Origin of the sequence: Pseudoalteromonas sp. SG43-6 (genome assembly GCF_014164365.1) — a bacterium.
GTDB classification, from domain to species: Bacteria; Pseudomonadota; Gammaproteobacteria; order Enterobacterales; family Alteromonadaceae; genus Pseudoalteromonas; species Pseudoalteromonas rhizosphaerae.
This window is the reverse complement of sequence record NZ_JACJEZ010000031.1, coordinates 1-57,118: the sequence shown is the minus strand read 5'-3', so window position 1 is coordinate 57,118 and position 57,118 is coordinate 1. Positions and strand designations below refer to the sequence as shown.

Annotated in this window: 48 protein-coding genes and 1 pseudogene; 21 read left to right on the top strand and 28 right to left on the bottom strand. The window is 39.1% G+C overall.

All coding sequences use genetic code 11. The features are described from left to right. The 16 genes and pseudogenes from H5201_RS14140 to H5201_RS14065 all read right to left on the bottom strand — a co-directional run. Nucleotides 1-293: pseudogene (locus H5201_RS14140) on the bottom strand (hypothetical protein); the annotation flags it as partial. Further along, nucleotides 290-694, bottom strand: a complete 405-nt coding sequence (locus H5201_RS14135; protein WP_182719654.1) for a biopolymer transporter ExbD — start codon at nt 692-694, stop codon at nt 290-292. The pseudogene H5201_RS14140 and the gene H5201_RS14135, both read right to left, overlap by 4 nt. Continuing rightward, entirely contained in the window at nt 694-1,164 is a 471-nt protein-coding gene (locus tag H5201_RS14130) for a biopolymer transporter ExbD (protein WP_182719655.1), read from the bottom strand. Before H5201_RS14130 ends, H5201_RS14135 begins: the two co-directional genes overlap by 1 nt. Further along, nucleotides 1,148-2,095 carry a MotA/TolQ/ExbB proton channel family protein gene (locus H5201_RS14125; RefSeq protein ID WP_182784924.1) on the bottom strand — a complete coding sequence of 316 codons (948 nt, stop codon included), beginning with the start codon at nt 2,093-2,095 and terminating at the stop codon, nt 1,148-1,150. Before H5201_RS14125 ends, H5201_RS14130 begins: the two co-directional genes overlap by 17 nt. Nucleotides 2,096-2,169: 74 nt before the next feature. Further along, complete coding sequence (locus tag H5201_RS14120; protein ID WP_182768253.1) at nt 2,170-3,849, bottom strand: PepSY domain-containing protein; 1,680 nt, start codon at nt 3,847-3,849, stop codon at nt 2,170-2,172. Next, nucleotides 3,846-4,196, bottom strand: a complete 351-nt coding sequence (locus tag H5201_RS14115; RefSeq protein ID WP_182719658.1) for a hypothetical protein — start codon at nt 4,194-4,196, stop codon at nt 3,846-3,848. Before H5201_RS14115 ends, H5201_RS14120 begins: the two co-directional genes overlap by 4 nt. Before the next feature lie 27 nt (nt 4,197-4,223). After that, the gene (locus tag H5201_RS14110) at nt 4,224-4,577 is read right to left on the bottom strand and encodes a DUF3325 family protein (RefSeq protein WP_182719659.1); all 354 of its coding nucleotides are present in this window, start codon (nt 4,575-4,577) and stop codon (nt 4,224-4,226) included. Between the two features lie 8 nt (nt 4,578-4,585). Beyond that, nucleotides 4,586-6,205: a PepSY domain-containing protein gene (locus H5201_RS14105; RefSeq protein ID WP_182740150.1), complete on the bottom strand. Its 1,620-nt coding sequence runs from the start codon at nt 6,203-6,205 to the stop codon at nt 4,586-4,588. A 144-nt stretch (nt 6,206-6,349) separates the two neighbouring features. Then, complete coding sequence (locus H5201_RS14100) at nt 6,350-8,740, bottom strand: TonB-dependent receptor (RefSeq protein WP_182718831.1); 2,391 nt, start codon at nt 8,738-8,740, stop codon at nt 6,350-6,352. A 284-nt stretch (nt 8,741-9,024) separates the two neighbouring features. Then, nucleotides 9,025-10,020 (bottom strand): FecR family protein, encoded by a 996-nt coding sequence (locus H5201_RS14095; protein ID WP_182718830.1) that lies wholly within the window; start codon nt 10,018-10,020, stop codon nt 9,025-9,027. Nucleotides 10,021-10,164: 144 nt separating this feature from the next. Continuing rightward, nucleotides 10,165-10,701, bottom strand: a complete 537-nt coding sequence (locus H5201_RS14090; RefSeq protein WP_182718829.1) for an RNA polymerase sigma factor — start codon at nt 10,699-10,701, stop codon at nt 10,165-10,167. Between the two features lie 152 nt (nt 10,702-10,853). Then, entirely contained in the window at nt 10,854-12,161 is a 1,308-nt protein-coding gene (locus H5201_RS14085; protein ID WP_182784922.1) for a DEAD/DEAH box helicase, read from the bottom strand. Nucleotides 12,162-12,498: 337 nt separating this feature from the next. Then, on the bottom strand, nt 12,499-13,650 hold the full coding sequence (locus tag H5201_RS14080; RefSeq protein ID WP_182718827.1) for an MFS transporter: 1,152 nt from the start codon (nt 13,648-13,650) through the stop codon (nt 12,499-12,501). Nucleotides 13,651-13,655: 5 nt separating this feature from the next. After that, a complete protein-coding gene (locus tag H5201_RS14075) occupies nt 13,656-15,260 on the bottom strand; it encodes an ABC-F family ATP-binding cassette domain-containing protein (protein ID WP_259398521.1) in 1,605 nt (534 codons plus the stop codon). Between the two features lie 432 nt (nt 15,261-15,692). Then, on the bottom strand, nt 15,693-16,295 hold the full coding sequence (locus H5201_RS14070) for a hypothetical protein (protein WP_182784920.1): 603 nt from the start codon (nt 16,293-16,295) through the stop codon (nt 15,693-15,695). Nucleotides 16,296-16,657: 362 nt separating this feature from the next. After that, nucleotides 16,658-17,362 carry a type 1 glutamine amidotransferase gene (locus H5201_RS14065; protein WP_064435637.1) on the bottom strand — a complete coding sequence of 235 codons (705 nt, stop codon included), beginning with the start codon at nt 17,360-17,362 and terminating at the stop codon, nt 16,658-16,660. A 97-nt stretch (nt 17,363-17,459) separates the two neighbouring features. Between H5201_RS14065 and H5201_RS14060 the strand changes: the two genes are divergently transcribed. Then, nucleotides 17,460-18,254 carry an AraC family transcriptional regulator gene (locus H5201_RS14060; RefSeq protein ID WP_182718825.1) on the top strand — a complete coding sequence of 265 codons (795 nt, stop codon included), beginning with the start codon at nt 17,460-17,462 and terminating at the stop codon, nt 18,252-18,254. A 77-nt stretch (nt 18,255-18,331) separates the two neighbouring features. Here the strand turns inward: H5201_RS14060 and H5201_RS14055 are convergent, their stop codons facing one another. Then, nucleotides 18,332-19,522 (bottom strand): alpha/beta hydrolase-fold protein, encoded by a 1,191-nt coding sequence (locus H5201_RS14055; protein WP_182784918.1) that lies wholly within the window; start codon nt 19,520-19,522, stop codon nt 18,332-18,334. Between the two features lie 186 nt (nt 19,523-19,708). Here H5201_RS14055 and H5201_RS14050 point away from each other — a divergent pair, with 186 nt between their 5' ends. From H5201_RS14050 to H5201_RS14030, 5 genes are all read left to right on the top strand, one after another. Further along, the gene (locus H5201_RS14050) at nt 19,709-20,161 is read left to right on the top strand and encodes an excisionase family DNA-binding protein (protein WP_182784916.1); all 453 of its coding nucleotides are present in this window, start codon (nt 19,709-19,711) and stop codon (nt 20,159-20,161) included. Further along, nucleotides 20,161-20,730: a PIN domain-containing protein gene (locus H5201_RS14045; RefSeq protein WP_182784914.1), complete on the top strand. Its 570-nt coding sequence runs from the start codon at nt 20,161-20,163 to the stop codon at nt 20,728-20,730. Before H5201_RS14050 ends, H5201_RS14045 begins: the two co-directional genes overlap by 1 nt. 195 nt (nt 20,731-20,925) lie before the next feature. After that, a complete protein-coding gene (locus H5201_RS14040; protein WP_182784912.1) occupies nt 20,926-21,165 on the top strand; it encodes a transcription factor in 240 nt (79 codons plus the stop codon). A 15-nt stretch (nt 21,166-21,180) separates the two neighbouring features. Continuing rightward, nucleotides 21,181-21,411, top strand: a complete 231-nt coding sequence (locus H5201_RS14035) for an ATP-binding protein (protein ID WP_182784910.1) — start codon at nt 21,181-21,183, stop codon at nt 21,409-21,411. A 98-nt stretch (nt 21,412-21,509) separates the two neighbouring features. Further along, entirely contained in the window at nt 21,510-22,961 is a 1,452-nt protein-coding gene (locus H5201_RS14030; protein ID WP_182784908.1) for an anti-phage deoxyguanosine triphosphatase, read from the top strand. A 119-nt stretch (nt 22,962-23,080) separates the two neighbouring features. Here the strand turns inward: H5201_RS14030 and glmS are convergent, their stop codons facing one another. The 4 genes from glmS to H5201_RS14010 all read right to left on the bottom strand — a co-directional run bounded on the left by glmS (nt 23,081) and on the right by H5201_RS14010 (nt 28,914). Beyond that, the gene (gene glmS / locus H5201_RS14025; RefSeq protein ID WP_182734993.1) at nt 23,081-24,901 is read right to left on the bottom strand and encodes a glutamine--fructose-6-phosphate transaminase (isomerizing); all 1,821 of its coding nucleotides are present in this window, start codon (nt 24,899-24,901) and stop codon (nt 23,081-23,083) included. Nucleotides 24,902-25,014: 113 nt separating this feature from the next. Further along, entirely contained in the window at nt 25,015-25,773 is a 759-nt protein-coding gene (locus H5201_RS14020; protein ID WP_145240141.1) for a DeoR/GlpR family DNA-binding transcription regulator, read from the bottom strand. A 117-nt stretch (nt 25,774-25,890) separates the two neighbouring features. Beyond that, the gene (locus H5201_RS14015) at nt 25,891-26,532 is read right to left on the bottom strand and encodes a helix-turn-helix transcriptional regulator (RefSeq protein WP_259398520.1); all 642 of its coding nucleotides are present in this window, start codon (nt 26,530-26,532) and stop codon (nt 25,891-25,893) included. A gap of 312 nt (nt 26,533-26,844) precedes the next feature. After that, nucleotides 26,845-28,914: a winged helix-turn-helix domain-containing protein gene (locus tag H5201_RS14010; RefSeq protein WP_182718817.1), complete on the bottom strand. Its 2,070-nt coding sequence runs from the start codon at nt 28,912-28,914 to the stop codon at nt 26,845-26,847. A gap of 188 nt (nt 28,915-29,102) precedes the next feature. Here H5201_RS14010 and H5201_RS14005 point away from each other — a divergent pair, with 188 nt between their 5' ends. From H5201_RS14005 to H5201_RS13955, 11 genes are all read left to right on the top strand, one after another. Beyond that, nucleotides 29,103-29,297, top strand: a complete 195-nt coding sequence (locus tag H5201_RS14005) for a hypothetical protein (RefSeq protein WP_182718816.1) — start codon at nt 29,103-29,105, stop codon at nt 29,295-29,297. Next, entirely contained in the window at nt 29,297-30,409 is a 1,113-nt protein-coding gene (locus H5201_RS14000) for a hypothetical protein (RefSeq protein ID WP_182718815.1), read from the top strand. The genes H5201_RS14005 and H5201_RS14000 overlap by 1 nt, the downstream gene beginning before the upstream one ends. A 92-nt stretch (nt 30,410-30,501) precedes the next feature. Then, nucleotides 30,502-30,690 carry a hypothetical protein gene (locus H5201_RS13995; RefSeq protein WP_182718814.1) on the top strand — a complete coding sequence of 63 codons (189 nt, stop codon included), beginning with the start codon at nt 30,502-30,504 and terminating at the stop codon, nt 30,688-30,690. Nucleotides 30,691-30,751: 61 nt separating this feature from the next. After that, nucleotides 30,752-31,786 (top strand): radical SAM protein, encoded by a 1,035-nt coding sequence (locus tag H5201_RS13990; protein ID WP_182718813.1) that lies wholly within the window; start codon nt 30,752-30,754, stop codon nt 31,784-31,786. 4 nt (nt 31,787-31,790) lie between these two features. Further along, a complete protein-coding gene (locus tag H5201_RS13985) occupies nt 31,791-32,486 on the top strand; it encodes a hypothetical protein (protein WP_182740163.1) in 696 nt (231 codons plus the stop codon). A gap of 10 nt (nt 32,487-32,496) precedes the next feature. Then, on the top strand, nt 32,497-34,611 hold the full coding sequence (locus H5201_RS13980; RefSeq protein WP_149982300.1) for a peptidase domain-containing ABC transporter: 2,115 nt from the start codon (nt 32,497-32,499) through the stop codon (nt 34,609-34,611). A 36-nt stretch (nt 34,612-34,647) separates the two neighbouring features. Beyond that, complete coding sequence (locus H5201_RS13975; protein WP_182784906.1) at nt 34,648-35,874, top strand: efflux RND transporter periplasmic adaptor subunit; 1,227 nt, start codon at nt 34,648-34,650, stop codon at nt 35,872-35,874. Nucleotides 35,875-35,885: 11 nt separating this feature from the next. Then, on the top strand, nt 35,886-36,620 hold the full coding sequence (locus H5201_RS13970) for an ABC transporter ATP-binding protein (RefSeq protein WP_182784904.1): 735 nt from the start codon (nt 35,886-35,888) through the stop codon (nt 36,618-36,620). Then, the gene (locus tag H5201_RS13965; protein ID WP_182784902.1) at nt 36,614-39,007 is read left to right on the top strand and encodes an ABC transporter permease; all 2,394 of its coding nucleotides are present in this window, start codon (nt 36,614-36,616) and stop codon (nt 39,005-39,007) included. Before H5201_RS13970 ends, H5201_RS13965 begins: the two co-directional genes overlap by 7 nt. Beyond that, complete coding sequence (locus H5201_RS13960; RefSeq protein WP_182718810.1) at nt 39,000-41,369, top strand: prolyl oligopeptidase family serine peptidase; 2,370 nt, start codon at nt 39,000-39,002, stop codon at nt 41,367-41,369. The genes H5201_RS13965 and H5201_RS13960 overlap by 8 nt, the downstream gene beginning before the upstream one ends. 1 nt (nt 41,370) lies before the next feature. Then, a complete protein-coding gene (locus H5201_RS13955; protein ID WP_182784900.1) occupies nt 41,371-41,901 on the top strand; it encodes a sugar O-acetyltransferase in 531 nt (176 codons plus the stop codon). Nucleotides 41,902-41,968: 67 nt separating this feature from the next. On the opposite strand, the gene H5201_RS13950 is transcribed toward H5201_RS13955, so the two are convergent. The 3 genes from H5201_RS13950 to H5201_RS13940 all read right to left on the bottom strand — a co-directional run bounded on the left by H5201_RS13950 (nt 41,969) and on the right by H5201_RS13940 (nt 46,547). Next, complete coding sequence (locus tag H5201_RS13950) at nt 41,969-44,365, bottom strand: ABC transporter permease (RefSeq protein WP_182784897.1); 2,397 nt, start codon at nt 44,363-44,365, stop codon at nt 41,969-41,971. Nucleotides 44,366-44,565: 200 nt separating this feature from the next. Next, nucleotides 44,566-45,282 (bottom strand): ABC transporter ATP-binding protein, encoded by a 717-nt coding sequence (locus tag H5201_RS13945; RefSeq protein ID WP_182784895.1) that lies wholly within the window; start codon nt 45,280-45,282, stop codon nt 44,566-44,568. 11 nt (nt 45,283-45,293) lie between these two features. After that, the gene (locus tag H5201_RS13940; RefSeq protein ID WP_182784893.1) at nt 45,294-46,547 is read right to left on the bottom strand and encodes an efflux RND transporter periplasmic adaptor subunit; all 1,254 of its coding nucleotides are present in this window, start codon (nt 46,545-46,547) and stop codon (nt 45,294-45,296) included. Between the two features lie 225 nt (nt 46,548-46,772). Here H5201_RS13940 and H5201_RS13935 point away from each other — a divergent pair, with 225 nt between their 5' ends. Further along, entirely contained in the window at nt 46,773-48,182 is a 1,410-nt protein-coding gene (locus H5201_RS13935) for a sigma-54 dependent transcriptional regulator (protein ID WP_182740169.1), read from the top strand. Between the two features lie 2 nt (nt 48,183-48,184). Continuing rightward, the gene (locus H5201_RS13930) at nt 48,185-49,501 is read left to right on the top strand and encodes a PAS domain-containing sensor histidine kinase (protein ID WP_182784891.1); all 1,317 of its coding nucleotides are present in this window, start codon (nt 48,185-48,187) and stop codon (nt 49,499-49,501) included. On the opposite strand, the gene H5201_RS13925 is transcribed toward H5201_RS13930, so the two are convergent. Next, entirely contained in the window at nt 49,498-50,778 is a 1,281-nt protein-coding gene (locus tag H5201_RS13925; protein WP_182784890.1) for an acyltransferase, read from the bottom strand. The two genes, H5201_RS13930 and H5201_RS13925, sit on opposite strands and share 4 nt — an antisense overlap. Nucleotides 50,779-50,960: 182 nt before the next feature. Here H5201_RS13925 and H5201_RS13920 point away from each other — a divergent pair, with 182 nt between their 5' ends. Together H5201_RS13920 and H5201_RS13915 are read left to right on the top strand one after the other, a co-directional pair. Beyond that, complete coding sequence (locus H5201_RS13920) at nt 50,961-51,824, top strand: LytTR family DNA-binding domain-containing protein (protein ID WP_182784926.1); 864 nt, start codon at nt 50,961-50,963, stop codon at nt 51,822-51,824. Between the two features lie 66 nt (nt 51,825-51,890). Beyond that, the gene (locus tag H5201_RS13915) at nt 51,891-53,162 is read left to right on the top strand and encodes a LysM peptidoglycan-binding domain-containing protein (protein ID WP_182784887.1); all 1,272 of its coding nucleotides are present in this window, start codon (nt 51,891-51,893) and stop codon (nt 53,160-53,162) included. 111 nt (nt 53,163-53,273) lie between these two features. Here the strand turns inward: H5201_RS13915 and creD are convergent, their stop codons facing one another. From creD to creB, 3 genes are all read right to left on the bottom strand, one after another. After that, nucleotides 53,274-54,572, bottom strand: a complete 1,299-nt coding sequence (gene creD, locus H5201_RS13910; protein ID WP_182784885.1) for a cell envelope integrity protein CreD — start codon at nt 54,570-54,572, stop codon at nt 53,274-53,276. A gap of 80 nt (nt 54,573-54,652) precedes the next feature. Beyond that, nucleotides 54,653-56,134 (bottom strand): two-component system sensor histidine kinase CreC, encoded by a 1,482-nt coding sequence (creC, locus tag H5201_RS13905; RefSeq protein ID WP_145240120.1) that lies wholly within the window; start codon nt 56,132-56,134, stop codon nt 54,653-54,655. Then, nucleotides 56,121-56,801: a two-component system response regulator CreB gene (creB, locus tag H5201_RS13900; RefSeq protein ID WP_145240118.1), complete on the bottom strand. Its 681-nt coding sequence runs from the start codon at nt 56,799-56,801 to the stop codon at nt 56,121-56,123. The genes creC and creB overlap by 14 nt, the downstream gene beginning before the upstream one ends. Nucleotides 56,802-57,118 lie beyond the last annotated feature (317 nt).

The window sequence follows — 57,118 nt, the reverse complement described above, 5'->3', positions numbered from 1 at the left end:
GGTTTATGCTCCGGTTTAGGCTCCGGTTTATGCTCCGGTTTAGGCTCTGGTTTAGGCTCGGTCTTTTCTTTATTTTCAGTGCTTACCGAGGAGCTAATCAGGTCATTTTTTTCAATATACTGTGGCCCTAACGAAATCTCTATTCCTAATTTAGCACTAGCTTGCGTACTATTTTGCAAGGCAATGGATGGCGAATAAAAAATTAAAAAAAATATAATTAAATGTACTAAAGCTGCAAGTAAAATTGCACCAGACCAAGCCCATACACCTAACTTTAAAGCTGTATCTTTCATTGCTGCGCCTGCTCAGTCAATAATTGTAATTTTTTGACACCTATACTATATAAGCCATGTGTAAAGCTTACTAGATGATTTCCAACAAGATCTGCATCAGCTTTTATAGTGATCACAGTGTTAGGACTACGCTTAATAATATCTGTAATCTTGGCAAGTAAATCCGGCTCTGATAACGGCTGATTATCTAGAGCAAAATGACCTTTCTTATTCATTAACACAACAATTGTCTCTGCATCTTTTGCTGTTTCACTACTCGAAGTGGGAGGAGTAATATCAAATGGCTCTGTTGCGCTTAAACTGCCTGCGATCATAAAAAAAATAAGTAATAAAAAGACTAAATTAATTAGCGGTAAAATACGTTCTTCTGTTTGATCAGGTCGTCGCTCAGGGAAATGCATTAATGTAACTCCAAAGGCATATTGGCGCTTATCTCAGTTTGATTATTTACCTGCCATGTTGGGTCTTGAACTAGCTGTAGAGGCGCTATTCTTTGCTCACTTAATACATCTAAAATGTCGATCAATGCCTGCACCGGAGTGTCACCTAAAGGTTGTAGAATTATTGCTTGTTCACTCGGCTTTACTTTGGCTTTCTTTAACAAACTACTTAGCGCAATTTCGTTGTTGTTAAGTAACAATTTATCGGTGGCAACTTGCACTAAAAACGGGGGTAAATCTGTTTTTAAAGACCCCCCTGTATTACTGCTACTATTTACTTCAACGCTATGCCATTTTGTAAAGCTCGAAGCTAACATAAAAAATATGAGCAAAATAAATACCACGTCAATTAGCGGCGTCAGGCTCACCAACGTTTTTCGTTTTGCTTGTTTAGCTGATAGTGTTGGAAATTGATTATACGCTTTTTGCATGCTCAGCCTGCATCGTGTTGACCTGCGAAAACACTACACTCTTTTGCTGTGCGTTGCCCTGATATAAAGCTTCACATCCCTGCTGCGACAAGTCAGTAATAAATACTTGTGTTAATAAGTTGTCCATTTCGTGGGCTAAGTGGTCTACTTGACGCTCTAAATAATTTAATAATGCCACCACAGGTATAGCCACACATAACCCCACAGCCGTTGTTAGTAGCGCCTCCCAAATACCACCAGATAAAATAGCAGGGTTCACTTTATTACCTGCATCTTCTAGTTGCTGAAACGCAGAAATCATACCCAACACAGTACCTAATAGACCAAGCAATGGCGACAAAGAAGCAATCACTTCTAATGGACGAAAGCCACGTCTTAAGCGAAACAGCGTATCACTACCAAACCTAAGAACGTCTTCACGTACCGCAGGCTCGGCAACATTGTGTGTAATTCCCCTAAACGCACGCGCCATTGCAAGAGTTATTGGGTTTGGATGTCTATTAGCTAAATTAAGTGCATCTTCACATTTTCCTTGCTGCCATAAAACAAGTACACGCTTTGCGAATTGCCGTTGCCAAATATGTGCTTTTTGAAACTGTATAAGCTTTATTAAAACAATGGTTAATGCGATTACCGACATCAACAACAGTATGTATACGACTGCGCCCCCTGTGTTTAAAAGCTCTATAGTCGTTTTGTACCAAGAGGGTGCGCTCATAACTTCAACATCAGCTATTTTATTTTCTCCCACATCTTTTGTTATATCAGCTAAAGCTGAATCAAACTCTAAAGGTGCAGCCTCACTGACACTAGTTTCATTATTAATTGCGGAAATAACTTGGCTATTATCTACACTGGCTGACTCCTGAGATGAACAGGTAAATGGAAATATAAATAGTACAAATATGATCAAAAAGAATTTTAATTTCATCAACTGCCTCAACTTTTAATTTTATCAATTTTTTATTTACCTACCGCTAGGCAAGCAAGAATGATTACAACTACTTAACTACCGATATTTAATTCGAGATTGGCTGATAACTTTCGCGCTGCAAAAATTGCGAGTGCAGCACTACTAATTAGCAACAAGTCAATTGTTGCAACTGGCCAGTAAGCATCTGTAAATAAAGTTTTAATTATGTGGTCTCCGGTGGTGAGCCAGTTCAATAAAACCGCTGCAATGGCAATAAAAGCTACTGCCCAGCATTGCTCAGTCCATGCCTTGATATAACCACTGCGCTTATTTATGAGCACTCTGATCACGCCATGAAATAAACAACACATCCACACACTAAAAAACACATATACTTCAAGGTCACGGACTAAAACACCTGCAAATTGCACTGAGTTATTAAATAGTCGATTAGCTACTAAAAAAGCCCCCGTTGCGATAATAATGCCCATAACTGCGCTCAGGTTATGTACATTCATAAAAGAGATGCTAAAACGTGTGCCGTCATGTTTTTGATTGCGTGCCTGTGTCCAATGTAATAGTCCAGTGGCTATCAAAACACATCCCCCAAGCCCTGCAACAAAGTAAAACCAGCGTAATGGCCAATGATCAAACTGCACATAATGCATACCCGCTAAAAAATTAAACACATTAGTAACGGAAGACGACTCGAAGTGCTCGAGCTCTGCACCTGTTGCAACAGAGAACCGTCGGTTATCCATATTTTGTGCCACACTTTTGTCACCACTTAAGCGAAGCGCAATCACACCTTCTGCATCCGCAGGATTACTTACCCGCACCATATAAACAGCACCATGCCCCAGCTCTTCCTCAGTGGCAGTAATTAAAGGGTCTATAGATGTTATCGTTGCAAATTCGCCGGACGCTTTAGGGGTAACTCGCCCTTGTGACTCACCAATAAAACGCCGCCTTGCAGGCGAATTACCTGCGCCTTCTTTGGCTTTAGGAGCTTTACTTTTACTATCGATTTTTTGGCGTGAGCGCGTAATTTCCTTAGCTGGAGTTTTCTGAGTATGTACTGCTGCTTGAGGGTGCATTTGCTCATATACGGCATCGGGCGCTTTAGGAAAATAAATTAAGTGCGCAATCATTAATCCTGACAAAGTAATAACTAAGGTGAAAGGTAATAGTACAACGCCGGTTAGGTTATGCGCATCAAGGTTACCTCGGCTAAAGCTACGCCACACTCTAAAGGAAAAGAAATCAGTAAATAACCTACGATGTATCACTATTCCAGAGACTAAAAGGCACAACATGCCAATGCTTGCAACACCCACCAGCCAAGCACCAATATTGCCTTTGCGTAACGTAAGATTATGGTGAAATGGATAAATAAAGCGACTTGCACCTCGCGTATTCGATGCAGGAAGCTGCTCTAACGTCACAGGGTGAAAACTATTTCGCTTAGCTATATGTGACTCTTTAGTATCATAACCCAACGCTAAAAAGGGCTTGCGCTCAGAAGGTAGTACGATACTCCATGCCGTAGCTCCCTCAGAGAGAGTATTGAGTAGAGGAACAATATCGCGATCAACGGATAATTTAGGTGCTGTATCCATATTAATTCGCGTTTGCGGCATCATCCAGCGATCTATTTCTTTATCGAATACTGATAGCGTGCCGGTCCAAAAAATAGCAAACAGTAAACCACTTAACAGCAACCCAGCCCAAGTATGCAAGACACTCATGTTAAATCTAAACCCGGTTTTCATACCAACGCCCCAGCTAACCAAGCTGCAACAAAGGTTATACCCGTAAAGCCGATCACATTTACCCAGGTTAATAACGTATTTCCGCGAGAAAAAGCCCACATTAAAATAACCGGTAAGTAGATAAAGCCTGTCATACTTGCAACAACAACAGCATCAGTCCACACCATACCTAAATGAAAAAGTACTGCCCCCGTAATATTGACAAGCTGCGAGCTGCTAATATAACAAAGCAAGCAAATAACAATTGAATGCACCACCATACTGATACTATAAAGCCATTTATAAACAGCCATAGTGTGATTAACGCGATTATTTAGATCAGTTAACACTGAGCCTTTTACGACCATTTTTTTCACCTAAAAATAAAAATAACATTACGGTTTATTGGTTTTTTCCACTGTGTTATCAAAATAAAAGTACGATATAACTTTGTTGATATAGCCCAATAAACGTGGGCACCACACCAAAGAAAATGCGACTAAAGTCGCCGCCAAACTTAATATTAAAACCCATACCAACGCGCCAAAACTAAAGCCATCATTAAACACCGCTAAAATTAATGACAATGCCACCATAAAAATTCCAATAAAACGCTGTGCTCTGACCGTACCTTGATTTGGAAAGGGTCCACCAATAACAGTACGCCAATGCTGAGTTTGACTAATAGCCCAACAACTAAAACCAACATAGGCACAGACAAACGACGCGATTAATCCGATGTGCATCATAAAATTCTTCAAAACCTCTCTTGATAATGAGCTCGTAACTTTACGCTAGTCCAAAAAGCACTGGCAGCCGAGATTAGTAGCACCAAGTCTGTAGCCGCTACAGGCCAGTAAGTATCTGTAAACACTGTTTTAATAAGGCCATCCCCTGTTCCCACCCAGTTTAAAATAACGGCAAAAACAGCAACAACAGCAATAAATCCACATTGCTGTGTCCAAGCCCTTAAGTATCCATATGATCTATCTTGTAAAACACTTAGCAAAGCATGCAACAAGCTAAGTAACCAAACGCTGAAAAATGCATATATTTCAGCTTTATCTCCCATAACAGCATCCAAATATGGGGATATATCCCTTACTCTGTTAGTAAGTAAAAACACACCTGTTGCAGCAATAATGCCGGTTATAACCGCAATATTATGTGCATTCATTAGAGCGACATTGAGAGGAGGGTTTAGGTTATTTTTATTACTCGCGGTGGTCCAATGCACTAAGCCCGTAGCAATTAATAAACAGCTACCTAAACCAGCAAAAAAATACAACCAACGAAGTGGCCAATGATCAAATTGGATATAGTGCATGCCACTTATAAAGTTCCAAATGCCAACAGCTTGCGAGCCAGTAAATGACCCTTTTGGCTCTCCTGTCATAGTATTAAAACGCTTATGATCATTACTTTTTGTAACCGAATCATCGCTATGTCTTCTAAACACAACAGAGCTATTAGTATCACCAGGATGATTTACTCGTACTAAATAAACACCTCCTTTACCCCAATCTGATTCAGCCTCTGAAATCATCTGTTCAATGGAGGCAAAATGGCCTTTTTCTCCGCTGGCAGACTCACGAATATGACCTAGCACCTTTGCTGAAAATAAACGCTGAGCATCTTTTTCATTCGCGACCTTATTACTATTCTCAACACTAATAGCTTGCTGATAAACGCGACTAATTAATTGAGGAAAATAGACTTGTTGTACAATAATCAACCCTGACAAAGTTATAACAAGAGTAAATGGTAGTAACACAACACCAGTTAAATTGTGCAGATCTAAATTAGCTCTGCTGAACTTACGAAATAAACGTAAAGAAAAAAAATCGGTAAATATTCGCCGATGAATAACAATGCCTGAAACTAACAGACAGAGCATTGCAATACTTGCAACCCCTACCAGCCATGCACCTAAATCATCTTTACGCAGCGTCAAGTTATGATGAAAAGGGTAAATAAAACTACTAGCATTAGGTCTATTCGCTTTTGTTAATGGTGCAAGCGTAACTGGATGAAAATACTCCCGAACATGGCGACGAGGCTTTTTATATGAAGCCGCTTTGATTACATATGGTATACGCTCACGCGGTAACACAATTGTCCAGTAAGCAGCTCCATTTTGCTGCTCACTCAATGGCTGAATAATATCTTTATCTACCGATAACGAAGATGTCACTTTCATTAAGTTAATGCGAGTATCTGGCATCATCCAGCGGTCTATTTCTTTGTCAAATACAGACAAAGTGCCAGTCCAAAATATTGCAAAAATAAGCCCACTTAAAATCAGCCCCACCCATGTATGAACAGGACCCATTCTTACTCGTATGTTAAGCTTTGCGTTTACTGCTTTTCTACTCATGCGCAAGACCAATTAATCAACCAGTCTCTAAACCATGTCGTTGTTAATGTGCAAGTAACGTCACATGGCATATTCAATAAAAAAGATGGAGTGTTTAAAAAGCTTACAGCCATAATCATTTTTCCAACTCGCTATAAGCCGTAATCAAAACAACACTTTCATGTTCATGAAGTAACTACGTCCACGCTCTGAAAACCTAAAAGCGCCAGTGTCTTCACGTACTTTAAAACGCTTTGCATCTGTAAAATTATCAATTGTGAAATTTAGACTAAGCCACTTATTAACGTCATAACTCAATCCAATATCTAAAGTCGCTAAATCTTTTTCACTTTTATCAACCGAGTTACGATCAAAATCAACTCGGGTAATTTGCCCTTCATAATTCGCTCTTATGTAACTAGATAACTTATCGGTTGGATAATAATTAAGGACAACGGAACCGGTGTGATCAGGAACACCAACTAACGAATTACCATCTAATTGCGCCAGAGTATCGCCAAAAGGGCGCGCGCCTGCAGGTGTATTAATAACAACATTACTGGCATCTATGGAAGAATCGGTATAGGTATAGTTAATTTTCAGCGCCAACTTTTCAGCTATATCCCAATTTCCCTCTAACTCAATACCTTGAATTGTTGCTCCATCAGCATTAAGCCACGTAGCCCAAGCTGGACATTCCTGCGAACCGACACTCCCAGAGTCGCAATACGCTGCAATAACGCCGTCATTGCCATCACTAAAGTAGTAAGATTGCGTGCTGAGTATTTTATTGGTGAAATCGTTGTAGAAAAAAGTTGTGCCAAAACTCAGGTTTTTATTGTTGTTATACATAGCACTAACCTCATAGTTGGTGCTTTTTTCTGGTTTTAAGTTTGGATTACCCATGATCACAAATTGATCATTACCGCCGCCGCGTGATGAGCCCGTAGTTTCATCAATTTGAGTGATTTTTGGACTTTTATAGCCCGTTGCAATACCGCCTTTAAAAGTTAAGTTTTCACTATAATTAAAAACAAAATAAGCACGTGGGGAAGTATGTTTGCCAAAAAATTCATTGTCAGTTAATCGAGCGCCTAACGTTAAATATAACTTTTGGCTAATAAGCTCCCACTCATCTTCAGTAAAAATAGCCCAATCAGTGACCTTTCTTGTGCCAAAACTACCTGAATGACCTCCGCCCAAATCACTATTGGCTTGTTCATCGTTAGTCCACTGCAAACCCGTAGTTATAAGGTGACGACCAAAACCGGTTAAAAAGCGCGCATCGGCAACTTTATTTTCCGAACTTGTGGTAAATTCGTAAGTTTTTGGATAACGATATCTTTCATAACTTTCTTGGTAATATTTGACTTCTAAATCACCCAGCTCAAAACGCTTATTGTAGGTTATACCCCAAGAGTCTCGTGTCCACTCTCGATCAACAGCGGACCGACTTGTTTGTTTTAACACGCCACCAGGATTGCTGGTATAACGCTGCTTTGAGGTTGAAAAATCAAATGTTAAATCGGTATCTTGATTGGCTATAAGGTTTAACTTACCGCCTAAAGTACGCTTTTGAGATTCTTGGTAACCGCCTAAATATTTATCCTCATCTTGCAGTATTTCACTACCCCATAAAGAAACACCCATAGTGTTTTTAATAATCGGCCCAGATAAGTAAAAATCCGCTTGGCGTTTATTCGACATCACACCACTATCAGGCGCTTGAAAGCCATACCCTACGCTGCCGCCCCATTTTTCAGGCGTTTTTTTGGTAATAATATTAATTACCCCACCCATAGCATCACTACCATATAGCGAGCTCATGGGCCCGCGAACAACCTCAACACGGTCAATAACTGATACCGGTGGTATGAAACTGCTATCTAGATCTTCATTATTTAATTCTCTTGGGTTAGCTGTTTCTGAGCGAACGCGTTTTCCGTCAACCAATACCAATGTGTACCCTTTAGGCATGCCCCTAATTGATATACCACTATTAGCACCTGAGCCAACAACGTTAACACCTGGCACTTCATTAGTAATATCTTGTAAAGAACTAAACGGGCGCTTTTCCAGAGTATCATTTGAAAGCACGCTAATACTTGCCGGTGAATTTTTGATTTCTTGAGAATATCCTGCAGCAGTCGTTACCGTTATTGGCCCTAAAGACAACGGCTGACTGTTAGTTTTGGCCTTTACTTTCTCTAACGTTACCGCATTTGTAGTGACAAACCGGTAACGTATATTAGTGCCAGACAATAAAACATTAAGCGCTTGAGCTGGGGTCAAATCACCTTTAACTTCAGCAGACATATACTGTGCTGTCGGTATCCCCGTGTATAAAACCTGAACGTTAGTAATAGCAGAAAAATCAGTAATAGCCTTTGACAATACTTTAGCTTCAAGATCAAATTGATAGCGTGCTGCGTGCTGGTGAGCAGTATTTTCAACTTGCGGTTTAACTGCAGTATTAGCCTGCAGTGAATGACTGGCTATGAACGCCAAGGTTAGTATTGAAAACAACCCAATACGTTTATTAACACGAAAATCCATTAAGCGCCCTTTAGTAAAAGTAATACGAATAATTTACACCTACAATTAAGACGTATCTCACTCACACTTTCCCCCAGTGCGGTTAAAAAAAATTATGCAGCTATTACAGCCAGAAAGAATTTAACTAGGGTGTGCGCTATTTGAAAGGTAAGAAAGAGGAGAAAAACTAACGCTTATTTAACCTGATCTTTAGTCAAGTTATTCACTCACACATTAATTTATTGTATTAATATTCGTTTTACTCTCAAGCCGGAGATAAATTTATTATTCGAAGCTCAGGTTCTTTAGTGCAACATGACTAAATAATCAGTTAGGCGAGTTTGTTTTAACGCTAAGGTTTCAGTGATCATTTCCAACGCAGCATCGGGGTCATTAATAGAAAACACACCACTAATCTGCAAATTATTAACTGAATCATCAGTAATAATTATTTTCCCTTTACGATAACGATTCAGTTTAGCAACAACCTCACTAAGCGCAGCGCTATAAAAAACAAGCTGCCCACGCTGCCAAGCATTAACCACTGCTGCATCAAATTCACTAACGGCGCCAATGCCCGTTGAAAAAAGCTTAGCTTGTTGATTTGCAGATAAGTTTTTCCTAAGTTTTCTAGCTTGATTCGACGTCAGTGCAACGCTTCCTTCAAACAGACTGACAGTGGCTGAGTCGCTATACAAACTAACATTAAATTGAGTGCCAGTAACAGTGACCGTCCCTTGTGTTGTATTTACCACAAAAGGGCGTTCACTATTTTTAGCAACATTAAATCTAGCCTCGCCTTGAAGCAATACCACTTCCCGTAACTGTTTGGTATAATTAACTTTAATTGCGCTATTAGTATTAAGGATAATTTCGCTATTATCATCCAGTTGCACAACTTTTTGCTCACCAACGTTACTGTAATAGTCACTTTGTAAGCGCAGCGGCCAGTTTTGTTGCCAACCAACACCTGCTATAGCAACAAAAAGCGCAACACTTGCAACGGCTGCATAAAATGGCCGTGATACACGCTTAATGAAGGTTTTTTGAACGGTTGGCTCTAATATTAAATCGTTTTCAGATAGTTCCGAGTGCGTCAGTACATCCCATAACGAACTCATATCATCGTATGCTACCCGATGTAAAGGGTCTGCAAGTAGCCAAGTATTGAACTGTGCTTTTAACTGACAGCCTTGTGATTCTTGAAGATCACTGTCGTGCATGCGGGCATGCCATACTGAAGCTTGCTCTAAGATAGCCTCCGGTATCTCAGCTGTATACTTACTTGCCATCTCAACCATACTGATTAAGCCTTACAAAAATACAACTTAACAAAAAGCAAATACCAATCAGAAAGTTTATTATAAAAATAACTTTTACTTGGTTGACCAACTTGATAAATGCGTAGTTAAAAATCGTTAAAATGGGTGAATAAATAAAAAAACTCAAACCTGTCGCCCCGCCTCTCGCAAGCATTGACGACAATGAACCATAGCTTTTGCAATGTGCTTTTCAACCGTTTTAATACTGATACCCAATATCTGCGATATTTCTCGCATTGTTAGTCCTTGCCTGCGATACAGTATAAATACTTCTCGGCATTTGTCTGGTAATTCGGCTATGGCCTGCTCTAATACAGCCAGTTGTTGTTTAGAAATTAATACATCAGTATGTGTAGGGGAAGGGCAAGCCACTTGCTCACATTGCCTTTGCTCTTGAGGCGACACTATTTGCGCTTGCCACTGCTGGGCTGTTTGTTGTTGACGAAATTGATCTACCAGCAGATTACTAGCCATGCGATATAAGTAAGCTTTTGGGTTACTGGGTAACTCAATATGCGTATTAACAGCACGTAGCCATGTTTCCTGAACGACTTCCTCTGCAACGTCAACAGAACCCGCACGCAAGCGAATGTGTTTTACAAGCTCACCATAATAAGTCTCAACGGCTTGTGCTAAGGTTTGAAAAGGAAATGAAGCCAAGGTCTACTACTCACCTTAAATGCAATGTTTCGTCAATAAACGCTAATAATAACTTTTTGCATTAGCAGATGTAAAGAACTCCAGCAATTAAAGGCCATACATAAGCAACAGTAGCTTACCCACTTATGCTTATGTATTTAACTATTTTGGCATTACTTACCTTTGCCTCGCCAGCCGCTCCATGCATCATCTATATCATCGGCTTTATTTCTGTTCTTTTTCTTACCAGTACCTTCAGGCTTGGCCATTGGCTTGTCATTTTTAAGCGCCTCGGCGGCATCAAGGTTGGCTTGGTTTACGGCAAAGCCTGTTACTTCTTCACGCTCTAGGCGTAGTTTGTTTTTCTTTTCGATAATTTTAAAGTGATGAAAGTCTTCATAATCAATCAGTGATAACGCTAAACCTACTTCACCAGCACGGCCACTTCGGCCAATGCGGTGCATGTAATCAGCAGGGCTACGCGGTAAGTTAAAGTTAATCACTACTGGCAGTTTGGCAATATCTAAACCACGGGCGGCAATATCCGTGGCTATTAGTACTTCTATTTCGCCATCTTTAAACTTTTCGATTACCCGAGTACGTTCACTTTGGCCTTTATCGCCATGGAATACTTGCGCGTTAACGCCACGTTTTTCGAGCTTACTGGCTAAGTGCTCACAATCTTTTTTAGCGTTTACAAAAATCAGTGCTTGGCGCCATTGCTGCTGTTTAATTAAATGCGCTAAAACCGTAGTTTTCTCGCCTTTATTAACCGTAAATACGCGCTGTACTAAGGTGCTTTCGTCTTTATTTTGAACTTGTATTTCAACCGGATTAGTTAACAGCTCTTGGGTTAATTGCTTAACTTGCTCTGGGAAAGTCGCAGAAAACAACATGGTTTGCTTTTTAGCAGGCATAAGCGCTAATAAACTAGCCAACTCTTCGGTAAAGCCTAAGCTTAATAAGCGATCGGCTTCATCAAGCACTAAGGTGCTGACTCTATCGAGCTTAATCGCATTACTTGAAATCAAATCAAGTAACCGCCCAGGGGTTGCCACGATAATATCGGCGCCGCCACGTAATGCCTGCATTTGCGTATTAACCGACACCCCACCAAACACCGCAACGGTTTTTATTGCGCCATTAAAATTTGCAGAATACGACTTAACACTATCAGCCACCTGCACTGCCAGCTCTCGCGTTGGCACTAAAATCAGCCCTGTTACAAAATTACCTTTGCTAGCAGCTTTTTTAGCACCTTGCTCTAAAAAGAGTTTTTGTAATATAGGCAATGCAAACGTTGCTGTTTTACCTGAGCCGGTATTCGCCCCTGCAATTAAGTCACTGCCCGCCAAAATACTTGGAATTGCTTTTGCCTGAATCGGCGTAGGCTGGGTGTATTCAAGATCAGACAATCGAGCAATTAGCTCTGGGATAAGGCCAAGTTCGTTGAAATTACTAGGATTTGCGGCTGAGGTCATAAAAGGTGCGGGCTCATTACTAAAAATAGCCTGCAATTTTAGCGTATTTATTGCCCGTTAAGTAGAGATTAGTGATTTAAATGTAGTTTAGGTAACAGCTGAGCGCTTCGAGCTACAAATTACGAGCAGGTTTGTGATTTTTGTAAACTCGGATTTATCCCGCGCTTTTATTATTATGTTTAGAATAATCTTTTTAAACAAAGTATTTGGCTATGTTCCCAAGCTTTGTTGCAAAATAAAATCTGTAAGCCAGTAATTTGAAATTCCAGCCCCTTTAGAGCGGAGCTGGATTAAGTTTATTGATCTTTATTTATGTTAACTCCAGCGAATATCATGCTTACTTTTGGGCTTTGCTAATAGGGCGCAACACGACAATGGCCATTCCGAATAATAAGGTAGCAAGAATTACCATTCCTATTGCTCCAAAACTGTAAGCAAACCCTGCGATTCCAGACCAAATAGCGACACCAATATGCATCATGGTGATTCCCATAGACATTAATACGCCACGATGAGTTACCGATAATTCAGCGATATAGCTTTGTAAGGCCGGCGATCCGATCCCACCTGCCATCGACCAAAACGCTAACAACAAAAGCAGAATAGCCCAATGCTCTGTGGGATAAGAATAAAACCCGACACTAACAAGCAAACATACAATCAAAGCAACTCTCATTATTTGACGTCCATTGCCAAAACGCTGCATCAAACGGGGCATCAACATATTGCCAATCACACTTATTACCCCCAAAATGGCATATAAGCTCCCCACTAACCACATTGATACATTTAAGCTGTCACGTAAGTGCTGGCCAATAAGATTAAACAAACCAATACCGCCACCGAGACCAAAGCACATAGCAAGCAAGGCGCCTGCCGCACCTGGAATCGCCCATATTTTAACAGGTTGCTCTTTACTTATGTTTTGTGGACTCACCTTTTCAACTGGTAATTTGTTAGCAGCTAGTATTCCAAGTAAAGCAGCTACACACCAAGCACAAACTCCAAGAACGATAAATGCAGCGCGCCAAGAAAGCCATTCAGCTAAAATAGCTCCCACTGCAGGGCTCGCTATCATACCCAGAGTAAGGCCAGCTTGAACCCAAGCAATCCGTTTTACAGCATCTGCACCTGAAGAATCAGCGGCAATTGCAAAGGCAATAGGTAGCATACCTGCACTGGCAAGCCCTGTAAGTACTCGGGTCGTTAATCCCCATTCAAATGTATCTACTAATCCGGTCGCAATCGACGCAGCACCAAATAGCAATGCCGCAGGTAATAGCACCCACAAACGACCATGGCGATCAGATAATGCTCCCAATACAGGTGCAACCATTGCCAAAGCCACACTGTAAGCTGTAATAAATAAAGTGACCCGCTCTGGCTCAACTCCTAAATCGTTACCGATTGGAATCAAGATTGGCCCTAGCATCAGTTCATCCGCGCCCACTAAAAAAGCAATAAAGAATAATAATATTTTTAATAACATAGCATTTAACCTTTCACTACTTCTGCATATTGGGTATTAATAATAGATTGAATGTCCACTATTCGGTCTGGCCAATCAGCAACAAAGCTCTGCTCGTGTGAAACGATAATCACTGTTCCAGTGTATTCCATCAAGGCTTGTTTAAGTGCAGCTTTTACTTCCATATCTAAATGTGTTGTCGGTTCATCAAGCACTAATAAATTAGTCGGTTTTAATGCTAAACAACATAGCTTTACTTTAGTTTGCTCACCACCACTTAGCGATTCAATGGGCTGTATTGCTAATTTCCCCGCCACACCAAAACGCGCAAGCTGCTCTCTTGCGGTCTTATCATCCAACCCATCGCACACCGATTTGAGCAAATTTACCGGTGTCGCTTCAGGATAAGACCAATACAACTCTTGCTCAAAATAACCCAACTGCAAAACAGGTGATAATGCAATCACTCCCGATAATGGTGCTAATTCTCCGACTAAGGTTTTTAATAACGTTGATTTACCAATACCATTAAAACCTGTAATCACCACTTTTTCGCCACGCATAATAGTAAGAGAAATCGCTGGCAATAATGGCCTAGAGTAACCAATTACCAGATCCAATGTTTTAAGCATCTCTTGCGCATTAGAGGTTGAGCTTCTAAACATAAACGTTATTGGCTTATTTTGCTTAGGAGGCACCAGCCGTTCGATACGTGTTAGTTGTTTTTTGCGCCCATTAGCAATGCTGGCATTCACTCCAGCTCCATTTTTTGCAATGAACAGCTCCAACTTATCGATATGCTTTTTTTGAGCTTGGTATTGCTTAATATAAGCCGCATCATCATTGGCTTTCTGAGCCATAGACTTTGCCACATTACCTTTGTATTTTCGGATAGTTTGTCTATCTATATCGCATATATTAGTTGCGATACTATTCAAGAAGGCTTGATCGTGTGAAACCACCATAAACGCACCTTCAAACTCATTTAAGTACTCTGTTAGCCACTTAATATGTATAACATCTAAATAGTTAGTAGGCTCATCCAACAAAAGCACATCAGGTAAAAGTAATAATATCCTCGCCAACATCACCTTATGACGCTGTCCACCACTTAATTTAGCAAGTTGAGTCTGCATTCCAAATGCCGTGATCCCGAGCCCTTCAGCCATAGCATTAATTTTATTATCGATCACATAAAATGACTGACTTTCTAACTTTGTCTGGATCATTGCAGCTCGATTAAGCTGGCTTTGCTGAGTACTTTTTTTTGAGCAAGCATAAATATCTAACATTTGCGCTTCGAGTAAATACAGCTCAGAAAATGCTGTTCGCAAATAATCATATACCGAGAGCAAATCATTCATTTGAGCATGCTGATCAAGATAGCCAATTTTAATTGCAGGTTGCCAAATAATATCGCCCTCATCAGGTAATAACTCTGCTTGAAGCAGTTTAAGTAGGGTGCTTTTACCTACACCATTTGCACCGGTTACACCAACATGCTCACCAGCTAAAAGAGTAAACTCAGCATTTTGATATAAAGCTTTATCACCAATGTGGTAAGTAACACTTTTTAAATTTAATAAACTCATTGTTTTTACACCAAAAAAACGAGGGGCGGTATATGACATACCGGCCCCTCGTTTCAAGAATCATCGAAACTTTGTTTATGATTTTTTCTAACCATCAAAAACAAAAAAGGCCGACGATGAAGTTCATCGTCGGCCTTTTTCTGTAATGATCAGATACAACTACCCCTCCCTTATTTTAGAGGGATCACGTTATACCTGATGAAGATTCAGAAAACATCAAGCTCCGAGCAACACTTCATCGTGATAGTGCGCGGAGCAAAGCCTCCTGACAAAGTTCTTGAATAAGATGTAAAACATTACAGATAACTATAAAATTGAATAGTGCGGATTCTAGCTAAATATCTTTTTTCGGTCAATAGTTGAGCTGCGACGTATCCAAAGTATGCCTCTTTTACAACTGCCGGCTTTGGTTGATCCCGGTTCATTTTTGCTAATTTACTTTAAAATAAGACATACAAGCTCACACCAATGCTAGGCCTGTGTTTTTATCAATGGGGTATCTTGACTTTTTAAGAACTCAACGGCCTTTGCTTGATATTCTTTAATAAAAGATTCTGAGGTTAATTTTTCTACCGTTGATAAAGCAGACTTCGCATATCCAACAACTTTACTAAAAGAGCGAGGGTGCTCTTTTCGCATTTGTTGTGCTTCCTTAACACCAAGTTCAAAAAATGCTGTTATATCGATTTTATCACTTGAAGAAAAACCTCTGTTCTGGAAGTTGATCCCTTCAAGAGAGCCCTTTACACCCATAACATCATCCCAAAATGTTCCTCTGAGGCTTTCTGTATTACCGCTTGCTCTTTGTGTGTCCGACTCAAGTTTTCTCACCGCATCAACTATCCCTTTGAATTCATTGATCGACATATTACTAAAATCAAAGCCTTCAGGATTAAGCAGCGCACTATAGGGTGAGCTTTTTTGTGCTTCGCCAGTAAATGCAGCAATCGCTTCTGGTTCTGCCTCTACCTCTTTTTTAGCATCTGTCACTTGCTGCTGAGGAGCTATCGGCGCTTTGGGTTGATTTGTGGTAGTAAGACTTACCGCTTGATGAATATTAAAATTGATTGTCATAAAAGTTCCTTTTTTAGTTGTTCTGCATTCAAGTATTTCTGTATCGGCTGACTTACTTATTAGTTTAGGACTTATTTTGGGTACTTTACCTAAATCATTTTGCTAGACAGATATCGCCATATATACATTGTAGCCATGACGAAAAAAGCCTGTATTTCTGGCACGTTTATTAGCTACTCTGTAGGGATTAGTGGTTTTAAAAATGGCTTTGATGAAAATATTCGGCCCACTAGTTAGAACGAAGCGAAGTTGTTCATTGATTTAGCTAAATAAAAACCATAGCACGACGGCTAAAGTAACTCTATCTGACTTCAGGTTAGAGAAAAACGATAGAAACAGGCAGCGCAGCACATACTTTTGAGCTAATAGGTATTTACTAATTTATCTAAAAATAAATAGATCTTTTGGTTCATAGCATCATAGTCATGAGCAAGTAATACTTCTGGCTCCTCAACAAAGCGGTATTTTGCAGTTTCACTAAGATCATCATGCTCAATTAGCAAGGCTACAACCTCTTTAGTTAGCTCCATATGACATTGAAAACCAAATACTCGCTCATTATAAGCAACGATTTGCCTTGGGCAGCCCTCGCTATATGCGATGATCTTTGCATCAGGTGTCAGCCCCGGCATATCATTGTGCCAATGACCGACTTCTAACACTTTATCGAAGTGCTCAAACAAGGGGTGCACTAAACCTGCTGGTGTTAAAGTAATTGGAAATTTACCAATCTCACGCTCAGGACTATGTTCATAATGAGCACCTAATGCTTCACCAATCAACTGAGCCCCTAAACAAACGCCAAGTACAATTTTCCCAGCAGCAATCGCTTTTAAGATTAGGGCTTGCTCACCTTTTGCATCAAAATAAGGGCATTGTTCAATTGTTGTATTAGGACTTTGAGGGCCACCCATTACAATTAAAATATCAATATCTTTAATCGCATCTAACAGAGGGCTACCTTCATACACCTTAGAATAACTAATAGTATAACCCTGCATTCTAGCCCAAGTTTCGTATGCACCTGGCGCTTCAAAATACTCATGGATAATAAAGTGAATATGCATTTTTTTGCCTTTTAAATAACAGAGGCTCACGATGATATACTAAATCAGAGCTATGCGTTTTATACTAACAGACACAAAACATCGATAAACCGCCACCATGCAAGCTAACGAGCTAATCCAAAGTTATACTCATAAACAGCTAATAACAAAAACAATTCATATGCCTGCTGGTTACGTTGATGATTTTCACTCACACCCATGGCATCAAATAGTGTTCCCATTTAAAGGTTTACTACAATCAAGCATTGGTGGTAAAAGCATAATCGTGCCTCACAATGCAATGCTATACATACCCGCAAACACGTCTCATAAATCTGTAGCAGTCACGAATACTGAGTTTTTAGCCGTTTATCTTAATCCTGATGTATGGGTAGAGTATGCAAGTGAAGCTAAATCCTGCCTTGTAACTCCATTCATTAAACAGCTCATATTGCTCTTGTTTGAAAATGATATGAGCCAACAATCAGAATCCAATACTACTCATTTATTACTCGTGCTCAGAGATCAAACTGTCATGGCTAATAGTTATGACATCCCATTATTACTGCCAACCGATAAACGCCTGCTAGCAATTTTCAAACAACTCAAGCAACAACCTGATTTGTCATTCACGCTAAAAGAATGGGCTAAAAAAGTAGGGGCATCAGAACGCACTTTATCGAGAGTTTGCGCAAAAGAATTTAATCAATCTTTCTCATTGTGGCGGCAAAATATAAGACTCGTTTTATCTTTACAACTTTTGGATTCAAAGAGGTCGATTCAAGATATTGCATTAGAGTTAGGCTATACCTCTGATTCAGCTTACATTTACGCATTTAAGAAATTATTTAATCAGACCCCGAGTAAATATCGTCGCGATAGCTTAGCTCATAACTTAACGTTGAAAATTTAAAAAATCATTTAGAACTACTGGATGCATAATAGGACTTTTTATCGATAAAATATCGAAAAATTAAGTACCTGCTTGTATTACAGGTTTTTATTAAGCTGAGCTTCTAGCCGAATGCGTGTATCTTGTAAGTAATCTACATAAGGGTATGAGCCGTCTGCAATCGCTAAAGCAGATTCCACCTTTTCAAGAGCTTGGCGAGTATCACCTTGTATTTCATAGCCATAAGATAAAGCTGAAAGCGCATCGACTGATTTGGGGTGGTTTTTTATATTGTACTTAAACACCTCAATAGCACGGGTAAACTGCTTGCTGCCCGTTAAGTTATAACCGAGTGATCTAACAGCGCGATCTGGGGGCGATATCTGCTCACCCCATTGTTGAGATAAGTTTTGATAATAAGCATCAATAGACGCTACATCGTCAGTTAAAGCACTGATTGGCATTTGTTTAGGTAAAAATAAGTTGTGATAGGCATTAAATGCCCCAGCAACGGAAGTCAGGTTATGCGACACACCATCAAACGCATCACTAAAGAAGCGTAGCCCCTGCACTTTATGCGATTGTATAGCTTGCTGCAATTCATCGTACCTTTCGCGCATGATGCCGGCTTCTTCGCCAATATTGATGTAAACGTAACTGTTAAGCTCTTTCGTTTTAGCTATAAACGACTTTGTGCTTTTTACCGATGCGCCATAGTTCCACCAAACTGCAGGGCTATAAGCAATATGCGCTTGGAATAACTCAGATTTGGCCTGCAACGCATATAACGCAAATACACCACCCGCAGATGCGCCAGAAATCACTTTATAATTATGCGTACGATAATTCTTATTAACTAAAGGAATGAGCTCTTGTTCAAAGAACGCTAAAAACTTATCAGCACCGCCCCCTTCACCAACTGGGCCCTGTGGCTCCTTGTTCACGGTAGGATACATATCTCTAAGTCGATTAGTGTTTTCAATAGCGACAATAATAACCTCAGGCGCACGATTATCATTTTGTAAACGCTCAATAACAGCACTGGCAAGCGGTATATTACCCGCTCCATCTAAGCGATAAACAACAGGATATACCTTCTTTGGCTCAGCTTGGTAGCTCTTTGGTAACTGTACAACAACTGTGCGTTCTTCATTTAGAACAGCCGATTTAAATGTATGCGTGTGCACAGAGTAATCTGTACTTTGTTGTTTAGTGTTAGATTGTGCAAAGGTATTTTGTGAACTAAAAACAAAAAAGCTAAAAAAACACAGAGCGGTGATTAAGCGCATAACTAATCCCTTAGAGAATAATGAGTTATTTAAGCTAACAGAGTTTCAGGCACAAAAAAAGCGCATAAAGCGCTATTTATCGTCTTTAGTTTTATTTTCGAATATTTCGAATGTTGACATTGTTGCGAATATTTCGGATACTTACGTCATTGCACAATTTGTACTCGTCAATAGTAAGAGAGAAAAATGAACACAGCTACAAAATTACCCAGTGCTGAAGAAATAGCACTCGCTAAGCTTGGTAGCCAAGAGCTATCAGCTGTTATACAAGCCAATGGTGAGGCGCAAAGAATTAATGTGGTTGATAAGCTAGGTAAATCTCACGAAGTAACAATTCCTGCAAGCGCATTAAATATGATGATCGAAGTACTTACTCAATTAGGGCAAGGCAACTCCGTTAGCATTACCCCTATTCATGCAGAACTAACAACACAGGAAGGTGCTGATATGCTAAATATGTCACGCCCAACATTTATAAAACTACTTGATTCACAAGAAATCCCATTTACTCGCACGGGAAATCGTAGGAAAGTCGCTTTTGCCGATCTTATGCAATATAAACAGCGCTTAGAAGAGCAGCGTTTAGCATCACTTGCTGAATTATCAGCTTTAGACCAAGAAATGGATATGGGCTATTAATGTCATCCTATACAGTAATCTTAGATGCATGTGTTATGTACCCCGCTCCACTTCGTAGCTATTTGATGTATTTAGCCAATACAGGTTTATTCCGAGCTCGATGGACAGAGCAAATACATGATGAATGGACTCGTAACCTACTTAAGAACAACCCAAGTATTGAGCATAAAGCACTTGAAAGAATCAAAACGCTCATGAATGCTAACGTTCCTGATTGTTTAGTTGAAGGCTATGAGCCTTTAATTAACGGACTATGCTTACCCGACCAAGATGATAGACATGTAGTTGCAGCAGCCATTAAAGGCCAAGCAGAATCGATTATTACTTTTAATTTAAAAGATTTCCCAACACAAGAACTTGAGCCGCTCGGTTTAACAGCGATCCACCCTGATGAATTCTTATGTGATATGTTCGAATTAGATAGCAGCGCTTGCGTAAAAGCCGCTCAACAGCAACGAAGTTCATTGAAAAAGCCACCCATGACGCAAGAAGAGTTTTTAGCCTGTTTACAAAGACAAAAACTACCAAGCTTTGTATCAAAACTAAAACGCTTTAGTTTGATGCTTTAGTTATGGCTTTCATTAAAATAAGCAAAATTGCAGTGATTGAACTCCTATTTGATTAAAGGAAAAAAGAAAAACGCCATTTATTCACGATCATAAAATAGCCGCTAGTGAGACCCTCTGACGATAGTCTTTGCATATCATTGCTAAATTAGCTAATTTAGCTAATTTAGCTTAATGGTTAAAATCTAATCCTTATCAATGTCTAATAAAGCGATTTTCAAGCAAATAAAACAGGCTTTTGCTGAAGCACCTCGTAACCAGTACACGGCTGAGCTTCACCTACAAATGATTAAATTTGCTGATGAGTTAAAGCACATCACGGCGAAAGAATTTTGTGAGGAAATGGGGTTAAAGCAAAGTCAGGGCACAGAGTTCAGTAAAATGCGAAATTTGACCGCAAGACTTAAGGCCACAGGCTTGAATACAGAGCTAATTTAATTTCAAGGAAGGTTTATGAACAAGCAAATTCAAGTAGAAGTCCAGGTAGATCATTTAGATAAGGTATCCAAGGCCAACGCTCTAAATGCTATATCTGAATTAGTATGGAATGCAGTAGATGCAGATGCCAACAAAGTCGAAGTCTTAGTAGATGCTGATGATATAGGACTATCTGGTATACATATTAAAGACGATGGTCATGGAATTCACTATGATAAAGCGTCAACCTATTTTAAGGGCAACTAGACTCAAATTGACTAATTGTATAAATGCACTTTAGTCAGCCAAAAGAAGAAAACTTGCAAATACACGTTTTTAAAATCAAGGAACAATATGGTGGAACTATGAGCCAAGAAGAAGAAATTTGGAAAGAGCGTAGAATAGAGCAGTCACCCAGAGCCGACGACCATCGTGAAGCATACGACAGAGATGAAGCTAGGTTAATTCACTCATCGGCATTTAGGAGACTACAATCTAAAACTCAGGTACTAGGGTTAGGGGAAAGCGACTTCTATCGGACTCGGCTAACTCACTCTATGGAAGTGGCACAAATAGGAAGAGGGATCGTACAGTATCTGAGTAAGAAAAATGTAGAAAACGCCAATAAGCTACCACCAAAAGAATTAATCACTGCTATTTGTCTAGCACATGATATTGGGCATCCACCATTCGGACACGGCGGTGAGGTAGCTTTAAATTACTGTATGAGAGATTATGGTGGATTTGAAGGAAATGGACAGACTTTAAGAATTCTTGGGACTTTAGATAAATATCTTGAAGGATATGGCTTAAACCCAACACGCAGAATGCTACTTGGTGTATTGAAATATCCGGCAGCATATAGTTTTTTACTTAATGACATGGCTTATGATGCAAAGACTAAAGACACACCGAACTGGTTATTTAAAGCCGCGAAACAAAAACCGCCAAAATGCTATCATGATGATGATAAAGACATTGTAGAGTTCATCCTCGAACCTTTCTCACAGGAAGAGAAAGAAAAGTTTACTGCAAGCATGGAATACAAGCCAAAGAATGATGAGGATCGCCGTTCTCCAGAAACCGAGCATAAACTTACAAAATATAAATCATTAGACTGCTCAATCATGAATCTAGCAGATAACATCTCATACAGTTTGCATGACTTTGAAGATGCCTTGTCTCTGGAACTTATCCGTCAAAGTGATTGGAAGCGCTACTTTGAAGAAGAAGTAGGTGGCAGGCAAAGAAAAGAGTTATTTGCGAAAATTAGTACCATGCGACCAGATTGTGCGTATGACAAAATTACAAAAGATCTTTTTGAGTCAAGCTATACACGCAAAGACGCTATAGGTTCTCTAGTAAACCTAATGATTAGTAATACCCAAATAGTCGAAAATGACTCCCAATGCTTAGAGCCTCTCTTAAGATTGAATGTTGAGCTCATTTGCGATGTTGAGAACCTAATGAAAGCAATATTTGATTTGGTTAAGAAGCTTGTTATCAACAATGAAAATGTCCAACAGCTTGAGTTCAAGGGCCAAAAACTAATAATTGAGCTCTTCGAGGTATTGGCAACAGATCCTGAGAGGTTCCTACCCAACAAAACTAAAAAAATTTGGGAAAACGCAGCCAAATCAGTACTTGATGGGCTATCGAAAGAAGAACAAGAGAGACTATCAGTTAAAGACCTAGTAAAGCGTAAGCAAATGAGGGTAATTTGTGATTTCGTTTCTGGAATGACAGACGAATATGCAACAAAGTACTATGAAAAGCTTTTCACTCCTAGCAAAGGCTCTATCTTTGACCATCTATAGTTTTAGGCGGTCCAACTTTTGAAAATTGGACCCATTAAGAAAATAACCAGTATGATACTTTATTGTATGGGGTGAAACTTTATTGTTCACCCACAAAAAAAGCGCTTGCGCGCTTTTTCTTACTCAACTGTAACCGATTTTGCTAAGTTACGAGGTTGGTCAACGTCGGTGCCTTTAATGACCGCTACGTAGTACGAAAGTAACTGTAGTGGGATTGTATATACAACTGGCGCTATCACGTCATCAACATGATTTACGTTGATCACACGCATGGTTTCGTCTGACTCAAAGTGTGAGTCTTTATCAGCGAATACATAGATGATGCCGCCGCGAGCACGGACTTCTTCTACGTTTGATTTAAGCTTTTCAAGCAATTCGTTGTTTGGTGCTACAACAATAATTGGCATGTCTGCGTCAATCAATGCTAATGGACCATGTTTAAGCTCACCTGCTGCATAGGCTTCTGCGTGAATGTATGAAATCTCTTTAAGCTTAAGTGCGCCTTCCATTGCGATTGGGTATTGCGACCCGCGACCTAAAAACAGTGAGTGGTGTTTATCAGCAAACTCTTCTGCAAGGTCTGCAATGCCATCAGCCAATAGTAGCGTTTCTTCTAATTTAGCTGGAAGCAATTTAATAGCGTTAACAATCGTACTTTGATCTAAGCCTTTCTCTTGCGCAATAGACGCAGTAAGCATTAACAAACCAACAAGCTGTGTAGTAAATGCTTTAGTAGAGGCTACACCAATTTCAGCACCGGCTTTGGTCATAAAGGCAAGGTCTGATTCGCGTACTAGCGATGAGCCTGGTACGTTACAAATAGTCATTGACCCCATATAGCCTTGCTCTTTAGCTAAACGAAGCGCAGCTAAAGTATCAGCCGTTTCACCCGATTGAGAAATAGTTACTAGCAGGCTATTTTCGTGTACAAACGACTGACGGTAACGGAACTCAGAGGCAATTTCTACGTTACAGCTAACACCTGCAAATTGCTCAAGCCAGTAGCGGGCAACCATACCTGAGTGGTAAGACGTACCACAGGCAATAATTTGTACGTGTTTTACATCTTTAAATATTTGCTGAGCGCTTTCACCAAAGGCATCAATCGCTACGCGGTCGTCGTTTAAACGTCCTTCAAGGGTGTTACGTACAGCAAGCGGCTGCTCGTAAATCTCTTTAAGCATGTAGTGACGGTATTCACCTTTACCTGATGCATCTTGTGTGATGTTTGATTCAATGACTTCACGTTCAACGGCATTGCCGTCTACATCAAAAATTTCCACACTGTTACGGGTGATACGCGCTACATCACCTTCTTCAAGGTAGATAAAGGTACGAGTTACTGGTAATAATGCAAGTTGATCAGAAGCAATAAAGTTTTCACCAAGGCCTAAACCAATAACTAACGGGCTGCCTGAGCGCGCTACAATAATTTCGTTATCGTTGGCTTTATCAAATACAACAGTACCAAATGCACCTTCAAACTGTTTAACAGCTGCTTGAACTGAGGCTAATAAAGTGGTGTGCTGCTGGCGAAGTTGATGAATTAAATGCACCATTACTTCGGTATCTGTGTCTGATAAAAACTCGTAACCATCGCCTTTCAGCGCTTCACGTAAGCTGGCGTGGTTTTCAATAATACCATTGTGCACTAAGGCAATTTCGCTGTTTGAAATATGCGGGTGCGCGTTTGCTTTCGTCACGCCGCCGTGAGTTGCCCAGCGAGTGTGTGCAATACCGGTAGTACCTTTTACGCCAGCTTCATCAAGCGCGTTTTCAAGGTTTACTACTTTACCCACTGCTTTTACAGTATTAAGTGTATTACCATCTAAAAGTGCCACACCAGCTGAGTCGTAACCACGGTATTCAAGACGCTTAAGGCCTTCAACTAAAATTTTATTTACTGGGCGTTCTGCAACTGCCCCAACTATTCCACACATAATTTCTCCTTTTGCACATGCCAAAGCGTCAACTTTGGGTTTGTATGTGTTGTTTAATATTTAAATGAACATCACAGGTGTTGTCGGCCTGTAATAAACACGAATTTGTAAATTTATAGCTCAGCGCAGATCAACTGCACACCACACGCTTGTATTGCTTGGCGAGTATCGAGTGCTAAGTTGCTGTCGGTGATAAGCGTAGTCACTTGCTGCCAAGGTAATTCTAAATTAGGGATTTTTCGGCCGATTTTTTCTGACTCCACCAGCACTATAACTTCACGAGCAGCGCCTGCCATAACTTGACTTAGGCCTACTAGTTCATTAAAGGTAGTAGTACCACGCTCAACATCAATGCCATCTGCACCAATAAATAGCTGATCAAAATCATAAGAACGTAAAACACTCTCTGCAACCTGCCCCTGAAACGACTCAGAATGCGGGTCCCACGTACCACCGGTCATCAAAAGTGTTGGCTCGTTTTCCAGCGCCAATAAGCGATTAGCCACTTTAATTGCATTAGTCATCACCACTAAACCGCGCTTATTACCCAGTTCAGGGATCATTGCTGCTGTAGTACGACCACTGTCGATAATAATGCGGTTATGATCTTTGATTAGTGCTGCTGCGGCTTTTGCAATCGCCACTTTACGTTTTGAATCAATATCATCGCTTACAATTTCTTGCGGCAATGCTATCGCGCCACCATAGCGGCGCAGTAATAGTCCGCTTTTTTCAAGCGCTGTTAAGTCTTTACGAATGGTTACTTCAGAGGTTTGAAACTGCTCAGCTAAAATATCTACGGCTACTTCACCTAACTCATTAACTTGAGTAAGAATAAGGTGACGACGTTGCTGGGTGTTTCGTTTAGTCATTAAGCAAACCATTTAAGTTTCGTTTCGAAAGTTATGGGATTTTAAACGAAACTATAAAAATGGCAAGGTGTAGATCAAAAAAAGCGCAATATGCGCTTTTAATTGGTCAGGGAAATTTTATTGAGGATTTAGCAATTCTCCACTCAAAATACATTTAACAATGGCATGCTGTCGGTTTGTACTGTTTGTCTTTCTAATACAATTTGTTAAATGGAAATCAACGGTTCTTTGGCTAATGCTGAGTATTTGGCTGATCTCCCAAGAGGTCTTTCCAATAGAAGCCCAACGAATACATTCTTTTTCACGTCGCGTAATTTTTACAGCCTCAAGATTTGTTGAGCGTCGATAAGCTTCAAATATTTCAACTAAAAAAATTCGCCAATAATCCCCTAGCATTTTCACTTTACGAGGTTCAGCGCCTAAATTTGACAATTCCAACACTAGACAAGCAAATTTATTTTTATGTAAACCCGTAGGAATTATTAATACCGACTCAAAGCTGCCAATTAACTCACTAAGCTGAATTGCTCTTGTTTCATTTAAGCAATAATGAAGCAACCCCTTACGGGAATGAACATCATTCAAAAAAGAGTCATCAAGTTCACCGAAATAATGAGTATTAAACTTAAATAAATCAGAGAAATCAAAAATAATAAACCCTGCTTGAACATAGCTATAACAATTTTTTATATCTTCAAAAAAACCATTAAAGCTATGTATTGAGTTTATAAGCTCAATTCTAGAATGTAGTTCATTCATATTTATCATATGCAAAACTCGATTTAGACTCATCTTTACAGAGTATAGGAAATACGACACAAGAAGAACTTGGCGAGTCATTACCAATAATTTGAGTGTTAATACCTATGTACGAGTCAGCGGAATATATTACTGTTAAGAAAGTAAAAATAGCTGTATAGATAAATGATGCCTTATATATATTATTCATCGTGGTGTAGCCCCTAATTCATGTTGTAGTTATATTGTTCACATTAAATTTGAGCTACACGATAGATTTTATCAATAATAATGAGATAACTTTTCTATAACTTTACAAAAACAAAATATAACCTATTGAATGTTAATGGAAATAATTTCACTAGTTCTACCACCTAAACTTTCAACGATAATTAAACCATTCACCTTGTCCACATAAAACCTTGGTCTAATCACACTAAAGTCAAACGTTTTTGACTTTAGGCTAGAAGTATCCACATCATTTAAGTCTATTTCATAGAAGGTTGTATTTATCAAATTATGATTACTCCATAATACTTTACCGTTTATTACAGCCCAATTCGTGTTTGTCTCAGTGGACATGCTTACCGGCATTGGAGTCATCGTTTCTTCATTCGCATCAAACCGTGATAACCTCCCCGTATTATCACCTAATACATATCCCCCTTCAAATTGTCGAATAAAGCGGTAACCTTTAAAGATAAGGTTTTTAGTTTTTTCTTCAATAACATACTCAAATACTTGCCATTCACCATTACTTTTTCGCGTATATAGAATGGATTTTTCATTTAATGAAAGAGTAACATCGCCAATCAACTCATCAGCCTTAGAGAGGTATGTCAGGCTATTATCAAACGTATTAAGAATTGTTATGCGGTCTTGAAGCTTTAATAATACATATTGTCCAGACAGAGAGGCGCCGAGCAACTCTAGTGGGTTTTCAGTGCTCATTAGTGTTGCTTTTTTCGTAACCTTACTTTTTTCATAAAAAATTAAGGAGCTAACACCTCCCTCATTTATTACCGTCCAGATTTTGTTACCTAAAGGTTGATACGCAATAATGCTACTATCTTGCTCAGGTTGTTTTTTTTGAATCATTTCAACATTTTTAAAATCACTTAATGGCAGCTTTTTCTCTATCAGAGTATTGATAATATCATTATCTCTGATAGCTAATAGTGTATTTGGGGTTACTCGTTCTAATGCGATAAGGCCTTTGTTTTTATCGATAATAATATTTGAATCACCTGTTTTAACATTTATTTTAGCTAGCTTTTTATCATCTAATAAAATGATATGCTCATCATCAAGCCAATGAACATCATAGATAGTTGTATTTTGATCATGGTGAAAAAGAGTTCTGCCAGTCTTTAAATCGTGTACTCGAATAGAATTACGCTTACTACCCAAATAAATTCGCAGTACAACCAACTTACCAGAGTCTGGAGAAATATCCGCACGACTATCATGAAATCCTTTTTGAGGAACAGAAGTAATCTCTTCAAGCAAGCCTTTTTCAGAGTTGAATTTATAGATAAGTAATGCACTTTGCTGATCTTTTTGCCCAGAAAAATAAATTACGTCATTTTCATTTTTGTCGATAAACACATCTGTGATGAAATAAAAATCAGCTACTAACGTACCTACTCCATGCGCTTTATTTGTTAGATCTATCTGCTTTAATAAAGCAATATCACCTAAATTATCGGAAAAGTACAAGCGCTCCCCATCATTAGAGAAAACCAAACCTGTAGGCAGGGTTGTATTATCTACAAGCACCTCTATAGTCTCTGTTTTCTGGTCTTTTAAATAAATATGATAATTCTTTTCATGACTTAATTTACTAGTGAATGCAATGTATCGACCTTCACTGGAGGCTGCAAAGGCTTTTTTGTCTGAGACGACAGTATTTACCACCCTAGCAGTAACTGAAACTTCATCGACATTGTATTTAAATAAAAGATAAGCTAACGAAAGAAAAAGAATCGCTATTGCAATAAGGTAAAAATAGACCTTAGCTTTTTTAACATTCTTGTGCTCTGTTTTTTCTATACTTGTTTGTTTTTCTTCTATAGGGGAAGGAATTGTTGATACAGGACAAATTAATTTATATCCACGTTTAGAGAGCGATTGAAGATACTTAGGATCTTTATAATCATCATTCAAAATTATGCGAAGTTTACTTATAATTCGCCTTACTGCGGCATCAGAAACACAGCGGTCTTTCCATAAGTTATCATGCAATTCATCCATTGAAATATAACGCTCATGATGCTCAATAAAATACATCAATACGGCAAATACTTTTGGTTCAAGTACAACTAACTGCTCATTAATTTGAATAGACATCTCTTCAGTGTCCAAACAGTACTCACCAAATTTAATCAACATAGCATTTGCCACTTACAAACCTTAACAGTCCCTTAACGTTCATTATAATAACGTACTGCAATAGTAATTACCATAAAGTTTAATGCATTGATTTAAATGAAAGTTACATTTTGGTTACGTAGATATCATCGCTTAATTATTGCAAAAAAAAAACGACCTTATACGCTCAATTTTAACCCCAACATTATAAGGTACAAGCAATGCAGAACAGCATAAAAAATGAAGAACATGCCATAGCAGCCCACAGAACAAATGATGGATTAATAGAAATCACCAATCTTGAGTTACTTGATGCGTTTGTTGGAGGATTTATAAGCCCTGAAGAAGTTTATTGTCACGTGAGTGATAATGATGAGAAATCTACAACCACGACAAGCCAAGAAGGCATCAGTTAATGAATACTGAAACTTGCAAGCCGTATAAACCAAAACTGAAGCGTTTGGGTGAAAAAAGAGCTCTAATCTCTTTATCGAACCTCGAAGACTGGTGTGAAGAAATGTGCCTTGCGTTTGATAGGGATGTTCTTAATCAAAACTCAAGCTCCAACAAAACCCTACATTGGTTGTTTAATGCCTATCCTCTTATTTTAGCCTACCAAGGAAAAACACAAGAAAGTGAATTGTTTTTACACAGAGTAATAACTTATTGGTCAGATAAATTTTTACAGGATAAAAACAATCAAAATCTTATCAACTTAATAGATCCCACAATCAACTTATTACGTCTTTATAAACTGACAAATAAACACTCAGCATTCCTAAAGCTGATGGGTGAAGCCGCTATTCTAGATAATACAGGCAAAGCAAAACTAGGGCCTATAAGTGTAAACAAAGAAATACTAGGTGAGCAATGGAATACATTGTATGTAGCTACACTCGATGAAACTTTAAAACATTACCTCTTAAAATCAAAATATAATGAAGTTCTTAAACTTAAAGAAACGATACCGCAATATTACAGGGAAAAAAATTTATATATAGAAGCTGAAATTGTAGCCCTAATCAGCTTAGAAAGATTTGAAAACGCAATGCAACTTTGCTGGCGTCAAATAAATAAAAGTACGTGTATAAAAAGTGGCGTATATAGCTATCGTTTATATGAAGCTTTCAAATCTATGGGGCTAGCAGTTAAAGCTGAAACAGTAATGAAACACTTAATTTCAAATATGGAAAAGACCCCCTTAGATTCTTTGTCTAAACTAAATTTCTCTTCATGTATTATCGAGGAAAAAAAGCTATCTATTGAATCTCTATTAGTAAAAAAAACACTGAATCAATATGAAAATATAAAAGATGAATTTAATTACGGGATGACTCTTTGTAATTTGCAATCTAATCACCCAACTAATAAAAATAAAGAAAAAATACTTAAACTATATGAGAAAACGGATTATAAAATATTAAAAAATAGAATTGAAATTTTATTTAACATCAAAAACAAAAAAAAACCGACTTCGAACGTTTGGCTACCTAAAATATCAAACCATTTAAATGAGATTATTGTATAAACCTCGTAGTTATTACAGTTATCTATTTCTTTTTTTAAGCTCATACTAACTTCACCCCATTAAGGGGAAACAACAATTTAAAGGAGCATAAAATGAGCAATAAATTTGAAAATATAGAAAGTGAAGAAATCAAGCTAAATGAGTTAGGTGAAGTAGAGCTAAGTGAAGAACTTACAGATGCTGTTGCAGGCGGTTTCTCTCCAGAAGAAGAAGACGAAGAAGGTGATACAGGCTGTGGTAACACTATAAATGGCAGCTGTGCTGCTCAAAAAGAGCTGTAACTATCACGCAGACTACTTCTTCATAAAGGTAGTCTGCGCAAGCAAAACAATAGGGGGAAAAATGACAACTTCAATAGATCAGATTAAAGGTTTTTCTAAACAACAATTAGTAAACAGCCTCAGTAATGAAAAGTTTCAACTCATTATTTTTCCAACAGAGCAATGCAACTTTCGCTGTGTATATTGTTATGAGGATTTTAAAATAGGAAAAATGCCTCGTTGGTTAGTTGATGCAACTAAAGTTTTAATCAAAAACAAAATGCCTAAGTTAGAGTTTTTATCTTTAAGTTGGTTCGGCGGTGAGCCTTTATTAGCAAAAGAGATACTTTTTGAAATTGCTGAATATAGTCAGTCATTAGCTAAGGAAAACGGCTGTAAAGTCTATGGTGATTTAACAACTAACGGCTTTCTCCTTGATATAAAAACATTAACAAGACTTGTTGAGCTAAAGCAAAATAGCTTTCAAATATCCATAGACGGTGACAAGGAATCACACGACACAACTCGCTTAACTCGTAACGGGAAAGGTAGCTTTGACAAAATATGGGGACGCTTATTAGCTGCATCTGCAACAGATCTTGATTTTCATATAACCCTAAGGATTCATATTACCGACTTAAACCATGAAAGTGTTTTAAGCTTTTGTGAGCGTTATGATAAAGAACTTAAGGAAGATAGTCGATTCAGATTATTTTTTAAAGAAATTTCTAACTTAGGTGGTGACAATCAAGAAAAAATAAATGGCCTAATATCAAGAAAATCTGCAAAAGTATTAGCAAAAGAGCTCACAGAACGTTATTCAGGTAATAGCAAAAAAATAAATGAACTAGGTCATTACATCTGCTACGCAGGAAAGCCTAATTCATTAGGAATTAGAGCCAATGGTAATATCAATAAGTGTACCGTTGCTTTAGATGATGACAGAAACAATATTGGTAAAATTAATCCTGATGGCACACTAACATTGAACAATGAAAAATTTAGTACCTGGATAAAAGGCTTTACGACTCTTGATAGCTGGCAAATGGGTTGCCCGCTAAGCTATATGAATAACAATAGTGTTGTTGGTGATATTCCCATCAAGAAAGTAAGTTAATAATATGTCTATTGTTAATATGTTCCGCAAAGAAGCGCTTAGAAATCAATATAAATCGAGTGATATTGGCAAATCACTCATAAAGCAGCCTAAAATTATAAATAATTCTATTGCAGCTTTAATAGCAATTTTCGTATTTAGCTTTTTAGTTATTAATGTTCTAACTTTATCAACAAAAAGAAGTCTTGACGCCAAGGTCTCATCTGAACACTATACCCCGCTTATTTATAATGAAGTAGTGGTTATAAATAAGCACTTTGCGATAGATGGTGAGAGCGTTAAAAAAAATCAACAGCTACTTACTATCTCTAAGTTTGATAGTAATAGTAAGTTAGAAAAAGAGGTTATTCGCTCTCCTTCCGATGGTTTGTTTTTTCATTCTTTAATCGAAAAAAATATAATACAACCATTTGAACCTCTTGGTTACGTTTTAAGTACCACTTCAGAAAATGAGTTATCTTTTTGGATTTCTAGCAATAAAAATATGAGTATTAATGTAAAGGATAAAATTACCTTAATCGTCAATAATGATGAATTAAAAGGTATAGTCACTATGGTTATTGGTAGTAATAAAAATAATAAAGAACAAAAAATACATTTAAAATTAGAAACTAACAATTATTCAAAACTGTCACCTAACGCAGATATAAAAATACTACTCACTCAGCAATCAGAAAAAGCCCTTAACTTAATTAAATAGTGAAATTTAAATGCGTCTCACAGACTACATTGACTTTAAACCATCAAAACTACCTCTTTTCTTACAAAGTGAAGTAGCTGAATGTGGTATCACATGTATAGCTATGATTGCTTTTTATCATGGTTATAAAGTAAACATGCTTGCTATGCGACAACGTTACCCCGTTGGTACTCAAGGAATAACAGTTAAGCACATTTTAAAAATTGCAGATGATATTGGCCTATCTGGGCGAGTATTAAAATTAGAGCTTGGACAGCTATCTAAGCTAAGGGGACCTGCAATATTGCATTGGAACTTTAATCACTTTGTTACGCTTGCTTCAGTAAATAGAACTGGCATTGTTATCCATGATCCCGCAAAAGGAAAAGTTAAACTAGATTGGCAACAAGTCTCTGAAGCATTTACCGGTATTGCAATCGAGTTAACTCCAACACCTGCATTTACTGTAGCCGATGAACGAGTGAAGATGCCGCTCAGAGCATTCATTGGCAATATTGAAGGACTCGCATCCTCATTATTTAAGATATTCGTTGTCGCCTTGATTCTGCAATGCTTCCTCTTAATATCCCCCTACTATATTAGAATTGTGATAGATCATGGAATTCCACTCTCCGATAGTGGAATGTTAATATGGTTGCTAATCGCATTTATTGCCGTCACCTTACTAACAACTTTTAGCAATATTATTCGCTCTGCTGCAATTTTATACTTAGACAAAAATTTGGGCTTTCAAGTAAAAGCGAACATCCAGCGACACCTATTACATTTACCCCTTTCGTTTTTTGAATCTCGCCATGTTGGCGATATTAAATCTAGGTTTGAAGCATTTAATGAAGTCCAAAGAATGATAAGTCGTGGTTTTATTTCTGCCATTGTCGAAGGCTTGCTAGGCATAACAACTTTAATCATTATGTATACTTACTCACCAGCTCTTGCTTTAGTATCTTTATCATTCCTCTTATTCACATTATTGCTTAGGTTATATTTAACCAACAAAGAAAATAAGCATTTAGAGCAAGTTTTATCTAAACAAGCAAAAGAAAACAGTCATTTTTTAGAAACTATCAGAGCAATTATGCCCATAAAATGCTATGTAAAAGAAAGTACCCGACTTTCTTCATGGCTCAATTTATTTGCAGATACTACAAATGAAAATATTAAACGTGAAAAAGTCACGATTACTGCAGAAATTAGCCAAGATTTAGTAAGTAAAATAGAGTATCTAATTGTTATATTTATTGGCGCGACATTAATAATCAATAAAGAATTTACTATAGGGATGTTTATTGCTTTCCTAGCTTATAGACAACAATTTTCGAGCAGCACACAAACTCTGGTAGATCATATATTTAAGTTCAAGTTAGCCTCAACTTATTTACGGAGAATGTCTGATATAGTGATGCAAAACCAAGAGCAAGAAAATACCTCACTGACAATAACCAAAGAACAAGCAAAAGGCCACATTGAAGTACGCGACCTGCATTTTCGATATTCAACATCCTCTCCTTGGTTATTTAAAGGAATAAACTTTAAAATTGATGCCGGAGAATCGGTGGCTATCATAGGTCGCTCTGGGTTGGGTAAATCATCGCTCCTAAAATTAATGACTGGATTAATCAAAGCAGAGCGAGGTGATTACTTGTTAGATGGACACTCGATAAAAATGCTTGGCATGAGAAACTTTCGCTCAATGTGTGCAACGGTAATGCAGAATGATCAATTACTAAATGGTTCCTTAATTGAAAATATCTGCTTCTTTGAGCCAAAACCTGATCTAGATAAAATCACAGAAGCCATTAAAGGTGCTGCTATATGGCATGAGATTCAAAGCATGCCTATGGGTTTACACACTCAAGTTGGTGATTTAGGTAGCTCATTGTCAGGTGGTCAAAAACAAAGATTGCTTTTGGCAAGAGCGCTTTACAGTCAACCAATCATTTTATTTTTAGACGAAGCAACAAGCCACCTTGATGCTGCTACTGAATTGCAAGTAAATAAATATTTAAAATCAAAAAAAATAACTAGGGTCAGTGTTGCTCATAGGCAAGAGACAATACAAGCAGCAGATAGAATAATTGATCTCGAAGAATTAATTAAGAACCAAACGTTAGCCCAAGCTGTGTGATTAAATACCATGGTAAGAATAACAAAAGGAATAACTATGAAACTTACATCCAAACTAATCTATCAAGGGTTGATAGGTTTATCTGTCGTTATGCTTATCTCTGGCTGGCAATTAGGCTTTGCAGATAATGCCGAAGTTATATCAAAAGACTCTGTCACCATTGCGAAGGTTGAGCGCGGTGATTTTTCAATTAAGGTTGATGGCTATGGTTCATTGCAATCAATCAATAAACGACTTCTCACAGCCACAAGTAATGCGGTGGTTGACGAAATAAAACTAAAAGCGGGTGCTGTGGTTAACCATGACACAGTGATCCTCACTTTAAATAACCCCGAGCTAGAAAGTAAGCTCCGCTTGGCGTTAGCAAAGCTTAAAAATGCCAAAACCCAAAAACGGCAAACCGTATTACTGCAACAGCGTGAGTTGTTAAATAACGAGTCAACCGTGTCAGAGCTAAAAGCACAATCTGAAATAGCCATGCTGCAAGTTGAAGCAGAACGTACACTGGCTAAATCAGGTATTGTATCGGGGATCAGCGCGAAGAAAAATGAGCTCGAAGCCAAACAGCTATCAAAGCGTATTAACCTTGAAGAATCTAAGCTTGATAAATTAGCACAGATGCAAAAAGAGTCGCTTTCAATTCAAGATGACTTAATAGCCCAAGCGCAAGACGAGTTTGATGTCGCCAAATTAATGGTAGAGCAACTTTCAGTTAAAGCGGGAATGAATGGTGTTATTCAACGCTTGCCTTTAAGTTTAGGGCAAAGTGTCAGTGCAGGCTCTGAACTGGCACTAATAGGGAGCCTCTCCCCTCTAGTTGGTGAAATAAAAGTACCGCAAATTCAAGCTCATTTAATTCAAATAGGTATGACAGCCCAAATTAGCACGTTGAATGACCAGGTGCGCGGCCAAGTAGTGCGTGTAGATCCTGTGATCAGCGACGGTGCTGTACAAATTGATATTGAGCTCGAGGTTTCTGAATCAGACACCATGAAACCCATGCAACAAGTAGATGCGACTATTTTTGCCGATGTACAAAAAGAGGTGAATTATATAAAACAACCAACAGGTGCAAGCGAAGGCAGTCATGGCTCATTATTTAAACTCACAATGGATAACAAAGCCGTTAAAGTTGAAGTGCAATATGGCAAAGCATCTGGCCAGCTCATCCAAGTGTTGTCAGGACTTGAGCCTGGTGAACAAGTCATTATTTCTACATTAGATATCCCCGCTGAAACAACAACAATAAAAATTGCTGGTTAAGGAAGAATAATATGAATACTGAAATTTTAAGAGTTAATAACCTAAGCAAGTCTTTTTCTAATGGCGAACAAGTCAGTCAAATTTTAAAAGGGATTAGCTTTACCGTGTACGACGGCGAGTTTATTTCTATTTCTGGGCCTTCTGGTTGCGGCAAGTCAACACTCCTTAACATTATGGGGCTGCTCGACACCCCTCAAAGTGGTGAATATTACATTGACGGTTTACTCGTCTCTGATATGGACTCAAACCAACGTGCGAAAGTACGCGGTAATCGCATTGGCTTTGTGTTTCAATCGTTTAACTTAATTGACGAAATGACTGTACTTGAAAATGTAGCTTTACCATTAAAATATCGGGGAGACTCGCTATCTTCACGTCATGCAAGAGCGTTAGATTGCCTAGAAAAAGTAGGTTTGGCTGATAAAGCTGATTTACACCCAAATCAAATTTCTGGTGGTCAACAACAACGCGTATCGATTGCACGCGCACTAGCTGGCGATTCTGGCATCATGCTGGTCGATGAGCCCACAGGTAACTTAGACTCAAAAAACGGCGATGCAATCATGGCGTTAATAAAAGATCTTAATCAGCAAGGCACCACCATTGTATTGGTTACCCATGATCCCCGTTATGCCGATATGGCTACGCGCAATATCCAGTTAAGAGACGGTACTGTAGTTGCCCAAAACGATGAACTCGTGCCAAGCACACCTGCACATGTAGAACAGGTTGCTCAGTCATGTTAAAAACTGCCTACAATACTTTTAAACGTGCCAAACAATACTATTTCACCACCGTTTTTACACTGGCACTTACACTGTCGATGGTGCTTAGTTCATTTAGCTTGGTTGATCTAGTGTTTTTCGCCCCACTACCTTATCAGCAGAGCGATAACTTATATTTGCTTGAAGGCACAATTAATTCTAAAGGTTATTCAGGGCCCGCTAGTAACTCAAAAATAATGAGCTACATACAGAGTGAAAATACCGTTTTTACTGATGTTGCTGCTTACCATCGATGGACTGACTACAAGCTACTAGATAAACCAACAAGACCTGCTGTGGACGTAATACTTGCCACACATAATTTATTTGATCTACTCGGCGTACAACCCAAACTTGGTCGGTTATTTAACAAAACAGAAGCACTCGGTACTCAGCAAATGTCGGTCGTATTAGGCTACCGCGCTTGGCAAACCCACTATAGTGGTGACCCGAATATTGTTGGTAAAAAAATACAACTCAATCAACGTCGCTTTACCGTTGTTGGTGTCGCCCCCGATGATCTTATATTACCCACTTATAGCAATATAAATGATGCAATATGGCTTCCTATTGATGCAGACGAAGCTTTTAACCCTAAAACATCTAACGGTTTCATGGGCGCGTATAAGAGTGTTGTTAGATTTAAGCCCACAGCCTCAGAGCAAGAGATCACGGAACAATTAGCTGACTTATCACTTAAAGGTGCACAGTTACATGCCGCTGATATTTTAAAAGATTTTACTGTCAATGCGCGTGTTATTGCATTTAATGATGCACTTAGGGGTGACAGCGGTAAAATTGTACTCATGCTGCTCTTAGGTGTGTGTTTATTAATGCTCATTGCACTTATCAACCTTTCTAGTATGCAGCTCGCTAAAGCCATTACGCGCATCAAACCCCTTGCAATCAGCTTTGCATTTGGGGCAAGCAAAAAACAACTAATTATTGAAACGTTAAAACACAATATTTTACTTATTAGTATTGCAGTGTTACTTGCTTTAACACTTACTCAAATCGGCTTTATCGTTATTCAAAACCTAGCAGCTGACGCCATTCAACGTTTAGACACGCTTTCTCTTAGCTTTAATACTTTGTTATTTTCAGCTTTTCTAATTATTAGTATTGCCTCACTCTATTCATTTATAGAACTTAGCGTAGTGAAAGAGCAAAACTTAATGAGCAGCCTACAAAGCAGCGGTAAAGGCACGGGCAAGCAAATGAGTTCAGCCACCAGCCATTTACTTGTTGGTCTGCAAATTTTGTTTTCGTTTTTAGTATTAACCACTGCTAGCCACGTAGTTTTAGTAACACTTTCGGAAGCACTCAGAGATAACGGACTGGATACAGAAGGTAAATATTCATTAACAATAAACTATAGTAATGTCGATAAATCCGGCGAACGTATTAATTTACACAAAGCAATTAACCAAAGGTTGCTGGCGCTTAACAATGTGAGCAGCTTAGCTGTGTCATCCGAAATGAGGCTGCCAAAAACGGTTAATGTCAATCAAATATATAACGAAGCTGGACAGTATATTGCCCAAGCACGTAATAGCTTAGTAACTGCCAATTACTTTACTGAACTTAACTTAACGATAACGGGTAATGGCTTTGCCAAAGGGGATGAACAACTCGAAAACCCACCGATCATTATCAATCAACGCCTTGCAGATTTACTTAATAAAAACAGTAATGAAGTACTAAACAGTAAAGTGAGTTTTGATAATAAAAAATACTACTCAATCATAGGCATTGTCAGCAACACCTATGTACCGGGCAGCCCTGAAAGTGAAGACTTTGAAGTTTTTACACCTAAAGATTACCCTGGTTGGCAACAATTTACGTATTTGATTACTGTTGCAGATGAAAAGAATGTAATTGCCCATATTCAACAAGCAGTATTAGAAGTAGACCAACGATTAGACATTAATAACATAGCCTCTTTAACAAGTATGTTTGATGAAAAAAGGCAACGTCACTTAAATGCAGCATGGCTGGCTATTGTTTTGGCATCAACATCGCTGCTTATGGTGTGTATTGGCATAAACGGTATTGTTAGCTATTTAGTTAAAGTGCGCAGATATAGCTTAGGCGTAAAACTTTCTATGGGGGCTGACAATTATAGGTTACTAAAAGAAAGCTTATTAGAACTCATGCAACCCATAATAATGAGCTTAGTGTTAGCCTTTTCGTTGGCATTTTTAATTATAGGCTATTGTATGTCATTACCTGGGGTTGACCTGCCTATAGACTGGTGGTTAACAACGATCATTTGGCTGGGTTTATTAGCGATATCAGTACTTGCCAGCTTTTTTCCGATCAACCAAACGTTACGACAAGATCCAATAAAGGCATTACGAAATGAGTAAACTTTATCTTATTATAGCGTTATGCTTCATTGCCTCATCATCCGTTGAAGCTATTGAAATAGATAATAGTAAGTGGGCTAATCTCATAGAGTCTACAGGGCAAGAAACTATTTCATTATCACCAAATGGGGAGCTGGTTTTATTTTTACACCAAATTGAATACCCATCTATTGAATATTTATCTCAACAGCGCGTCGCATTAGCTGGTCTGGATTTTTATACTGATTTATCGAGCAGAGTTGATACTGAACAATATAGCCGCGCAACTTTATTTAATCTTGCAACAAACGCTAGAGAAGAAATTAAGATTCTAGAAGGAGTGATTGTCGATTTTAATTGGTCTCCTGATGCTAAAAAAGTCGCATTTTTAATTCAGCAGGGTGCCAATACAAACCTATGGTTGTACGATATAAATAACAATGTATCTAACAAACTAACAGATCTCAATTTATCCACAAGTCTTGGCGGAAGACATCTGCGATGGCTACCTGATGGCCAAAGTATTGTCGTCAAGCAGCGAAATTTGCCAATAAAGACATCTGAATATATACGTAAAAAACCCAATTTGTTGTCATCTGAGCTGCAAAAAGATCAAGGGCGGACCCATCAAAGCTTATTAATAAATGACGAGATGAAGAATCAGTTTACATCTATCAATCAAACCAAATTAGTGAAGATAGACCTCAATGGTAAAGTTTCTACATTAACTAAAAGTGGCTTATTTAATGATTTTTCCGTCTCTCCTGATGGTAAGTATTTACTGTATTCGATGCCACCGAGTGAGCTGTCATCTTATTTACCTTATAAAAAATGGGGGAGCGCTTATAATATCGTTAATATAGAAGAGCCAACTACCACATACAGCTTACCCAATTTAAACGATAAAATTAATCTACCTAAATCTAAAGATAGCGTACCTATTGGCGCTAGGTTAGTTAAATGGCTACCATCAGAAGACTCAACTGTGACTTGGGTCGAAGCGAGTGATAGAGGTGACATGTCTTTAGCTCAAACTTACCATGATCACATCTACAAACTGGTAAGTCCATTTGACGAGAATAAAAAACTGGTGCATCAAGTAAAATGGAGAATTCACGATGTATTATGGGGCGTTTCAGGAATAGGTGTACTTCAAGAATGGCGCTATGATAGCAAACAGGCAAGAACTACCTTAATCAACGCCGAAACTTCTGTGAATTATTTAATCCATGAAAGAGATTATCGTGATAAGTTCAACGACTTTGGTGACCCACAGACTCTCCGTACGCCTGAAGGATATGAAGTTTTAGTTGAACAAGATAATTATTTATTTTTCTTTTCCTCAGGACAAAGTAAAGAAGGTATAAAGCCAATAGCTCAATCCTTTAATACATCGAATCACGTTGTTGAAACTATATTTTTAAGCAATGCTGACAATATAGAAATGCCCCTAAGAATCGCTAATGACACCTTAATAATAGAAAAGCAAAATAATACAAGCGCACCTCAATACTACGCATTAACGAGTAAAGGTTTCAAAAAACAGATTTCACTTTTATCAAGCGAAAATAAAAATAGTTTTGTTAACCAGCCACTTACTATCAATTACAACAGAAGCGATGGATTAAATCTGGTTGGAACGCTGCATTTACCTAACAATTATAAAAGGAATAAATCAGATAAAATCCCTGCTATTTTATGGATTTACCCCGATGAATTTAAAAACAAAAAACTGAGCCAGCAAAATACAGTACGCACGAATTTATTTAGAGAGTTTGATCCGCTAAGTCCCTTGGTATTTCTTCATGACGGTTTTGCCGTTTTCGAATCTCCCTCAATGCCAATCACTTCATTTAATGGGGGAGAGCCTAACGATGACTTCATTAATCAGATTCGTTTAAATGCCGAAGCTGCAGTCAATGCTTTAGAAGATACTGGCTCTATTGATATTCAAAGATTAGTTGTTATGGGGCATTCTTATGGAGCCTTTACTGTGGCTAACTTACTCGCGCATACAGATCTATTCAAAGCTGGTATTGCTCGAAGTGGTGCTTACAACAGGACTCTTACCCCTTTTGGATTTCAGGGTGAAAAACGTAATCTATGGCAAGCAAAGGAAACATATATTAATATATCCCCTCTAATTTATGCGGACAAAATAAATGAGCCTTTATTGTTAGTTCATGGTGAAAGCGATCAAAACTCGGGCACTTACCCAATGCAATCAATGAGAATGTATCAGGCACTAATTGCTAATAAAAAGACGACTCAGCTAATTATGCTTCCGTATGAAGGACATACATATCAAGCTAAAGAAAACCTATCTTACTTGCTCGTTCACCAGTCTGAATGGGTAAAGAAATGGCTAAACACTTCTGAATAATATGCTAAAACTATTTAATCCACGCCAAAAAGAGTTGCTTGAGCAACGCAAAACCGCCCATGAGACTTGCCGCTTGTTTAACAAAAGCCCCAGCAAAGGTAATTTAAAACGCATTAAGAGTTTATTTACTCAATGTGGTGAAGGCGTGATTATTGAGGCTGGCTTCCACTGTGACTATGGCTCGCAAATGCAAATTGGTGATCGTACTTTTATAAACATTAATTGTACGGTGTTAGATGCCCCCATTAGTGAGGGGGCAATTACTATTGGTAGCGACTGCTTAATAGGCCCGAACGTACAATTATTAGCGGTCTCTCATGCGGTTAATCCAGCCGAGCGACTCAATAAAGAGAACTTTGCAGCACCGATTACTATTGGCAATAACGTTTGGATTGGCGCGGGGGTTATTATTTTAGCAGCTATTACCATTGGCGATAATGCTGTTATTGGCGCAGGGTCGATAGTAACAAAAAATGTGGCAGCGAATACAGTTGTTGCAGGAAACCCCGCTGTTAAGATTAAAGATATTTAAGAGGCCTAAACAAGAAAAAGGTCTATCGGTGTTCTGATAGACCTTAAGTAGGGTTCTTTACTCGTTATTACTCATATCTTAGTGTTAACGATGGCCGTGTGCTGGCGGCTTTAAAGGCGAGGCTTGCAACCGTGAGCCAAGTAATTGCAGCAACACTTAGAGCTGCAACCAGATAAACCCACAGCGCTTGATCAACACGCTCATTAAAGTTGGCTAACCAATCGCCCACCAGCCAATAAGTTAGAGGAAAAGCGATTGCGATACTTGCGGCAACTAAAATCAAAAACTCTTTTGCTATTAAGTTCATAATGCTGATGCGTGATGCGCCAAGGACTTTGCGTACCGCGACTTCTTTTTGGCGACGTAGTACCGAGAATGATGCTAAGCCAAAGGTGCCCACGCACGCTAAAAATACGGCTAAACCAGAAAATAAAGTGACAAACTCGGTCGCTCGTTCATCATTACGATAAAGCGCACGGTAGTTTTCGCTCAGCATATCTATTTGTGGGTCGTGAATTGCGAGGTTCTCTTCTAAAATACTTGCAAGCTGCGCTTTAATAGGCAGTATTTTAGCAGCGTCCATGTCTACGATAACGCGGCCGTCCCAACTATTTGTGTAGCCACAAATTAAGATGGTAGAGGGCTGCGCGTCTTTAACACTGCCTACTTTAATATTTTTAACCACACCGACAACTGTTAAGATTAAATCTTTGCCATTGCCCGGACTTGTGCGCCATGTACTGCCAATTGCATCACTTGGTGTTGCATAACCGGCTTGTTTTACTAGCGACTCAGTCAATATGGCTGAAGCCGTTGCTTTAGTATCACTGACTTCACTAAACCAATCAGCAGCCATTTTTTCACTGAAATCTCGCCCAGCGACCAATGTTAGGCCCAATGTTTGGGCTATGTCGTTACCTGCGCCAATAATGGGTAAACTTTGTTTGGTAAATTGACCATTATCGGCCGTAAATGTAAGAGACGATTTATATGAGCCTGTTACATCAACATCCATAACGCTGACTTTGTTTACGCCATCAATCCCGTTAATACGATTTAGTAATGCTGTATTATTGTTGTGTAATATATCTTCAGCTGATATATCACTGATAACCAATTTACTTTCTTTGGTATAGCCCACTGGTAGAGACTGTAAATAAGCAAGCTGTTGTTGCAGCAATAAAGCGCCAATAATTAAACCGACAGATAATGCCGATTGTACAACTAATAAACCTTTTCTAACCGCAATGGCTGTGCGACCACGTTGCATGTCACCACTGAGCACTCTTTTTGCACTAAATGCTGACATAAACATGGCAGGATAGATCCCCGCAAGCAAACCAACTGATATTACAACAACAGCAATAGCGACGCCCAATAAAGAGTTATAATTAAGCGATAACTGCCTATCGACTAATTGATTAAAAGCAGGTGTTAGCAATTCAACCAACATACAGGCAATTAATGCTGCAATAATGGTAATAAGTAATGACTCGGTTAAAAACTGGCTTATAATTTGTAATTTACTCGCGCCAAGTGCTTTACGTACACCCACTTCCTTGGCACGTTTTGCCGATTGAGCAATACTCATATTAATAAAATTAAACGCAGCTAAAAGTACCAATAAAATACTCAAACCAATACAAATCCGCAGCGTTGAAAGCGAGCCATTCTTTTTCATTTCATAGTTAGAGTTGGAAGTTAAATGAATAGACGTTAGCGGATGTAATGTCATTTTTGCTAAATTTGGGTTTTCGTAAGCAATTTTCATGTAGCGTTGCTCAATAGTCTCTGCCAACTTTTCAACATCAGTACCTGGTTTTACTCGAATATAAGAGGCACTATTCATGTTTTGATATTGAGTATTGGCTGGTAACTCTTTAATTAACCCTTGAAAAAAGAAGTGCGTATTTTCAGGTAAAACAGCAAATACCGCCCCAATCTGCCAACGTTTACTCCCTTGTATTAAGGTTTCACCAATAATGTCCGTGCGGCCAAAAATACGTATAGCGTACTGCTCACTCAATGCGAGCATATTTGGTGTAGTAAGCACTTTGGCTAAGTCGCCTGCAACTAAGTCAATATTCACAAAATCAGCTATATTGGTGCTTGCCGACGCAATACTTTCTAACTTATAACCCACATCATCACGCACAAATTCAGCACCAGGCGGACTAGGCTCTAGTGATAGTATGTCTTCTATTTCAGCCATGTCTTTAAAGGTATTCATAAGATCTTTGTTGGTCATCGGCCCGCCAACCCCTAAAGATGTAAAATACTGATTAACACGATAAACACGCTCCGCATTGGGTTGCTGCTTATCATAAGACGCTTCGTAAAAGGCAAACATAGCCACTAAAATAGCCGCCGCTAAACCAATACTTAAACCAAGTACATTGAGCAAAAAGTGTTGTTTTTGCTGCTTAAATGAGCGCATTGCGGTCATGATATAATTTTTAAACATTATCAAATTCCTTCTTACCCCAAGGGGTTAGAACAAAAACAGTTGGCAAGCCACAAAATCACTTACCATATCACTGAGGTACACATAAGACAGATCATGTTTGAGTGCAAAAGCACTTAATGTAATAAATAAGATTGCTGCACTAGATCTTATCAATTGCACAGCAACATGCTGCAATAAGTAACGATAGTAAACGAGCATTACGCAACAACAGCATCCGCAACACTTGATGATTGTTGCTGTAAATTCGCTTTATCAACCATCACTTGGCCATCAAGTAAGCGCACTAAGCGATCAGCGTAATTACCTTCTTTCTCTGAGTGGGTAACCATAATAACCGTGGTACCTTCTTTATTTAATTCACGCAACATCGCCATGACTTCATCACCATTTTTAGAGTCGAGGTTACCTGTTGGCTCATCGGCTAATATAAGCTTTGGATTGATGACTAATGCACGCGCAACGGCTACCCGCTGCTGCTGACCACCTGACAGTTGCTGTGGTAAATGCTCGCCTCGGTGATCAATACCTACGCGTTTTAAAATGGCTTCTACGCGTTGTTTACGCTCATTTTTTGATATTTTTTGATACTGTAACGGCAACTCTACGTTTTCATATACAGTTAGCTCATCAATCAAGTTAAAGCTTTGAAAGACAAACCCGATCGATGCTTTACGTAGCTCTGCTAGTTGCTTTTCGCTATAGCCTGCAATGTCAGTTCCAGCAAATTCAAAGCTGCCTGAAGTAGGTGAATCGAGCATACCCAAAATAGACAGTAAAGTTGACTTACCACAGCCAGAAGGCCCCATAATCGCTAAAAAGTCACCTTCGTTTACGGTTAAGTTAATGCTACTTAGCGCTGTTGTTTCAACATCTTGAGTACGAAATACGCGGCTTAAATTAGTTAGTTTGATCATTGTTATTTTCCTTAAAATTGTAGTTGCTGTGCTTTATCAAAGTTACTGTAGCTAGAGGTAATCACTTGCTCCCCAGCATTGAGCCCTTCAAGCACTTCAAAATAGTTTTGATTCTTTTTGCCTAAGCGAATATCACGACGCACTGCTTTATCGCCACCTTGCTCAATAACATAAACCCAGTTACCGCCCGAGTTGGTAAAAAAGGCGCCACGTTTAAGCAGTAGAGCATTGTTTTTGTCACCCCCCAGCATTAACTCAATATCAATGCTTTGCCCGCGCTTAATGCTTTTGGTATTACTTGGTAAATCCACTTCAATTTGAAATTGCGACTGCTGTACGCGGCTATCAATTTTGCTCACCTTGGCGTTCACTGTGCCGCTTTCAAGTTCAATCATCACGGTCATATCACGCTGTACTTGGTTTAAATAAAACTCATCAAGGCGTATCACTAATTTATATTCATTTGGAATATCAATTTGGCCTAATCGCGCGCCACTGTTTTTAGATTCACCAATTTCCACATCAAGCTCGCTTAGGTAGCCTGAAACAGGTGCTTTGATTAATAAATTGTCGAGATTTCGACGCGCAAACTGCAGGTTTTTTTCAAGCATTTTAGCGCTGTCTGATAACTGTGCGACTTGCACCTCACGGATTGAGTTTTCTTGCTTTTGGCGCTCAATAGAGAGCTCTTTACGAGCTCGGTAATAATCTAAATCTTCTTCTAGCTCTGCAAGTTGATCCTGCGCTAATACGCCACTTTTAACTAAAGGTTTAGTTTGCTTTAAACGACGGGTAAGGTTTGTGATCTTTAGTTCGACTTCCAATAAGTCACGGCGTAGGTTTAACCGGCTGGTTTCCATGGTCATTTGCGTATTACGTAAAAAATTAAGCTGTTCAGTTACTTGTGCTTCGCGGCTCATTACATCAAGTTGCAAGTTAGTATTGCTTAAGCGCACCAAGGGTTGGCCTTTCTCAACATATTCGCCTTGCTCAACTAAACGCTCCTCAACTTGCCCACCGGCGATGGTATCAAGGTAAATACTGGTTTTTGGTACCACTTGACCGCGTAAGCTTAAGGCATCTTTAAATGCACCTTGTTTCACCGTGCTAACGGTTAAGCTACTGCGCTCAATATTCTGGCTACGACCTGTATTACCTGTTTGTGTAAACCCATACGCAGCGGCAGCAACACCCAATGCCAATGCTGCAAAGGTGAATTTCTTTAAATACTTTTGAGTAAATGAGCGTTCTATTTTCTTATCCATGTTGGCCACCTTGATACAGGTTTAATAAACTAATTACCGATAGTTATTACAAACGCTGTGCCAACTTTATTTAATATTAAAATTCAATACCTTATAATTAAATGAAATTATTATTATGTTTGTAGTGTCCGTTAATAGAACACTTTTTTATTTTATAAACGTCCATTTATGGACACTGTTCCTTTTTTGTTTTAGGCTAAATAAAACTCTATAAAAATAAAAATCATGAAACACACAGGCTCAATTTTAATTGTTGATGACAACCCCGATATTCTCATCGCCGCACGGCTCTTGCTAAAACAGCATTACCAAAGCGTTAAAACCACTGACAACCCATTTGATATTGCAGACATCATTAACGAGCAACGCAAAGTTGATCAGCCAATCGATGTGATCTTACTCGATATGAACTTTACCCAAGACTCCATCAGCGGCAAAGAAGGCTTTTATTGGCTGAAAAAAATCATCGAGCAAGATGCAAATATTGTTGTATTACTAATGACTGCCTACGGCGATATTCAACTTGCAGTAGATGCAATTAAAGCGGGGGCCTCTGATTTTATTGCCAAGCCTTGGCAAAACGAGCAATTACTTGGCGCTGTGGCGGCGGCTTTTTCACATGCCAAAGACAAACAGCAAGTAGGTCAACTAACTCTTCAGAAGGACGGCCTTAATCAAGTACTCAATAATCAGCCATTTGAGTTTTTAGGTCAAAGCGCCGCTATGCAGCAGGTATTCACCACCATTGAAAAAGCCGCACAAACTGATGCCAATATACTGATCACCGGCGAAAGCGGCACAGGTAAAGAACTCACCGCGCATGCCATTCATCAAGCAAGTATGCGCCATAATCAAACCTTTATGAGTTTAGACATGGGTGCTGTGGCACAAAACCTATTTGAAAGTGAGCTATTCGGCCATAAAAAAGGCGCATTTACCGATGCCAAAAGCGATCGAATTGGTAAATTTGAACTTGCCCAAGACGGTAGCTTATTTTTAGATGAGCTGGGTAATTTACCACTTGAACACCAAGCTAAATTACTGGCTGCACTACAAAATAGGCAAATAACACCAGTTGGCGGCAGTAAAGCGATTGATATTGATATTCGCCTTATTTGTGCCACTAACGATAACCTTGAGCAAGCAGTTATTGACGGGCGCTTTCGCCAAGATTTGCTATACCGGATAAACACCGTTGAAATTCGGCTACCGGCACTGAGAGAGCGCAGTGATGACATTCCATTATTAGCTAATTACTATCTAAAACACTTTGCGCAAAAATATAAACGCGACTTAACCATTAGCGATGATGATATGAATGCACTTTGCCAATACGCGTGGCCAGGTAATGTACGTGAATTGGCTCATGCTATAGAACGTGCTGTTATTTTAACTGAAGGAGATACACTAGATATAAGCTCAGTGGTTGGTAATACAACCGCACTTAGCACTGGCAATAGTGGTCAGGCGCTAAAAAGTGAGACTGAATACGATACCTTTGATTTAGATATTCTCGAGCAACGCACAGTTCGCGCAGCACTGAAGCACCATCAAGGTAATGTTAGTCATGCAGCCAAAGCGCTTGGTTTAACTCGCGGCGCGATGTATCGTCGCCTTGAAAAGTATAGGCTATAATCATGCGTGCTAATTTATTGCTTTCGTTTAATATTATCGCACTTATAAGTGCAAGTGCATTGCTTAGTTATGCATTACAAAAGCATGGTTTTTCAGCGACGACATTATTAATAATTTTAGTCGCCGTGGCGTTAATAGCGCATATTTTTACGCTATTTAAGCGCCAACAAAAACAAGCTGAAATGGTGATCCGCGCTTTAGCCAATGGCGACAGCACCTTAGGTCTTGGCCAACAACATCCAATGCTTAAGCAATTTGAGCAAGTAAAAACGCAAATGCAAACAGCACGCTTTAATGCCGAACAACAAGCGCAGTTTTTGCAAGCACTGCTTATTCATGTTGATTTAGCGGTTATGGTATGTGACGACAACGGCAAAGTGATTGAATCAAACCCAGCAGTCAGCAAACTACTGGGTAAAAGCTTCCAGCATCTACGAGAATTAGGCGCTGTTGGTGAACTAATTTTGAACGCCAAGAACAATATGCGCAGCACCACCTATTGGCAAAATGGCGAGCAGCACGACACGCTTTCTATCCAACTCAGTATCGCCGAAATACAAGGCAAAGTGCGTCGCGTAGTAAGCCTACAATCAATTCATGACCAACTACAACTCAAAGAACAACAAGCGTATAAACGCCTAACTAAAGTACTTACGCACGAAATTGCCAACTCTATTACCCCGCTTTCATCGTTAGCTGATACGTGCAGCAATTTACTGCCACAAGAACTGTGTTTTATTGATATTGAAGATAAACAAGACTTACAGCTTGCACTAAGCACCTTAGCATCAAGAACGGCACATTTAGGCGACTTTATTGCTCGTTTTCGCCAAGTTAGCAGCTTACCTAAACCTAATTTAGCGCCTGAAAATTTAGCCGATATGCTAGCGCGTATTGTCACCTTGCATCAACAACAGTCGCGTGAGCTGCAAATCAATATAGAACTTACAATTAAAAGCCAGCAATTAGTGATGCTAGACAGTAGTCAAATAGAGCAAGTATTAGTAAATCTTATAAAGAACGCATTTGAAGTGCTAAGCAGCAACAAAAAATATAACGCGCAAAGCCCCGCTCAGCCAAACATCAAGCTCAGCTTGGCACAAAACGCCAGCCAACAACTCTATGTTGAAGTGAGCGATAATGGCCCAGGCATCAGCGAACATGTGGTGGATATGATCTTCGTACCATTTTTTACCACTAAACAACAAGGATCAGGTATTGGCTTGAGCCTATCAAGGCAAATTATGCTCAACCACGGCGGTGATTTAATTTATGTACCAAAACCACAAGGCGCATGCTTTAGATGTGTGTTTGGTTAAATTAACTTAAAGATCAGTGGGCTTACCAATATAAGCCCGTAGCAAAAGCCCGCTTTAACTTGCCATGCTTTATATTTACCTGTGACTTTAATCCCTATAAATGGGCTTAATAGATCGATACGACGCGCACCAATAAACACCAACCAACAAATAATGAAAGTGAGGCTGAGTATAAATAATGGCTCCACCAAACCACCTAATTGCAGTTCAGACAAATAAAAGGCTAAGCCAATAATCACACTTTGATGTAATAAATAAAAAGGGAATACTGCACAGTTTAGTAAAGCCAGTTTAGGGTGATCGTGATTCAAAAAACGTTGTGCAAGTGCCAACATAAATAATACACCGACTAATCGTTGCGCGGTATACAGCATATCCATGCTGGTAATTTGCCATTGGCTGGCGGCAGGATTTTGCCAAATCATGTGATAACCCAGCACGACAACTAAATAACCTAAAATGAATACCACTAATAACGCCTGCCAGTGACGTAGCAGTTGGCTGTAAAATGCAGGCTGCCAAGCAAGCAAGTAACCGTAAAGTAAAAACAACGCGCCCATGGGGTATCGGAATGTATCACTCGGCCAGCTTAGCTTTAAAATACACAGCGGCAATAGCAATACAATAAAAATAGTAAATAACGAGCGCCCACATAAACGCGTGATTATTGTATGCACAGTAGCGTGATGAAGCAGCGGCATCGCTAGCACTAGCAATAAAGTAAATTGCCATAACGAACGCAAGTACCAAAGATGGTTTACATCGACATGAGGCCAAATCCCTGCTTGATAGTGATTAAATAAAGGGTTAGTTAAATTAAAGAACTGCTGGTAGAACTGCCAAAAGCTCATAGCTAAACCAACCTCTTGGCTCATTTGCGCATAAAGCTGAATAGGCACTATAAACCAAATGCCAAACAATAAAGGCAGTAATATTTTTACACTGCGCGTAGTTAAAAACATGCCTAAACTAAAGCGCGCAATAATAAAGCGCAGCGCTACTCCTGAAATAAACCAGATTAGTCCCATGCGCCACGGTGACAGTAACAACATGACATTTTCAACACTGCTAGACAAATACTGGCTTTTAAAATGAAATCCCCAGTTTTGGCTGTATAACATGCCGGTGTGATAAAAAATTAATAAACCAAACGCAATCACCCGTAGCCAATCTAAATCATAGCGGCGCGGTGGTAATTCAACGGCTTGATTAAACACATTTAGCCATGGCTGTAATAGCGTACGTGTTGTGTTTTTAATTACTATTTTAAGTTTCATGGTAGATTTAGCTTACGACTAATTAATAACAAATATGAACAACTATCTGCGTTAAGCAATCAGAAAAGGCTGATAAAACAGTCAGTAGGGATAAACGGTGGATATCAGGGATGATAAGTTTGGTGATCTATCACTATCTTGCTAGTCTAATGATGGTCTTTTAAAGAGTAACAATAATAATGATCTCCTTAACGCATTTTCAGCGCTACCAGAGATGGTATGCGGCATTATTTTTATCTAGTTATATTTTTATAAACAACACCATTAATGCCAGCTCAAACATTATGGAAGCCCAGCGCGATGGCGTACTCCCATTTATGATCTGGGAGCCGTTTGTATGGGAATATTCCAGCGCTATTGGCACCTTGTTGTTGTTTCCCGCTTTAGTTTGGCTATTAAAAACCCAGCCTTTTAATTGGCAAAAAATCCCCCGCTCATTACTGCTATATCTGCTGGCAAGCATTGCTTTTTCGTTATTGCATATTGGCATTATGGTCACCATTCGCAAGCTCATTTACACCGTACAAGGCATGTATTATGACTTTGGTTTGGTCTGGTTTGAATTACTTTATGAATACCGCAAAGACTTGTGGGGGTTCTTATTTTTAATTGCTGTTATTAAAACCTATCAATATGTAGTGAGCCAATTAAGTGGTGAAGCAGCACCGATCAGACAAGGCGAAGATACGCCTGAAAATTTAAATTTCGATAGACTACTGGTAAAAAAACTGGGAAAAGAATTTATTGTCCGCGTAGCACAAATAGACTGGCTTGAATCTAGCGGTAATTATGTAAATCTACATATTGATGCAAGAATTTACCCGTTACGTGCAACTATGAGCCAACTTATAACTCAGTTAGAACCGCAAGGGTTTTGCCGTATTCATCGCTCCCATGGCGTTCGGTTAGATGCGATTGAATCAATCACGCCACTACCGAGCGGAGACAGTGAAGTAAAACTTACAACCGGCAAAGTACTTAACTTATCGCGTCGCTATAAAGAGCAATTTAAGGGACAGTTAAATTCAACTACAAGTCATTCTTAACTCACGCTATGTTAAGCTAGCCTGATTTAGGTTAACCGCATTTATATTTTCGGAGTAGTTTAGTACGTGTCTTTAAATCGATTTATCCGCATTCTGCCATTGGTTGTTATTTTATCCGGTTGTGAAACCACACCCGAACAACCATCTTCACAACCTGATATTAAGGCTAACCCAAATATTGTTGTTAAAGAACAAAACGAAAATATTGAGCAAATAGCTCCCTTAAGTCCTCAGGAACTCGATGATGTGTGGCAACGCATCCGAGCGCAGCTTACATTTGCCAATTCTAGCCACCCAGATGTGCAACAACGCATTGCATGGTATTTATCTCACCCAAACTATATGGATGAAATTAGTCGCCGTGCTGAGCCTTACCTTTATTATATAGTCACAGAGGTTGAAAAGCGGAACTTACCCATAGAATTAGCGTTAATGCCGCTAATTGAAAGTGACTTTGATGCCAGTGCCTATTCGCACAAGCATGCATCTGGGCTTTGGCAATTAACGCCTGCCATTGCTAAGTACTTTAAGGTAAAAATTAGCCCTTGGTACGATGGCCGCCAAGATGTGATCGACAGTACCCGCGCTGCTCTGGATTTTATGGAGTACTTATACAAACGCTTTGATGGTGATTGGTATCACGCTATAGCAGCCTATAACTTAGGTGAAGGCCGTGTACTTAGAGCGATCAGCAACAATAAAAAGCAAGGTAAACCAACTGACTTTTTCAGTTTAAAACTCCCTCAGCAAACCAGTCAGTATGTACCTAAACTACTTGCTGCGGCACAATTATTAAAAAGCCAAAAAATGGCGTTCCCTGCAATAGCAAATAAAGATGCAATTGCCAAAATAGCCATTTCTGGCTCAGTTATTTTAGATAATAAAGCCCAATGGCAACAGTTAGAGCCCTTAAACTACGGGGTCATTCGCTTTCCGGCGATTATTGATGCACCGCATCTCGTCGTTCCTGCTAGTGAGCAAAAGCAATTTGAGACTATGATTGCTGATCAAGATTCTAACGACTACAGCCAATGGCAACATTATACAGTTAAGCGTGGCGATAGTTTGAGCGTGATCGCTAAGCGCTACAAAGTAACTTTAAGCCAACTAAAAGCATTTAATAATTTGAAAAATAGTACCATACGTATTGGTCAAAAATTAGTGCTACCGCAGTTAGCCGATACGCAAATAGAGCATAAGGTTAAATCTGGCGAAAGCTTGTGGAAAATAGCCAACCATTACAAAGTCAGCATCACTAAGCTAAAACAATGGAACAGCCTTTCAAGCGATCGCTTAAAAGTAGGCGATAAGCTAACCGTATTTTTATCAGCAAGTTAATAACATGAACGCTGTATAATAAGCCTATCTTCAGCGGCTATATGCAATGCTAACTGTGTTAGGCCTGAATAATTAAAGGGCTGCAATCATGCAGCCCTTTGCAAACAGAGATTAATCATCAACTTGTGATTTAGTGTGGTACCAATTTACTGTGCGGGTCAGCATCATAATCAAACTCAGTACTGCAAACACCAGTAAACTGCCCATCAACAATGCGTAATCTTCTGCGCTTAATAGTCCGTAAAGTAAGCTGTATAAAAACAGAATAGCAATCAGAAACAACCCACCATGCTTAGTATTTTTCAACATTCCGGCCACATAAATACTCAGTAATAATGAAGAAGCTAATGCTGATAGTAAGTAAGCAAGGTTAAATCCTAGGTGCTCACCAAGTGATATCAACAATAAATAAAAAACGGCCAATGCTAAACCGACAAAGCCATATTGCACCGGATGAACAGGTTCGCTGCGAAGCACTTCGAGTAAAAAGAAGCTGGCAAATACCAATATCAGCACTAAAATTGCGTAGTTACTGGCACGATAGCTTTTTAAATAATGATCAACACCATCAACAAGATTAACTCCCATGCTACGTTGCTTAAATTGCTCGCACTGATTTTGAAAAACACAATGTTGAAACAGCTCTTTTAAGTTGGTAGCAAAGTAATTTGTTTGCCAGTTGGCAGTAAAGCCTTGCTCTGAAATACTTGAGTCGATAGGTAAGTAATCGCCAACGAAACTTGGATGTGGCCAATCGGCTTGCATGCTAAGACTGGTTTCTTTGCCGATAGGAGCAATAGCTAGTTTACGCATTCCTTGTAGATTTAAATCAATTTGATAATCCAACATCTGTTGCTCTAGTAAAGCACTAAAATCGAGCTCAATATTAACGCCTTCGGGTAATTGCGCCAGCTTAGTGCCAGGCTGCAACGCATATTCTTGGTTATTTATGCGCATTGTACTGCCCTGACCAATACCGCGAATATCTTTAATCGCCATCACCATATGCACCTGTTTTATCTTTTTACCGGCTAATTCATTTAAAGCCTCGGTATTAAATTGGCCTGCAAAGTGATTCGCGGAGCGATATAGTAACGCCTTATAAATACCTCGGTATTTTTCAAAAGAAGATAATTCACTGTTTATAGTTAAGGTTTCAGGTAGCAACAACAGCGTTTTTAACTGTTCAGTGGTGTTGCCTTCCACGGTGTGAGTTTCTATAAATTGCACTTGAATAAACGGCCCAATGACTTGTTGCTCGCCGCTGCTGCTTTTAGCAATATCAGCTTGCACTTGTTGCTGATGTTCTGCACGTTCATCAATTAGGTTTTGGATCATAAAGATAGGCACTAATAACAGTACAATTAGGCCTATGATGATCACCAACTTCGTTTCAATTTTTTGTTTCATTATTATCTTTACTCCCTATTTAATATAGGAACTAGAGTAATCGACAAAAGTGGATTTTAAATGGTGCTTATATGGAGTCTTTATGGAGTTGGTAAAAACAGCTTAACGGATACGCCCTGCGGGGTATTATGGATGTCTAATTTTCCTTTATGCAACTTAACCACTTGTTCTACAAAGTTAAGCCCAAGGCCGGTACTTTTTTGTCCATTACTTCTGGCAAGCGAATAAAAACGTTCGGTTACTCTCTTTAACGCATAATCAGGTATCTTCGGGCCAGTATTTTCGACGTTAATACAAAGCTCTCCTGCGGTTTGCGTGACCGTAATATTGATTTTCCCCTGTTCACATACAAAATCCAACGCGTTTTCAAACAAATTATACAAGGCTTGCTGTATTAAAAATTGATCCCCCACAAAAGCAACTTTGTTATCGCATACAACACTTAACTCTACTTGTTTGGTCATTAGCCTGCTGATACAAGAGGCTTTTATCTGCGCTAATAAAGCAGGTAAATCAATTAATTGCCGCTGTTCAAGTTCTGGGAGTTGCTCAAGCTTTGTTAGAGCTAACAACTTATCAATCAATTGCTGCATGCGCGTAGCTTCGGTTTCAATATTCTGAGCAAACAACTGTTGTTTATCTACCGTGGTAGGGGTTTGTAATATTTCACTGGCTCCTTTGATTGCTGACAATGGACTTTTTAACTCATGCGTTAGAGTTTGCACATAATTTTCTACGTAACGCTTACCATCAAGCTGACGACGCATATTTTCAAGGGCATCACTGAGTAAGCTATATTCATAAAAAACTCTAAAGGTGGGTTTACTGGTTTTTTCACCGCGCCCCATTTTATCAGCATAGTCTGCAAGCTTATATAACGCAGTATTTATACGCCACGCGATTAACGCACCAATGATAAGTGCGAGTACACTCATTAACGCTAACCAAGTTAATACCCGATACCTAGAAATATCAATAAATGGCTGTACAGAACGGTTCGCTTTAGCAACTGTGACACTGCCAATTATCTCATCGTTATACATGATTGGTGCAGCAACATGCATTACTGTTGATAGCGGATCATTAGGGTCTAATGCAGTTGAACGTGCCCCGTACTCACCACGTAAGGTGAGGTAAACGTCATTCCATTTAGAGAAATCATTACCAACATCCTGCTGCCATGAATCCAGCACTACAATCCCTTGTTGATCGGTTATATAAACTCGATGATTAACTGATTTTTTTTCAACACCCCAAATAGCAGCATCGGGATCACGCAAACCATAAAAGTTGATTTGCTTAGCAAAAGCGCTCTGTGCAATATCGCCGTTCGCCATTGGGTTGCTTGCTATTACAGCCAGCATGTTTGCCATATCGACCAGTGTTTCTTCACTCGCTTGGCGTACCGTTGGCTTGATCTCTCTCATAACTGTTGAGCTAACCAAGTAAGCGGTTAAAATCACTAATACAAAGTAGAGTAAAAACAGCCTCAGTCCAAGCGGGATCTTAGGCCATCTTTTAAGACGAGCAAATACCGTATTTGTTGGCTTAGGTAGATTCATAGTAATAACCAAAACCACGTTTAGTATGAATACATTCCGGAGCCGATACTGCGCGTAATTTATTGCGAATAGCCTTGATGTGACTATCTACATTACGAGCATAGATAGCATCTTGGTGATTTTGCGCCGACAACAATAATTGCTCACGGGAGAATACTTGGCGAGGATGGCTAATTAACTTATCCAGCAATTTAAATTCCAATGCTGTGAGAGCCAATGCTTGGTTTTGGAAATGATAATCAAAATTTTCGGCATAAAGGCCTGAGGCTTGTTCTGAAGAGATGGATACTTTACTCGCAGCTTCGCTATGTCTAATTCTAAGTTTAACCCTTGCAAGCACTTCTCGCGGGCTAAATGGCTTAGTAACATAATCATCGGCGCCTATTTCTAATCCCACAACACGATCAATTTCATCATTTCGGGCGGTAAGAAAAATAATTGGAACCGCTGAGAACTCTCTTATCTGTTTGCACAACTCAAAACCATTGACATCAGGCAAACCAACATCCAAAATCACCAAGGCAGGCATATTGTTTTTAATATATTCAAGCCCCTCACCCGCTGTAGCAAACCACTGCACAGCAAAGCCATCTATTTCTAGAGTATGGATCAGTGTATCAGCGATCGCTTTCTCATCTTCAATGATCACAACCTGCGCAGTTGTCATGCAATTAATTCCTTTACTACAGCAAATTAGCAATGTTTATAGTTACAGTAACTATAAAGGCAGTCAATAGTTAGGTTTACGAGTTTATATTTTCTTATGGGGAGCGCGAGTTTTTTAAGATTAAAAAGTGGCAGTACACGCATGTCAAAGGTTAACACTGACGGCTCGAAGCCATTAGCTTTCCTACAGACATAAAAAAGCCCGACTATTGCTAGTCGGGCTTTCTCAATTTGGAGCCTGGCAATGTCCTACTTTCACATAGCAAATGCTACACTATCATCGGCGCTGTTTCGTTTCACTACTGAGTTCGGCATGGG

Bases quoted from the DNA above. Each gene is read 5' to 3' on its own strand.
- H5201_RS14060 (WP_182718825.1), top strand. From the start codon at position 17,460: ATGCAAGCTAACGAGCTAATCCAAAGTTATACTCATAAACAGCTAATA.
- H5201_RS14005 (WP_182718816.1), top strand. From the start codon at position 29,103: ATGCAGAACAGCATAAAAAATGAAGAACATGCCATAGCAGCCCACAGA.
- H5201_RS14050 (WP_182784916.1), top strand. From the start codon at position 19,709: ATGAACACAGCTACAAAATTACCCAGTGCTGAAGAAATAGCACTCGCT.
- H5201_RS14000 (WP_182718815.1), top strand. From the start codon at position 29,297: ATGAATACTGAAACTTGCAAGCCGTATAAACCAAAACTGAAGCGTTTG.
- H5201_RS14095 (WP_182718830.1), bottom strand. From the start codon at position 10,020: ATGGTTGAGATGGCAAGTAAGTATACAGCTGAGATACCGGAGGCTATC.
- H5201_RS13985 (WP_182740163.1), top strand. From the start codon at position 31,791: ATGTCTATTGTTAATATGTTCCGCAAAGAAGCGCTTAGAAATCAATAT.
- H5201_RS14030 (WP_182784908.1), top strand. From the start codon at position 21,510: ATGAGCCAAGAAGAAGAAATTTGGAAAGAGCGTAGAATAGAGCAGTCA.
- H5201_RS14045 (WP_182784914.1), top strand. From the start codon at position 20,161: ATGTCATCCTATACAGTAATCTTAGATGCATGTGTTATGTACCCCGCT.
- H5201_RS14110 (WP_182719659.1), bottom strand. From the start codon at position 4,577: ATGATGCACATCGGATTAATCGCGTCGTTTGTCTGTGCCTATGTTGGT.
- H5201_RS14100 (WP_182718831.1), bottom strand. From the start codon at position 8,740: ATGGATTTTCGTGTTAATAAACGTATTGGGTTGTTTTCAATACTAACC.
- H5201_RS13965 (WP_182784902.1), top strand. From the start codon at position 36,614: ATGTTAAAAACTGCCTACAATACTTTTAAACGTGCCAAACAATACTAT.
- H5201_RS14070 (WP_182784920.1), bottom strand. From the start codon at position 16,295: ATGACAATCAATTTTAATATTCATCAAGCGGTAAGTCTTACTACCACA.
- H5201_RS13960 (WP_182718810.1), top strand. From the start codon at position 39,000: ATGAGTAAACTTTATCTTATTATAGCGTTATGCTTCATTGCCTCATCA.
- creB (WP_145240118.1), bottom strand. From the start codon at position 56,801: ATGACAACTGCGCAGGTTGTGATCATTGAAGATGAGAAAGCGATCGCT.
- H5201_RS14075 (WP_259398521.1), bottom strand. From the start codon at position 15,260: ATGTCATATACCGCCCCTCGTTTTTTTGGTGTAAAAACAATGAGTTTA.
- H5201_RS13930 (WP_182784891.1), top strand. From the start codon at position 48,185: ATGCGTGCTAATTTATTGCTTTCGTTTAATATTATCGCACTTATAAGT.
- H5201_RS13975 (WP_182784906.1), top strand. From the start codon at position 34,648: ATGAAACTTACATCCAAACTAATCTATCAAGGGTTGATAGGTTTATCT.
- H5201_RS14035 (WP_182784910.1), top strand. From the start codon at position 21,181: ATGAACAAGCAAATTCAAGTAGAAGTCCAGGTAGATCATTTAGATAAG.
- H5201_RS14015 (WP_259398520.1), bottom strand. From the start codon at position 26,532: ATGAATGAACTACATTCTAGAATTGAGCTTATAAACTCAATACATAGC.
- H5201_RS14085 (WP_182784922.1), bottom strand. From the start codon at position 12,161: ATGACCTCAGCCGCAAATCCTAGTAATTTCAACGAACTTGGCCTTATC.
- H5201_RS13935 (WP_182740169.1), top strand. From the start codon at position 46,773: ATGAAACACACAGGCTCAATTTTAATTGTTGATGACAACCCCGATATT.
- H5201_RS14120 (WP_182768253.1), bottom strand. From the start codon at position 3,849: ATGAAAACCGGGTTTAGATTTAACATGAGTGTCTTGCATACTTGGGCT.
- creC (WP_145240120.1), bottom strand. From the start codon at position 56,134: ATGAATCTACCTAAGCCAACAAATACGGTATTTGCTCGTCTTAAAAGA.
- creD (WP_182784885.1), bottom strand. From the start codon at position 54,572: ATGAAACAAAAAATTGAAACGAAGTTGGTGATCATCATAGGCCTAATT.
- H5201_RS14040 (WP_182784912.1), top strand. From the start codon at position 20,926: ATGTCTAATAAAGCGATTTTCAAGCAAATAAAACAGGCTTTTGCTGAA.
- H5201_RS14115 (WP_182719658.1), bottom strand. From the start codon at position 4,196: ATGGTCGTAAAAGGCTCAGTGTTAACTGATCTAAATAATCGCGTTAAT.
- H5201_RS13970 (WP_182784904.1), top strand. From the start codon at position 35,886: ATGAATACTGAAATTTTAAGAGTTAATAACCTAAGCAAGTCTTTTTCT.
- H5201_RS14020 (WP_145240141.1), bottom strand. From the start codon at position 25,773: ATGACTAAACGAAACACCCAGCAACGTCGTCACCTTATTCTTACTCAA.
- H5201_RS14130 (WP_182719655.1), bottom strand. From the start codon at position 1,164: ATGCAAAAAGCGTATAATCAATTTCCAACACTATCAGCTAAACAAGCA.
- H5201_RS14080 (WP_182718827.1), bottom strand. From the start codon at position 13,650: ATGTTATTAAAAATATTATTATTCTTTATTGCTTTTTTAGTGGGCGCG.
- H5201_RS14055 (WP_182784918.1), bottom strand. From the start codon at position 19,522: ATGCGCTTAATCACCGCTCTGTGTTTTTTTAGCTTTTTTGTTTTTAGT.
- glmS (WP_182734993.1), bottom strand. From the start codon at position 24,901: ATGTGTGGAATAGTTGGGGCAGTTGCAGAACGCCCAGTAAATAAAATT.
- H5201_RS13945 (WP_182784895.1), bottom strand. From the start codon at position 45,282: ATGATCAAACTAACTAATTTAAGCCGCGTATTTCGTACTCAAGATGTT.
- H5201_RS14125 (WP_182784924.1), bottom strand. From the start codon at position 2,095: ATGAAATTAAAATTCTTTTTGATCATATTTGTACTATTTATATTTCCA.
- H5201_RS13925 (WP_182784890.1), bottom strand. From the start codon at position 50,778: ATGAAACTTAAAATAGTAATTAAAAACACAACACGTACGCTATTACAG.
- H5201_RS13955 (WP_182784900.1), top strand. From the start codon at position 41,371: ATGCTAAAACTATTTAATCCACGCCAAAAAGAGTTGCTTGAGCAACGC.
- H5201_RS13980 (WP_149982300.1), top strand. From the start codon at position 32,497: ATGCGTCTCACAGACTACATTGACTTTAAACCATCAAAACTACCTCTT.
- H5201_RS13990 (WP_182718813.1), top strand. From the start codon at position 30,752: ATGACAACTTCAATAGATCAGATTAAAGGTTTTTCTAAACAACAATTA.
- H5201_RS14135 (WP_182719654.1), bottom strand. From the start codon at position 694: ATGCATTTCCCTGAGCGACGACCTGATCAAACAGAAGAACGTATTTTA.
- H5201_RS14105 (WP_182740150.1), bottom strand. From the start codon at position 6,205: ATGAGTAGAAAAGCAGTAAACGCAAAGCTTAACATACGAGTAAGAATG.
- H5201_RS14065 (WP_064435637.1), bottom strand. From the start codon at position 17,362: ATGCATATTCACTTTATTATCCATGAGTATTTTGAAGCGCCAGGTGCA.
- H5201_RS13940 (WP_182784893.1), bottom strand. From the start codon at position 46,547: ATGGATAAGAAAATAGAACGCTCATTTACTCAAAAGTATTTAAAGAAA.
- H5201_RS13995 (WP_182718814.1), top strand. From the start codon at position 30,502: ATGAGCAATAAATTTGAAAATATAGAAAGTGAAGAAATCAAGCTAAAT.
- H5201_RS13950 (WP_182784897.1), bottom strand. From the start codon at position 44,365: ATGTTTAAAAATTATATCATGACCGCAATGCGCTCATTTAAGCAGCAA.